The sequence below is a fragment of the Nostoc sp. genome (genome assembly GCF_036917235.1).
Classification (GTDB): Bacteria; Cyanobacteriota; Cyanobacteriia; order Cyanobacteriales; family Nostocaceae; genus Nostoc.
Map to the genome: position 1 here is coordinate 57672 of NZ_JBALDU010000078.1, position 57671 is coordinate 115342.

At 41.0% G+C, this 57671-nt stretch carries 46 protein-coding genes (2 of these 46 cut by a window edge); 22 read left to right on the forward strand and 24 right to left on the reverse strand.

The features are described 5' to 3' along the window. From V7K44_RS22265 to V7K44_RS22275, 3 genes are all read right to left on the reverse strand, one after another. Window positions 1-825, reverse strand: partial view of a sugar ABC transporter substrate-binding protein gene (locus tag V7K44_RS22265; RefSeq protein ID WP_334934419.1) — the 5' portion only. It extends 660 nt beyond the left edge of the window; the window shows 825 of its 1485 coding nt (coding positions 1-825); its start codon is at window positions 823-825; its stop codon lies off the left edge, out of view. Between the two features lie 204 nt (window positions 826-1029). After that, entirely contained in the window at window positions 1030-3840 is a 2811-nt protein-coding gene (locus V7K44_RS22270) for a beta strand repeat-containing protein (protein ID WP_334934421.1), read from the reverse strand. Window positions 3841-4545: 705 nt separating this feature from the next. Beyond that, window positions 4546-4980 carry a protein kinase domain-containing protein gene (locus V7K44_RS22275; protein ID WP_442940711.1) on the reverse strand — a complete coding sequence of 145 codons (435 nt, stop codon included), beginning with the start codon at window positions 4978-4980 and terminating at the stop codon, window positions 4546-4548. A 321-nt stretch (window positions 4981-5301) separates the two neighbouring features. Between V7K44_RS22275 and V7K44_RS22280 the strand changes: the two genes are divergently transcribed. Then, window positions 5302-6717, forward strand: a complete 1416-nt coding sequence (locus V7K44_RS22280) for a folate/biopterin family MFS transporter (RefSeq protein WP_334934423.1) — start codon at window positions 5302-5304, stop codon at window positions 6715-6717. A 94-nt stretch (window positions 6718-6811) separates the two neighbouring features. On the opposite strand, the gene V7K44_RS22285 is transcribed toward V7K44_RS22280, so the two are convergent. The 4 genes from V7K44_RS22285 to kdpA all read right to left on the reverse strand — a co-directional run bounded on the left by V7K44_RS22285 (window position 6812) and on the right by kdpA (window position 13165). Beyond that, window positions 6812-7969, reverse strand: a complete 1158-nt coding sequence (locus tag V7K44_RS22285; RefSeq protein ID WP_334934425.1) for a universal stress protein — start codon at window positions 7967-7969, stop codon at window positions 6812-6814. A gap of 61 nt (window positions 7970-8030) precedes the next feature. Next, window positions 8031-8633, reverse strand: a complete 603-nt coding sequence (gene kdpC, locus V7K44_RS22290; protein ID WP_334934427.1) for a K(+)-transporting ATPase subunit C — start codon at window positions 8631-8633, stop codon at window positions 8031-8033. Between the two features lie 338 nt (window positions 8634-8971). After that, window positions 8972-11077 carry a potassium-transporting ATPase subunit KdpB gene (gene kdpB / locus V7K44_RS22295; RefSeq protein ID WP_334934430.1) on the reverse strand — a complete coding sequence of 702 codons (2106 nt, stop codon included), beginning with the start codon at window positions 11075-11077 and terminating at the stop codon, window positions 8972-8974. 402 nt (window positions 11078-11479) lie between these two features. Continuing rightward, window positions 11480-13165, reverse strand: a complete 1686-nt coding sequence (gene kdpA, locus V7K44_RS22300) for a potassium-transporting ATPase subunit KdpA (RefSeq protein ID WP_334934432.1) — start codon at window positions 13163-13165, stop codon at window positions 11480-11482. Window positions 13166-13496: 331 nt separating this feature from the next. Between kdpA and V7K44_RS22305 the strand changes: the two genes are divergently transcribed. Then, window positions 13497-14573, forward strand: coding sequence for a sensor histidine kinase (locus tag V7K44_RS22305; protein ID WP_334934434.1), 1077 nt, complete (start codon window positions 13497-13499; stop codon window positions 14571-14573). Between the two features lie 135 nt (window positions 14574-14708). Further along, complete coding sequence (locus V7K44_RS22310) at window positions 14709-15383, forward strand: response regulator transcription factor (RefSeq protein ID WP_334934437.1); 675 nt, start codon at window positions 14709-14711, stop codon at window positions 15381-15383. Between the two features lie 22 nt (window positions 15384-15405). Here the strand turns inward: V7K44_RS22310 and V7K44_RS22315 are convergent, their stop codons facing one another. From V7K44_RS22315 to lepB, 5 genes are all read right to left on the reverse strand, one after another. Further along, window positions 15406-16785, reverse strand: coding sequence for a hybrid sensor histidine kinase/response regulator (locus V7K44_RS22315; protein ID WP_334934439.1), 1380 nt, complete (start codon window positions 16783-16785; stop codon window positions 15406-15408). Between the two features lie 268 nt (window positions 16786-17053). Further along, window positions 17054-18889 carry a GGDEF/EAL domain-containing response regulator gene (locus V7K44_RS22320; protein ID WP_334934441.1) on the reverse strand — a complete coding sequence of 612 codons (1836 nt, stop codon included), beginning with the start codon at window positions 18887-18889 and terminating at the stop codon, window positions 17054-17056. After that, the gene (locus V7K44_RS22325) at window positions 18886-22530 is read right to left on the reverse strand and encodes an ATP-binding protein (RefSeq protein ID WP_334934443.1); all 3645 of its coding nucleotides are present in this window, start codon (window positions 22528-22530) and stop codon (window positions 18886-18888) included. Before V7K44_RS22325 ends, V7K44_RS22320 begins: the two co-directional genes overlap by 4 nt. A gap of 634 nt (window positions 22531-23164) precedes the next feature. After that, window positions 23165-23950: an MOSC domain-containing protein gene (locus V7K44_RS22330; RefSeq protein ID WP_334934445.1), complete on the reverse strand. Its 786-nt coding sequence runs from the start codon at window positions 23948-23950 to the stop codon at window positions 23165-23167. 165 nt (window positions 23951-24115) lie between these two features. Beyond that, entirely contained in the window at window positions 24116-24757 is a 642-nt protein-coding gene (gene lepB, locus V7K44_RS22335) for a signal peptidase I (protein ID WP_292781439.1), read from the reverse strand. A gap of 427 nt (window positions 24758-25184) precedes the next feature. On the opposite strand from lepB, the gene V7K44_RS22340 reads away from it, so the two are divergent. The 5 genes from V7K44_RS22340 to V7K44_RS22360 all read left to right on the forward strand — a co-directional run bounded on the left by V7K44_RS22340 (window position 25185) and on the right by V7K44_RS22360 (window position 30852). Continuing rightward, window positions 25185-26504 (forward strand): dihydroorotase, encoded by a 1320-nt coding sequence (locus V7K44_RS22340; RefSeq protein WP_334934450.1) that lies wholly within the window; start codon window positions 25185-25187, stop codon window positions 26502-26504. Window positions 26505-26881: 377 nt separating this feature from the next. Beyond that, complete coding sequence (locus V7K44_RS22345; protein ID WP_334934452.1) at window positions 26882-27055, forward strand: hypothetical protein; 174 nt, start codon at window positions 26882-26884, stop codon at window positions 27053-27055. Window positions 27056-27146: 91 nt separating this feature from the next. Further along, a complete protein-coding gene (crtD, locus tag V7K44_RS22350) occupies window positions 27147-28661 on the forward strand; it encodes a C-3',4' desaturase CrtD (RefSeq protein ID WP_334934454.1) in 1515 nt (504 codons plus the stop codon). A gap of 202 nt (window positions 28662-28863) precedes the next feature. Beyond that, window positions 28864-29982: a saccharopine dehydrogenase family protein gene (locus V7K44_RS22355; protein WP_334934456.1), complete on the forward strand. Its 1119-nt coding sequence runs from the start codon at window positions 28864-28866 to the stop codon at window positions 29980-29982. Between the two features lie 480 nt (window positions 29983-30462). After that, window positions 30463-30852 (forward strand): hypothetical protein, encoded by a 390-nt coding sequence (locus V7K44_RS22360; protein ID WP_334837082.1) that lies wholly within the window; start codon window positions 30463-30465, stop codon window positions 30850-30852. A 138-nt stretch (window positions 30853-30990) separates the two neighbouring features. On the opposite strand, the gene V7K44_RS22365 is transcribed toward V7K44_RS22360, so the two are convergent. Continuing rightward, window positions 30991-32289: a cation:proton antiporter gene (locus V7K44_RS22365; RefSeq protein WP_334934458.1), complete on the reverse strand. Its 1299-nt coding sequence runs from the start codon at window positions 32287-32289 to the stop codon at window positions 30991-30993. A gap of 572 nt (window positions 32290-32861) precedes the next feature. On the opposite strand from V7K44_RS22365, the gene V7K44_RS22370 reads away from it, so the two are divergent. Then, window positions 32862-33131 (forward strand): hypothetical protein, encoded by a 270-nt coding sequence (locus V7K44_RS22370; RefSeq protein ID WP_069069307.1) that lies wholly within the window; start codon window positions 32862-32864, stop codon window positions 33129-33131. A 539-nt stretch (window positions 33132-33670) separates the two neighbouring features. After that, the gene (locus V7K44_RS22375) at window positions 33671-34042 is read left to right on the forward strand and encodes a hypothetical protein (protein WP_334934460.1); all 372 of its coding nucleotides are present in this window, start codon (window positions 33671-33673) and stop codon (window positions 34040-34042) included. 74 nt (window positions 34043-34116) lie between these two features. Here V7K44_RS22375 and V7K44_RS22380 read toward each other — a convergent pair whose 3' ends face one another. Together V7K44_RS22380 and V7K44_RS22385 are read right to left on the reverse strand one after the other, a co-directional pair. Then, the gene (locus V7K44_RS22380; RefSeq protein ID WP_334934462.1) at window positions 34117-35256 is read right to left on the reverse strand and encodes a glycosyltransferase family 4 protein; all 1140 of its coding nucleotides are present in this window, start codon (window positions 35254-35256) and stop codon (window positions 34117-34119) included. Between the two features lie 63 nt (window positions 35257-35319). Continuing rightward, window positions 35320-36492 carry a glycosyltransferase family 4 protein gene (locus V7K44_RS22385; RefSeq protein ID WP_334934464.1) on the reverse strand — a complete coding sequence of 391 codons (1173 nt, stop codon included), beginning with the start codon at window positions 36490-36492 and terminating at the stop codon, window positions 35320-35322. Window positions 36493-37031: 539 nt separating this feature from the next. On the opposite strand from V7K44_RS22385, the gene V7K44_RS22390 reads away from it, so the two are divergent. Beyond that, window positions 37032-39329 (forward strand): hypothetical protein, encoded by a 2298-nt coding sequence (locus tag V7K44_RS22390; RefSeq protein ID WP_334934466.1) that lies wholly within the window; start codon window positions 37032-37034, stop codon window positions 39327-39329. 575 nt (window positions 39330-39904) lie between these two features. Here V7K44_RS22390 and V7K44_RS22395 read toward each other — a convergent pair. Then, window positions 39905-40189 carry a DUF2470 domain-containing protein gene (locus V7K44_RS22395; protein WP_334934468.1) on the reverse strand — a complete coding sequence of 95 codons (285 nt, stop codon included), beginning with the start codon at window positions 40187-40189 and terminating at the stop codon, window positions 39905-39907. Window positions 40190-40459: 270 nt separating this feature from the next. Between V7K44_RS22395 and V7K44_RS22400 the strand changes: the two genes are divergently transcribed. After that, on the forward strand, window positions 40460-41215 hold the full coding sequence (locus tag V7K44_RS22400) for a metallophosphoesterase family protein (RefSeq protein WP_334934470.1): 756 nt from the start codon (window positions 40460-40462) through the stop codon (window positions 41213-41215). A 176-nt stretch (window positions 41216-41391) separates the two neighbouring features. Here the strand turns inward: V7K44_RS22400 and V7K44_RS22405 are convergent, their stop codons facing one another. Then, the gene (locus V7K44_RS22405) at window positions 41392-42255 is read right to left on the reverse strand and encodes a M48 family metallopeptidase (RefSeq protein ID WP_334934472.1); all 864 of its coding nucleotides are present in this window, start codon (window positions 42253-42255) and stop codon (window positions 41392-41394) included. A 392-nt stretch (window positions 42256-42647) separates the two neighbouring features. Between V7K44_RS22405 and V7K44_RS22410 the strand changes: the two genes are divergently transcribed. After that, window positions 42648-43181 (forward strand): DUF4330 domain-containing protein, encoded by a 534-nt coding sequence (locus V7K44_RS22410; RefSeq protein ID WP_334934474.1) that lies wholly within the window; start codon window positions 42648-42650, stop codon window positions 43179-43181. A gap of 126 nt (window positions 43182-43307) precedes the next feature. Here the strand turns inward: V7K44_RS22410 and V7K44_RS22415 are convergent, their stop codons facing one another. Next, entirely contained in the window at window positions 43308-44204 is an 897-nt protein-coding gene (locus tag V7K44_RS22415) for an alpha/beta fold hydrolase (protein ID WP_334934476.1), read from the reverse strand. A gap of 613 nt (window positions 44205-44817) precedes the next feature. Here V7K44_RS22415 and V7K44_RS22420 point away from each other — a divergent pair. Next, window positions 44818-45402: a hypothetical protein gene (locus V7K44_RS22420; RefSeq protein WP_334934478.1), complete on the forward strand. Its 585-nt coding sequence runs from the start codon at window positions 44818-44820 to the stop codon at window positions 45400-45402. A 183-nt stretch (window positions 45403-45585) separates the two neighbouring features. Next, window positions 45586-46380, forward strand: coding sequence for an armadillo-type fold-containing protein (locus V7K44_RS22425; RefSeq protein ID WP_334934480.1), 795 nt, complete (start codon window positions 45586-45588; stop codon window positions 46378-46380). 63 nt (window positions 46381-46443) lie between these two features. On the opposite strand, the gene ftsE is transcribed toward V7K44_RS22425, so the two are convergent. After that, on the reverse strand, window positions 46444-47190 hold the full coding sequence (gene ftsE, locus V7K44_RS22430) for a cell division ATP-binding protein FtsE (RefSeq protein ID WP_334934482.1): 747 nt from the start codon (window positions 47188-47190) through the stop codon (window positions 46444-46446). 270 nt (window positions 47191-47460) lie between these two features. After that, window positions 47461-48216, reverse strand: coding sequence for a WecB/TagA/CpsF family glycosyltransferase (locus V7K44_RS22435; protein WP_334934484.1), 756 nt, complete (start codon window positions 48214-48216; stop codon window positions 47461-47463). Window positions 48217-48639: 423 nt separating this feature from the next. Here V7K44_RS22435 and V7K44_RS22440 point away from each other — a divergent pair, with 423 nt between their 5' ends. The 3 genes from V7K44_RS22440 (at window position 48640) to V7K44_RS22450 (ending at window position 51625) form a co-directional block, all read left to right on the forward strand. Then, complete coding sequence (locus V7K44_RS22440; RefSeq protein ID WP_322660848.1) at window positions 48640-49359, forward strand: response regulator transcription factor; 720 nt, start codon at window positions 48640-48642, stop codon at window positions 49357-49359. Between the two features lie 163 nt (window positions 49360-49522). After that, complete coding sequence (locus tag V7K44_RS22445) at window positions 49523-51196, forward strand: SpoIIE family protein phosphatase (RefSeq protein ID WP_334934488.1); 1674 nt, start codon at window positions 49523-49525, stop codon at window positions 51194-51196. Window positions 51197-51199: 3 nt separating this feature from the next. Further along, complete coding sequence (locus V7K44_RS22450; RefSeq protein ID WP_094351551.1) at window positions 51200-51625, forward strand: ATP-binding protein; 426 nt, start codon at window positions 51200-51202, stop codon at window positions 51623-51625. Window positions 51626-51795: 170 nt separating this feature from the next. Here the strand turns inward: V7K44_RS22450 and V7K44_RS22455 are convergent, their stop codons facing one another. After that, entirely contained in the window at window positions 51796-52227 is a 432-nt protein-coding gene (locus V7K44_RS22455; RefSeq protein WP_334934490.1) for a ketosteroid isomerase family protein, read from the reverse strand. Window positions 52228-52475: 248 nt separating this feature from the next. Between V7K44_RS22455 and queG the strand changes: the two genes are divergently transcribed. After that, window positions 52476-53450, forward strand: coding sequence for a tRNA epoxyqueuosine(34) reductase QueG (gene queG / locus V7K44_RS22460; RefSeq protein ID WP_334934492.1), 975 nt, complete (start codon window positions 52476-52478; stop codon window positions 53448-53450). Continuing rightward, entirely contained in the window at window positions 53425-54060 is a 636-nt protein-coding gene (locus tag V7K44_RS22465; RefSeq protein WP_334934494.1) for an HAD-IA family hydrolase, read from the forward strand. Before queG ends, V7K44_RS22465 begins: the two co-directional genes overlap by 26 nt. A 133-nt stretch (window positions 54061-54193) precedes the next feature. On the opposite strand, the gene V7K44_RS22470 is transcribed toward V7K44_RS22465, so the two are convergent. After that, window positions 54194-54571: a hypothetical protein gene (locus V7K44_RS22470; RefSeq protein ID WP_334934496.1), complete on the reverse strand. Its 378-nt coding sequence runs from the start codon at window positions 54569-54571 to the stop codon at window positions 54194-54196. A gap of 216 nt (window positions 54572-54787) precedes the next feature. On the opposite strand from V7K44_RS22470, the gene V7K44_RS22475 reads away from it, so the two are divergent. Then, window positions 54788-55318, forward strand: a complete 531-nt coding sequence (locus V7K44_RS22475) for an orange carotenoid protein N-terminal domain-containing protein (protein ID WP_334934498.1) — start codon at window positions 54788-54790, stop codon at window positions 55316-55318. A 65-nt stretch (window positions 55319-55383) separates the two neighbouring features. Here the strand turns inward: V7K44_RS22475 and V7K44_RS22480 are convergent, their stop codons facing one another. Then, window positions 55384-56148, reverse strand: a complete 765-nt coding sequence (locus V7K44_RS22480; RefSeq protein WP_334718121.1) for an ABC transporter ATP-binding protein — start codon at window positions 56146-56148, stop codon at window positions 55384-55386. Between the two features lie 167 nt (window positions 56149-56315). Between V7K44_RS22480 and V7K44_RS22485 the strand changes: the two genes are divergently transcribed. After that, the gene (locus V7K44_RS22485; protein ID WP_334934500.1) at window positions 56316-56768 is read left to right on the forward strand and encodes a Panacea domain-containing protein; all 453 of its coding nucleotides are present in this window, start codon (window positions 56316-56318) and stop codon (window positions 56766-56768) included. Window positions 56769-56989: 221 nt separating this feature from the next. Here V7K44_RS22485 and V7K44_RS22490 read toward each other — a convergent pair whose 3' ends face one another. Then, window positions 56990-57671: the 3' portion of a zinc-dependent alcohol dehydrogenase gene (locus V7K44_RS22490; protein ID WP_334934627.1), read on the reverse strand. It continues 341 nt past the right edge of the window; only the last 682 of its 1023 coding nucleotides appear in the window; its start codon lies beyond the right edge, outside the window — the gene reads right to left on this strand; the stop codon is at window positions 56990-56992.

A 57671-nucleotide genomic window follows, 5' to 3' on the forward strand; every position in this document is an offset into this window, starting at 1 on the left:
TTGATCTTTAGAATCTAAAATTTGCACGTCGTATGCTTCTAAAATCTGCTCAAATAAGTAGTATGTATCCGCAGAACTAATGCCGAAAGTAAATCCTAACCCATAAATATTCTGTTTTGTCTCTGGTACTTTTTTTGTCCGCAAATCATCCTGTATTTGTTTCCAAAGCTCCCAAAAAGCATCCCAATCCTTTGGTATATCACTTTCTTTACGACCTATTTGCTTTAGCAAATCTCGCCAGTAGAAAATGTGAATAGTTGCTTGGCTCATTGGCAGAGCATAATAGCTTCGCTTTTGAGTAACGTTGTTATAAGACTGAACAGTTTTAAGGATTTTTTTCGGGTAAAAACTTTTAAGTGGCTCAATTACATCTGATACATCTGCGAGTTTGCCTTCCCAACTTAAACGGGGAATAATTTCTCGATCGGCAGTATAACTGGTAACAATATCAGGTAGGTTCCCAGCCTGAATTTCTCTTTGAATCTTCCGTGTTAGCTCATCAGTGGAATATAAAGAAAGCTTGATTTTGTTGCCAGTTTGTTTTTCCCACTCGCTAACTAGTTGCTTGAGAGCTTCATCCTCTTCCTGAGTAAAACCTTTATCCCACCAAATCCTTAAATCGGTAGTTTCACTGGATAACTTATTAAGTGGGGAAGGGGAGGATTGATATGTGTTAGTGCAAGCAACAATTATCAAGCAGAGGATTAATGCTATGAGTGCGTAGCGACGGCTGGTTAGTCTTGGTACTACGCTAAAAGCTTCTTTAGCTCTCTGCTGACTCTTCAAGATTTGAGTAATCTGACTGGCTTTTTTTCTGGACACCACACTTATAGAGCTTATATTTAAACTGAATACATATACTCAATTTAAGGCTTTTTGTTGATCTCTCAATAATTTACAAGCGATCGCTCTTAAAAGAAATGGGCAACTGCTTGCTCCTTGAACCGATTGGAGTAATTATTCAAATGCGAGGTGCTTAATATAACACCTCGCATTCTGAAGATTTCTATTTGACTGTAGGGTTGAGGATTAAACAACTAGCAAATTATTTTGACTTAGTGACACTCCACCAGATAGTTGTGCAAATTGTACCTGAGCAAATCCACCCGCACTACCATCTTGGTCAAAATATAGTGCGCCTGTACTATTGTTATAGATAAATCGCTGATTGCTCGTTGTTGCAGATGCTCCAAGAGTAAAAGAGGTAGCTGAGAGTAAACCTGATGATAACGCGCCACCAAAACCAGCAGCCGATACCTGAATCAGTTCATTAGTCACGTTGAAGTTATAAATACTATCAACGCCTTCACTGAAACTATTGAAAACAAATGTATCAGTACCCGCTCCTCCATAAAGGTTATCATTACCTTTGCCACCTTTGAAGGTGTTCTTACCAGAAGCGCCAGAGGCTGTGAGAGTATCATTACCATCGCCTCCATCCAGTAGATTATTGCCTGATGAATAGTCAACAATCAAGCGATCGTCATTAGCACCACCATTGAGCGTATTATTCCCAGAGACAGTATAAGCTCCATAAAAGGAATATAAGGAGGCTGAACCAGCGGCTGTCAGAGTATCATTGCCATCGCCCCCATTCAGTAGGTTATTGCCTGATGAATAGTTAGTAACTAAGTTATCGTCACCAGCGCCACCATTGAGGGTGTTCTTACCAGAGATAGCATCGAGATCAAAATTGCCTCGGTAGTCGTCGTAGGAGCCAGAGACGTTAAGAGAATCATTATCATCACCACCAGAGAGCAAATTATTACCATTTGAAGAGTCAGCACTCAAGTAATCCTTACCTGTACCGCCGAGAATCGTGTTATTTCCACGTCCCCCAGCGAGGGTATCGTTGCCATTGCTCCCTACAATCAAATCATCGTATTCTGTACCTGAGATATTTAATTGTTCGATATTCTTGTAGCTCACCTGATTCGGGCCTGCTGTAATTGAACCAGCATTAGTAGCAGCATTGAATGTCGTTGTGATTCCCTGGCCGATGGAATAGTTATAGAAAGATAACAAATCGTTACCTTTCCCTCCATCTATAGTATCTTTGCCGCGATCGCCTCCGGTGAGTGTATCATTGCCATTGCCACCTACAATCAAGTCATTGTAGGCTGTACCTGAGATATTTAATCGTTTAATATTCTTGTAGCTAACCTGATTCGTACCTGATGTAATGGAGCCAGTGTTAGTAACAGCATTGAAAGTCGTTGTGATTCCCTGACCCCCGCTAGAATTAGTATAATAATAGCCTTCTAATAAATCATCACCTTTTCCGCCATCGATAGTATCATTGCCACTACTACTCCCGTAGAGCGAGATAGTATCGTTGCCATTACTCCCCACAATCAAGTCATTGTAGGCTGTACCAGAGATATGTAATCCTTCGATATTTTTGTAGTTAATCAGATCAGTGCCCGCCCTAATCGAGCCAGTGTTAGTAGCAGCATTGAATGTTGAAGTGATTCCCCCACTAGGATAAATATACGAAACGCTCAACAAATCGTTACCTGTCCCCCCATCTACTGTTTGAGTCGCTAAGGAAGGTGGAGAAGTATATAGGACGAAAGAGAAGGAATCATTACCATTCTCTCCATTAAAAATGTTATTACCAAACCTACCCTCGGCTTTTTTGTCGTCGTAGTAGCCAGAGGCAAAGAAAGAATCATTGCCATCCCCCCCATTGAGGATGTTATCGCCTGTTGAATAGTTAACACTCAATTGATCGTCACCAGCACCACCATTGAGAGTGTTATCACCGGAGGTAAAAGAGGAGGAATAGTCGTATTCGCGAGAGGCGCTAAGAGAATCATTGCCATCTCCTCCATTGAGGATGTTATCGCCTGTTGAATAATTAGCATCTAATTGATCGTCACCAGCACAACCGTTGAGGGTGTTATTGCCATCTGTCTTAGACGCAGAGAGATTATCATTACCATCACCACCAGAGATTAGGTTATTGCCTGTTGAAGAGGTAGCACTGAATTGATCGTTACCAGCACCACCGTTAAGGATGTTATCGCTGGTTGAATAATCAACATTCAAGTAATCGTTACCTTCACCGCCAAAAATCGTATCATTGCCATAATTTGAATCGTTGCCACTACTGCCTCCGAAGAGTAAATCGTTGCCATTGCTCCCGACAATAAAATCAGCGTAGGTTGTACCTCTAATTTCTAATTGTTCGATATTGGTGTAGTTAATCCGATTTGTGCCAGCCCTAATTGAGCCTGTGTTAGTAGCAGCATCGAAACTCGAAATGATTCTACTGCTAGCACGGGTGTAATATACAGACAAGTAATCCTGACCTGTTTCTCCATTTACACTTTCAGTCGTTAAGGAATAGGGGGCAGTTTTTGAGGCGGACAAATAGAACGTGTCATTACCAGCGCCTCCATTTAGAGTGTTTCTACCCCGGACTTCATCAGCGTAAAAGGAATCATCGCCGTCTTTGCCTGAAACCGTATTGTTGCCAGCAGAATAGCTAATATCAAGGTAGTCATCCCCTGCATCTCCACTGAGGATGTTATTTCCAGAAGAATAGGAAGCATCAAGGGTATCATTTCCCTCATCACCCCGCAGCAGGTTATTACCAGTACCACCACGTAGGGAGTCACTCTCCGTACCACCACGGAGAGAGTCGTTATCCGTACCACCAAGGAGAGTATCATTCCCTGGGCCACCAATGAGGGTATCATTTCCGGCATCACCGCTTAAAAGGTCGTTGCCATTTTTGCCATCGATGATATCATCACCTACTTTAGCGTTGATTGTATCTCCATCCTGAGTACCCAGTAGAGTATCCTTACCGTTGGTTCCAATGATATTCACCATAACTCTTACCTTCCTGAATCGATATTTTGAGTAACTTCAGCTATTAACTTGTTGTTAATGTTGTTTAAGGACACACAGAAATTGCCGAGAGCTAACGCTTTCGACATACTTTTATGTCACCCTTGAGGGCTAGCGATTTTCTCGAAGATTTACCCTATTGATAAGCTTGCAAGTAGGACTTATCTAACTGACTTGAAAAAGGCAGGAGGCAGAAGATTCAAAGTTAAATTCTTTACCTATTCCCTATTTCCTTTTAATTCGTTATTTGTACCAGTAATAATGCTATTTACGACTATCTAAGTCTTAAGCATTGTACATATTTATGAGCGTGTATTTAGGAAAACAGATGGTTTCACGCTTTTTTTATCATTCTTGATCCGCAGATCAACCCAGCCATCACTGACAAAGTGCCGAAAAATTAAGCTTAAATGCTTAAAACCAACACTTTATATTTCTTATAAAAGCGTAGCCCTACTGTCGTAAATATAGAGAATAATTCACTTTCTATAGGGAAAGAATTTTTATGCAATTGTTGTGGGCTGTTGCCCGTGGGTATGTAGCTTAAAAATAAGGAACATCTAAATAACACTTTGATAAACATATCTGAATATTTACTGAGATGTCCACACTTAAAGACATATCTTTGCATACTCTTCACATTATTTGCCGATCCGTATAATGTCAGTACTTATCTTTATGTGTTCTTCATGTCTTCATAACCACTAACGAGCAAAATTTAGTTTCTGGATTAATTAAAACATTGGCGGGTTTAATATCTTTGTGAATAATCCGATAATGAATTAGGATATCTAATGCATCACACAGAGCGATCGCTAAAAGTAAAAATTCTTGTAAAGACACCATATCTGCCGTCTGGTAACAAGCAAAATAATCTTTCAGAGAAATCTCACCAAAATCTTCCATTACCAACGCATAACCATTTTGATACGCCTCCAGACTGTAAGTTTGGACGATCGCAGATGAGTTAATATTTTTGGCAATTGTGTACTGATTGCGAAACTGTAACAGATCGCTGAAACTGGGATATGAATTTTTTAGCAGTTTAATTACTACAGGTAATGAGTCAGTTTCTCGATACCCCCGATAAACTAGAGTTCTGGAACCATTGTAGAGTCGTATCCGGGAATACTGACCATGCTACTAAACCCTGGTGATTTCTGAATTTATTGTTCCCAAATCAGTAACGCCAGTTTATGTGTGTCTTTTGAGACAACTCACAGGGGCAAATTATCGAAGTAGATAGAACTGTATTTGATGTCCCAAATTCAAAGGCGAATAGCCGTTCAGAAACGAGAACATCTTCCTAGAAGAAAGAAAAGTTGTTAGAAAAGCCTTAAATAATACTCCAAGAAGAAACCAAAGGAAAAAGGTGAGAAAAAACCCACCTCCTCGGAATCGATATGATAGACAAGTAAATAAAAATTAAAAAATATTTATCGAATGGTAGATCAATCATCTGGCTTGTCCAAGGTCAAAGACTCACTAACACAAAAAATCTTCTTGGGTAATGAACCAAATGCGGAGTTAATTGCAATTCTCACCGTTTACTTTGTTCAAGGAATTTTAGGGCTATCGCGTCTAGCCGTTAGCTTTTTCCTCAAAGATGAACTAATGCTGAGTCCAGTCCAGGTGTCGGCGCTATTGGGAATTGTCTTCCTACCTTGGATGATCAAGCCGGTGTTTGGTTTTATCTCTGATGGCTTGCCTATATTTGGCTATCGTCGCCGTCCTTACTTGATTTTATCCGGGATACTGGGAACTGCTTCTTGGATGAGTCTGGCCACAATAGTTAATACTAGCTGGGCAGCTACCTTAGCGATCGCTCTTAGTTCTCTCTCCGTCGCCATGAGTGATGTTATCGTTGACTCGCTGGTTGTAGAACGAGCCAGAGGCGAATCGCAAGCAAAAGCCGGCTCACTACAATCTCTATCCTGGGGTGCTTCTGCGATCGGAGGTTTAATAACAGCCTACTGTAGCGGTCTACTACTCCAATACTTTACTGCCCGTACCGTCTTTGGGATTACCGCTTTATTTCCTCTGATCGTTTCAGGGGTAGCTTGGTTAATTGCTGAGTCCCCCGTTAACCAAGATGCTGAAGATAGTAATCACACCAACTCTTTACCAATCAAACATCAGCTGGAGCAGCTACGCCAAGCCATTAGTCAAAAAACAATTTGGCTACCAATGGCATTTATCTTCATCTGGCAAGCTACCCCAAATGCTGAATCAGCCTTTTTCTACTTCTCTACCAACGAACTTCACTTTGAACCAGAATTCTTGGGGCGAGTAAACTTGGTGGGAAGTTTTGCTTCTTTGGCAGGTGTTTGGATTTTTCAACGTTTCCTCAAAAGCATCCCTTTTCGCGTGATTTTTGCTTGGAGTACTGTCCTTTCGTCAATTTTGGGGATGACGATGCTGTTGTTAGTGACTCACACAAACAGGCTATTGGGTATAGATGACCACTGGTTTAGTTTGGGTGATAGCCTGATTCTCACTGTGATGGGGAAAATTGTCTTCATGCAAGTGATGGTTCTAGCAGCAAGGCTTTGTCCTTCTGGAGTAGAAGCGACATTATTTGCCTTGTTAATGTCAGTCTATAATTCAGCCGGAACAGTTTCCCAAGCATTCGGGGCATTAATCACGTATTGGCTGGGGATTACCGCAACGAACTTTGAATCACTTTGGCTCTTGGTGCTAATTACTAACCTCAGCACCCTATTACCCCTACCATTTATCAACTGGCTACCTGCTGCTGAAGAACAAACTGAGACACTCAAAAATGAGGAACAATCATTTTCGCCTGATTTGATCCCTGAGTTGGTACTGAGAGAACCAAAGTCGGAAATATTAGAATAGTGTAATACGGCAGTTTTCAAGTAAATGAGATAAAAAGTGTAGGACTCATACATCAGACACAAAGACTTTCACTTCTTTCTCCCTGCCCCCTGCCCTATTTGGATGAAACCATTTTTTCGCTGGCAATAATATGCAAATCGATGTTTTTGAGCAAGCGCACTAATTTTTGCGTCAAAGATCCTTTGAGCAGCATTTGCCAGCGCGATCGCTGACTTTCTCCAATAACAATTTGGGTGATACGATGTCTCTCAGCGACTTCAGCGATCGCATTAGCTATATTACTGTTGGTAACACGAAGAAAAGTACCTTCAAATTCTTTACACAGTTTCTCACAAGTGTGAATGTGTAAGCTTTCCTCTTTGGTGAGGAAGCGTTCTGGATCGGCTACGAACAAGGTATAAAGCGGCGCGTTCATATAGTTAGCCAGTCTCGCACCCCGGCGTAACAATTGCACTGAGTTGGGATAAGTAGATACACACACCAAAACCCGCTCGTGAATATTACAAAATTGTCCGTTAGGAGTAGAGGCGATCGCATTTCCTTCCACATTGTCTGCCACTTCCCGCAAAGCCAACTCCCGCAAAGCAATCAGGTTACGGCGTTGGAAAAAATTATCGAGGGATTGTTGGATTTTTTGCTGTGCATAAATCTTGCCTTCTAATAACCGTTCTTGCAGTGTTTCCGGTGTGACATCCACTACCACTATTTCATCTGCTTCATCCATAATTCTGTCAGGAACCCGCTCACGGACTACCACACCTGTAATTCTGGCTACTAGATCGTTGAGACTTTCCAAATGTTGCACATTCATCGTGGAGTAGACATCAATACCGGCTGCCAAAACTACTTCTACATCTTCGTAGCGCTTTTCGCGTGCAGAACCAGGGACATTGGTATGAGCAAGTTCATCGATTAAAACTAATTGGGGCGATCGCTTTAAAATAGCATCTGTATCCATATCCATCAGCGTCAACTCACCGCGAGGATATTGCTTACGGGGTATAATTTCCAGTCCCTCTGCCTTTTCAGCTGTCTCCTTGCGTCCGTGGGTTTCCAACAACCCAACGACAACATCAATTCCTTCCTGTTTGAATGCGTGTCCCTCTTCTAGCATCCGGTAGGTTTTGCCTACTCCAGGAGCCATGCCAATAAAGATTTTATGCTTACCCCGTCGTCGTGCCGGATAAAGCGAGTAACTTGCAGAATTTAAAGGCGCATTTTCAGTTGAACCAGTATTAGTATTATCTGACATTTCTAGCACTCCTATTGCATGGGAAAACCATCATTGCCAATGTCCCATGCCCAATGACTATTTACTGATTTTGCTGACGATTAATATCTTGCAAATCAAGAGCATAATTCAATCGGAGAACATTAACTCCCGGTTCGCCAAAAATCCATAAAAATCTGTCATCAGTATACTTATTAATTAAAGGTAAAATTTCATCTTCTTTTACTCCCCGCGCACCAGCAACTCGCGTCAATTGCTGCCGTGCTGCTTTAAAGGAAATATGCGGGTCTAAACCAGAACCAGAGGTATAAATTATATCGGCTATTGGTTGAAGATTTTCGTCTCGCAATTTATCTGCTTCTTCTAAAATCCGCTTTAGTAGTTCTGGATTGCTGGCAGCGAGATTGCTAGCTCCAGATATGCCAGTTGGCTTGGCTTTTTTTCCTTGGCTGTATCTAACAGTACTAGGACGAGAATGGAAATATCGCTCAGATGTGAACACTTGACCAATCAAAGCCGAACCAATTGGTTCATTACTTAGATTCCGCATGATGCTGCCATTAGCTTGATAGGGCAAAAAAACTTGACCCACTACAAGAATTCCCAGCGGATAGATGATTGCAGTCAACAACCAAAGCATTAGAGTTATAAAAATTGCTCTGATGGTTTCTCGAATAATAGCCATAAAAAGTTTTCCAATTGCGCCTAAAATTTAATTTTTAATTTTTAATTTTTAATTTTTTTGCCCACCTAACAGGAGGTTATAAGATACTGTTAGCAACAGCATAAACAACAACTGGGTCAGTTACCACATTCAAGCACAGCAAGATAAAAATAGCGAGTGGTAGATGTTGTTTATGCCATTGCGACTAAACAAAGGATATCCTCAAAGCAGTGCTGAATGAAAACGATATTTATTTATATTCTTCTTGTCCCTCCCGTCAACAGGTAAAAGTAAAAATGTTTATTATTTTACTTTGGTCAAGATGCGATCGTTTCTCAGCGTCTCTACTTTTGCTATCCTTAAGCCAAGCCCACAAGTGTAATCAGTACATCGATCAATTTAATTGCAATAAACGGCGCAATCACCCCACCTAAGCCGTAAATTAAGATATTGCGTTGGAGTAACTGATTAGCTGTCAGTGGTCTAAACCTCACACCCTTTAATGCCAAGGGAATCAAAGCGGGAATAATCAAAGCATTATAAATCAATGCTGAGAGTACAGCAGATTTAGGGCTAGTCAAATTCATAATATTCAGGCTTTGCAAGTTAGCAGCGACAAATATCACTGGGATAATTGCAAAGTATTTAGCAATATCATTAGCGATAGAAAATGTCGTCAATGCCCCGCGAGTAATCAATAATTGTTTACCAATACCAATGATATCGAGTAGCTTTGTCGGATCGGAGTCCAAATCGATCATGTTAGCGGCTTCTTTTGCAGCTTGCGTTCCCGTATTCATCGCCACACCGACGTTAGCTTGGGCTAATGCGGGAGCATCGTTAGTTCCATCTCCCGTCATGGCTACCAGTTTACCTGCTGCTTGTTCCTGTTTAATGATACTGATTTTGTCTTCTGGTGTGGCTTCGGCAATGAAGTCATCAACCCCAGCTTCTTTGGCAATGACAGAAGCGGTAATTCGGTTGTCTCCAGTTAGCATGATGGTACGCACTCCCATCCGTCGCAGTTGCTCAAAGCGATCGCGGATACCAGGTTTAACTATATCTTTGAGATAAATAATCCCATAGATTTCGTTATCTAAGCTAACTGCTAGGGGTGTACCTCCCAGGCGAGAAACTCTTTCGTAGGCAGCATCCAATTCTGGTATATCGCGTCCATTACGGGAACGGACAAATCCTTTAATAGCTTCTACTGCTCCCTTTCTGGCCTCATACCCACCAGGTAAATTCGTCCCACTCATCCGGGTTTTGGCGGAAAAACTAACTCCTTCTGCCTGAGTGGAGTCAAAATCAAACCGTGCGCCTAACTTTTCTGCTAGTCGGACAATGGATTTTCCTTCTGGTGTATTGTCAAAGACACTAGCTGCCCAGGCAACATTAGCAATTTCCGACATTGAATGACCGTTGAGAGGAATAAACTCTTCCGCCAGACGATTGCCGAGGGTAATTGTACCTGTCTTGTCAAGAAGTAAAGTGTTGATATCACCACAGGCTTCGACTGCTCGTCCTGATGTGGCAATGACGTTAAATTGGGCAACTCGATCCATACCAGCAATACCGATGGTACTTAGTAAGCCGCCAATGGTGGTAGGAATTAACGCTACTAATAAGGCAATTAAAATTGGGACGCTGACTGGACTGTTGACATAGTAAGCAAGGGCGGGCAAGGTGACTACGACTAACAAAAACACTAAGCTGAGAACTGCCAACAATACCGTTAGGGCAATTTCATTAGGTGTTTTGCTGCGTTCTGCCCCTTCTACTAAAGTAATCATCCGGTCAATAAAGCCTTTGCCTGGGTCAGTAGTAATACGGATAATCAGTTCATCTGAGATAATCCGCGTTCCACCAGTGACAGAACTAGCAACGTCGGAGCCTGATTCTTTTAATACTGGTGCAGATTCCCCAGTAATTGCCGATTCATCCACTGAGGCCACACCCATGATTACTTCACCATCGGCGGGGATAATATCGCCAGCAACGACGTAGATGGTATCGCCCTGTTTAAGGCTGGTGGATGAAACTTCACTAAGTGTGCCATCGGCAGCAAGTTTTTTCGCGATCGCCTCTAACTTTGTTAACCGCAAGGCATCGGCTTGGGCTTTACCCCGCCCTTCTGCCACTGCTTCGGCAAAATTGGCAAACCAAACTGTAAAGAATAAAATCCCCGACAACAAGGCGTTGAAAACTTGCGGGTTCTTTTGCAGGGCTGGGCCAAATAGGTTGGGATCGATCGTTAGCAATAGGATGATGATTGTCCCTACCCAAACCACAAAAATTACTGGATTTTTGATTGCATACTTAGGGTTGAGTTTGACAAAAGCATCTCTAATTGCTCTTAAGTACAGCCACTTATTATTTGCCCTAGTCTTTTTACGTTTTTGGCGGCGATCGCCAGAACGAAAACTTGGGCGTCTAGCTTTGAAGTTAGTTGCCACTGGATTCATAAATAAAGTTAGCAGTGAGAAGTTAGGAGTTAGGAGTTATAGGAACTTCTAATAAAAAAATACCCAACCTGTAGGATGCGTTAGTAACGCATCCTACGAAACCGGATAATTTATAAGATAAGGGCAGGAGCCAGGAGGAAATAAGTATGAATGAAAACTCTAGTTCTGAGTAATTACCCAGTTAAAAATAAGATACTGGTACGAGGCGCGTAGCGCAAGATATAGCTGAGTGATGTTAGCAGGGCGTTGAGCAATTCAACACTGTCGTAACATATCTGACTACAGCTATATAACCTTTCTTGCTTGAATCTCACACTTTTAAGTCTGGGTTACTCCTTCCTCCTGCCTCCTGAATTATTTTTTGATATTTTCTTAATTTCAAACTTATAACTCATAACTTTTCTAACTGCCAGATGCTAGTTTCAAACCCTCAGCTATGGGGCCTAAAGCCAGAACGGGAAAGAAAGTTAATACTCCCAAAACCAGCGTTACTCCAGCTGTGATCCCAGTAAATACTAGAGAATCAGTTCTTAGGGTTGCAGGGGTTTCTTGTACTGGTTGTTTGCGAGACATCCCGTCAGCTAGCAGTAGAATGGCAATCATCGGAATGTAGCGTCCTCCGATTAGACTAACTAAAGTACTCAAGTTCCACCACAGGGTGTTATCCCCCAAGCCCTCCAAGCCCGAACCATTATTTGCTGCTGCTGAGGCATATTCATAAACTACTTGAGAAATACCGTGATAGCCAGCGTTGCTAATTCCAGATAGGGAGATGGGATAAGCCAAAGCGATCGCACTGGGGATCAAAATTAAAATTGGGTGAATCAACAGCACTACGCTAGCGAGAACGATTTCCCGCTTTTCAATTTTGCGTCCTAAAAACTCTGGGGTACGTCCTGCCATTAGTCCAGTTAGGAACACTGTGAGAATTAAGTAAATAAATAAGTAAGCTGTTCCAGTTCCCTGACCACCCCAGATAACCTGGATAAATAAGTTGAAGAGAGTCGAAAATATTCCTTGCGGCATCAAAGAATCATGCATTCCGTTCACAGCACCAGACATAGTAGCGGTAGTCATCACTGCCCAAAATGCTGTTTGTGCCCAACCAAATCGAACTTCTTTACCCTCTAAATTGGGCTGTTCTAATCCAAAGGCGGTATTAACCAGGGGATTACCTTGTAATTCTCCCACGGCTGTCACTCCCACCAAAATAACAAAAATCACAAACACCATCCAAAAAAGTAGCCAAGCTTGTTTGATGTTATTGGCAAATATACCGTAAGTGTAAATCAAGGCTGCTGGGATAGAAATCATGGCAAGCATTTCTATCAAGTTAGAAGCGCCATTGGGATTTTCAAAAGGATGTGCAGAGTTGACACCAAAAAAGCCGCCGCCGTTCTCGCCCAAAAGTTTGATCGTTTCAAAGGATGCCACCGGGCCTCTGGCCAGATATTGCGTCCCACCTTCTAAGGTTGTCACATCCATAGTCCCAGCTAATGTTTGTGGTACACCTGTTACCAACAAAGCGATCGCGCCAATAATCGAAATCGGTAGCAATATTCGCGTAATTCCACGGACGAGATCGACGTAAAAGTTTCCCAGTCTTCTACCCGTCAACCCACGAATAAAGGCAATTCCCACGGCTAAACCGGTGGCTGCGGAGGTGAACATCAAAAAGCCTAAAGCCGCTACCTGGCTAAAATAGCTTAAGGTTGTCTCACCTACATAGTGTTGTTGGTCGGTATTCGTTACAAATGAAATCGTTGTATGCAGCAATACATCCCAATTGGGCGCACCGAAGCCGTTTGGATTCCAGGGTAAGAGTCTCTGAAAATAAATCAGAAAATACACTGAAATAGCCATGACCGTGTTGCAACAGAGTATGGCCCGGATATACTCCCAACCCGTCATGTCATCTTTTCTCCGAACACCCGCAAATACGAACATACTTCGCTCTATGGGGTTCATTAAAAAATCAAGCAGTGTTCTTTCTCCCAAAAAGACACGCGCTATGTATTTTCCGAATAATGGAGTGATTGCTATGACAATACACAGCGTTAAGCCAATTTGCAAAAAACCTTGTCCCATATATTTTACGCTAAATTAAATTTAAGTCCTAGCAAACCAATTTTTAGAAATAACAGATTTTGAGGAATTTACTATTTTCAGCTATCACTATTTTCCAGATACTTGTTCAAGTTTTTGTTAAGAATATTTAATCTTTACTTTTAATTCATCTATTTAAACTGATTAGGATTATTTGTTTATACAATACATTTTCCAAGTTTGCAGAACTTATACACTCAGATTCCCCATTGCATTGCTCCCTGACAACATCGGCAACGCCGCTGCCGCCCCCAATACCTGATGGTCACGCACTTATAAGTATCTAATGACGATATTAAATCGATTATTGACTATGAAAGAAGCTATAAATGAGCGTGTAAAGACCTATGGACTAATAGCGATCGCCTTTGCGATCGTGATAATACTAGAATATTTGACACCCCCTGAGTACGTATTTGGCTACCTTTACACAGGGACAATTTTGTTAGCAGATTCTCGATTGAATCGGAGAGCAGTTTTGGGGATTACTCTTGCAGCTACAGGATTAACACTGTTGAATTTGTTTGTTCCCGGAGGAGAAATAATTAATTCTCCCACGTTGGCAAATCGGTTAATTGCAGTGTTGGCATTATTGGTAACAGGTTGGTTAAGCGATCGCAACCACCGTAATGAAGAAGCGATCGCTTCTACTCAAGCACAATTACGCTCCCAAGAACAACTAGCTACCATGCGTGAAGATTTTGTTTCTACCCTAACGCATGATTTGAAAACACCCTTATTAGGAGCAATTGAAACGCTGAAATATTTTCAAAATGAGCAATTCGGTGAAATCACACCTATGCAAGCAAAAGTCTTACAAACAATGGCTCGTAGTCATCGCAGTACACTGCAACTAGTCCAAACACTTTTAGATGTGTACCGCAATGATGCCGAAGGGCTGAAATTACAGATATCACCAGTTAACTTGGTGACAGTGGCGGAGGAGATCGTCGCTACTCTGAGTGAACTAGCGAAAACACGTCAGGTTTATATTTCTCTGCACTATGGCGAATCAGATTTTCGGAGCTTTCTCTGGGTAAATGGCGATTCTTTGCAACTTGGGCGAGTCTTCACCAATCTCCTGAGTAATGGCATCAACCATACCCCTCGTGGCGGTAAAGTGGAAGTAGTATTTGAAGGTTATTCTAGCGATCAAGTGGTAAAAATACTCGATACTGGTTCCGGCATTACCGAAAAAGAGTTACCTCACTTATTTGAGAGATTTTATCAAGGAAATAGCGATCGCCACGTCTCCGGTTCTGGGCTAGGACTTTATTTGACCAGGCAAATTATTACTGCTCATGGGGGTACAATTTGGGCAGAGAATCGCTCACCACGCGGCGCACTGTTTGGTTTCCGACTCCCGGCTTGTCCACCACCGGGGAATTAAAGGAGCAGGGGAGTGAGGGAGCAGCACTTCTCTACGAGAGGCTGCGCCAACGACTACGCTCAGTGATCGGGGAGCAGGGGAGAATAATAATTTCTGACAAATGACAAATGACCAATGACTAATGACCAATGACTAATGACAAAAATCTTATTAGTTGAAGATGATGAATTATTTCGGCTTGGTTTGCGGATGCGGTTGCAACAAGAAACCAGTTTGGAGATTGTTGCAGAAGCGGAAGATGGGGAACAAGCTGTAGAATTGGCAAATCAATATCCTCTGGATTTGGTCTTGCTGGATATAGGTTTACCGGGTATTGGCGGGATTGAGGCTTGTCGCCAAATCAAGCAGAAGCACCCAAATTTACCAGTTCTGGTTTTAACATCTCGTTCTGAAAAACCCCTGATTTCGCGGTTAATTGCCGCCGGAGCGCAAGGTTACTGTCTTAAGGGTATTCCGGCTGAGTCTTTGATATTGGCAGTGCGATCGGTTGCTGCGGGCGCTTCTTGGTGGGATCAAACGGCAACAAGTGAAATTAGAGCCGCTTTTGAAGGCAATTCGATGGCAGTGCAGTCTGCAAAAACTGAGGAATCTTTAGAAAATCCTTTAACGAAGCGGGAGCAAGAAATTTTGGCACTGGTAGCAGCTGGCAAAAGCAATCAAGAAATTGCTGAAATTCTCTACATTGCCCCTGGTACAGTACGGGTTCATGTCCATGCTATTTTACAGAAACTAGAAGTACGCGATCGCACTCAAGCCGCAGTCTTAGCTATCCAAAAAGGATTGGTAGCACCAGAATTGTTGATAAATTAGATTTATCGGGAAAGAAATTCTTTTAAGATTTTGAAAATTGCGATGAGATATCAGATTGCTCTATAGGAATTTCGATCGCAAACTCTGCTCCTTTGCCCACAGATGAGTTACAGCTTATATTTCCTCGGTGTTTTTGGACGATAATCTGATAACTAATAGATAATCCTAGCCCACTACCTTTACCCACAGGTTTCGTGGTAAAAAATGGGTCAAATAAACGCGATCGCAACGACTCTTCAATACCAAGACCATTATCAGCGATCGCAATTTTGACTAGATTCAAGTCTGTCACCTCTGTGTGAATCCGAATTTGGGGAGTAGGGAGTAGGGAGTAGGAAGTAGAAGATTGATTCGTCACTCCCCATTGCTCCCGATCCCCAGAGTAGGGCCCAAGTTCGGCACTCCCCACTCCCTCTTCTATTGCATCAATAGCATTATTCAACAAATGCATAAATACTTGATTTAGTTCACTCGCATAACAAGTGACTAGGGGTAAGTTACCATAATCTTTCACTACAACAATTGCCGGGCGATCGGCTGCTTCCCTGAGCCGATGTTGTAACATCACTAAAGTATTTTCGATGTCTTCATGGATATTTACCCGTTTCATCTCTGCTTCATCATGCCGAGAAAAATGTTGTAGCGCCAGTACAATTTCCCGAATGCGATCGGAGCCTCTATACATTGCACCTATCAAATTTTGTAGATCCTGAATGATAAAATTCAAGTCTACATCTTTGGCTATTTGCTGAACTTTTAGTGTGGGTTTGGGATATTCTTGCTGATAGACCTCAATTATATTTACTAGGTCTTCCACATATTGACCAGCATATTGGAGATTTCCATAAATAAAACTGATCGGGTTATTAATCTCATGAGCCAGCCCAGCCACTAACTGTCCCAGTGCTACCATCTTTTCGTTCTGAATTTGTTGAACTTGAGAGGCTTTCAAGTTGTCAAGAGCTTGTTGCAGCAAAAAGTTTTTTTCTTCCAGTTTAACTTGGAGCAAGCGTAAATTAATCTGATTTTCAATTCGCAACACCACTTCTGCACCATGAAAAGGTTTTGCAATATAATCTACACCACCAACATCAAATGCCTTTACCTTATCGACAACATCATCCAGGGCGCTAATAAAAATTACTGGGACTTCACTAGTTTTATCGTCAGCTTTTAGTTGTTGACAAACTTGGTAGCCATCCATACCTGGCATATTGATATCCAGCAAAATCACATCGGGCAAAACCATTTGACATGCAGTCAGTGCCATTTTACCATTTAAGGCTTTGCGAACTTCAAAACCTTGTGCAGTCAACATCGCCGATAAAAGCCGCAAATTATCTGGGGTATCATCGACCACCAAAATATTTCTTTTCTGATGGTTAGTTTGATTAAAATGCATTATTGATCAAAAGTTATGCGTATAATTATTGAGGATAGTAAATCCTTCTTTGAAATCACCTTAAAATTTGTTGACCGATTTCACCGAAATACTTATATTTATAGTTTAACTCTCACGTGGCTGGAGAGTTTTACAAATTATCGAAGCTATTGGCCAGTTATCACCTTTGGCAATCCGATAAACTGCTGTAAGGATTATAGTGGCTAGCAGTCACAGATTATCTAGCCAAGGATCAACAATTAAATTTTTTCCAGGTGCTACTTGATAGCTACCATTGAGGTGCTGAGGTGAGCAACTCAAGAACCAGTCGTTGTTCTATGGGTTTAGAAAATAAATATCCTTGAGCAAAATTACAGTTTAAACTTCTCAATTGAGCTAACTGTTCTTGTGTTTCGACACCTTCAGCGATCGCACTCATCCCCATTGAGTTGGCAATGCCAATCATTGCTGGTACTAACCCCATATTCTCTTTGTTATCCTGCATCCTTTTGACGAAGGATTTATCAATTTTAAGTGCATTCAAAGGAAAGCTGTGCAGATAACTTAAAGAAGAATATCCTGTACCAAAGTCATCCATAATTAGCTTGATTTTTCGCTGCTTTAGTCGTTCAAGAATTATTTTTATCGCATCGGTATTTTCCATAATTACACTTTCGGTAATTTCTAATTCTAAATATGCTGGATTTATTTTATTGTCATAAATTATTCGGTCAATTTGTTCTACCAAATTCGGCTGTAAAAATAACCTTGCACTCAAATTGACACTCATAGTTAGAGGTTCTGGTGTCACTGGATAATGTTGCCAGATGCTTAATTGATGACAAGCTGATTGTAATACCCAAGTATTGATGGCATTAATTAAACCTGTTTCTTCGGCTACAGGAATAAATTCTATGGGAGAAATCAAACCACGAATTGGATGTTGCCAGCGCACCAAGGCTTCAAATCCAGAAATTCTACCTGTAGTTAGGGAAATAATTGGCTGATAGTAAACGAGGAATTCTCGCCTTTCTACAGCCCTCCGCAGGTCATTTTCTAACTCTAAAAGCTGAATAGCTTCCTGATGCATCGCTGGATTAAAAACGTGATAGTTAGCTCTTCCTTGAGCCTTAGCCCGATACATTGCCGTATCAGCATCCCGCAGCAAATACTCTGGGCGATCGTAATCTTTATTGCCCCAGCTAATGCCAATACTGGCATTCATAAATACTTCATATCTTGACAGTTGAAAAGCAAGTGATAATTGTTGCAAAATCCTTTCTGCAACTTGGATTGCTATATTGATATCTGTGATATTTTCTAAGAGAATTCCAAATTCGTCCCCGCCCAATCGTGCTAAAGTATCAACAGATATGATACATGCTTGTAAGCGTTGAGCAATGGCTATCAGCAATTCATCTCCTACCGGATGACCAAGGGAATCATTGACAACTTTGAAGCGATCGCAGTCCAAAAAAAGTACTGCAAACTGATAACTAGATTCTCGTTTCGCCCGATTTAGAGCATTTTCTAGTCGCTTAATAAATAAAACTCGGTTTGATAATCCAGTCAAGGAATCATGCAGTGCTATATCTAGCAGTTGACTTTGCAATTTCTGGCGGGAATCGATTTCTTGTTGGAGTTTTTGGAGAGTTTTTTCTAGCTCTCCAGTCCGCTGTTTTACCCGGTGTTCCAGTTCAACATTTAGTTTCAATATTTCTAATCGCGCCGATCTCAATGCTAGTTGATTTTGCACGCGCACTAAAACTTCTTGAAACTCAAAAGGTTTGGTGATATAGTCTACACCACCGACTTTAAAAGCTTTAACTTTGTCAAAAACATCATCTAAAGCGCTAATGAAAATTACTGGGATATCGGCTGTTAGCTCCCAAGCTTTAAAGGTCTGGCAAATTTCATAGCCATCTACTTCTGGCATCATGATATCAAGTAGAATCAAATCAGGTAATAATGTTTGAGTTGCTGTCAGTGCCATTTGCCAGTTCAAAGCTTTACGAACGTTATACCCTTCCCTTGTCAATATGGAGGATAAAACCCGGAGGTTATCCGCCATATCATCAACGATCAAAATATCTTTTTTATTAGGGTCTAAATGCTCGTAATTCATTCTAAGTTTGTTGTAGTCAATTCCATGATTTTCTCAAACTGATAGTTATTTGCTAAATCCCTGAGAACTTGGAAAACTTGAGCATTATCTGATGGAATTTGCTTGAGTAACTCTAAAATCAGTTCGTCGCTACAGCTGGCTGCGGCATAGTGAATCTGTTGGAGCCACTCAGGTGACATTTGTGATAAATGGCCCAGGAGTTCAGCAACACTTACAAAAATCTGTGTACCTTGATCGACAACTACCGTGTTTGTGGTTTCTACTTGATTGGTATATTTTAAACCCAGATGTTTGCTCAGTTTTTCCAATAATACTTCCTGTTTGAATGGCTTGCGAATAAAATCATCACAGCCAATGGACAAAATTTTCTGGCGTTCTTCTTCAAAGGCGCTAGCAGTTAGGGCAATAATGATTGTATTTGTATTGGAGGGATCTGGCGTTGTTCTAGAGAAGTCGTAAGGGGGAGCCAAGGCTTTTGGTATCCGCGATCGCCAAGTGGACGCACCAGAAGCATCATTTTCCATAACACCAGTTGTTTCTGGTGCAGAAGACTCTTTGCGTACAACTTTCAGAACCTCACCCTCGACTGAATCGGTTAATTCTCCTGCAAGGTACTGGCTCCCCGATGACACTAGTTGTTTCAATTTTGGGAACCTCCGCGACGTATTGGCTGTCCCATGCCCGATTTCTCTAGCTTTAATAATTCTTGTGGCTTCGTAACCGTCCATGACTGGCATTCGCATATCCATAAAAATCAAGTGTGGTTGCCAAGATTCCCAACTAGCGATCGCTTCACTACCATCTGTAGCTTCATTAACTTCAAAGCCTAAAGATGTGAGAATTTTAACTAGCAATATACGGCTTTCTTTGGAATCGTCAACTACTAGGATGCGGTATACTTTTTCACTAGGTGCTAAAGCTCTAATTTGTGATTTAATTTGGTTGATCGGGATTTCTCTGGGGCAAGTTAGAGCAATCTGAACATCAAAGGCAAATGTACTACCGACACCAGGCGTAGTGCTGACAGTAATATCTCCTCCCATAAGTTGCACGTATTTACGGCTAATCGCTAAACCCAATCCCGTCCCTTGTTGGAATTTTCTGCCGATTTCGGTTTGTTCAAAAGCCTCAAACAGCAATTCAAGTTCTTGTGGGGCAATACCACAGCCACTATCTTGTACCTCGAAGAACAGAAGAGAAGGATAAGAAAGATTTTGCTCCCCCTGCTCCCCCTGCTCCCCTGCTCCCCCGCTCCCCTGCTCCCCTACCCCCATTCTCACCCGTAGCGTCACCCTTCCTTTATCGGTAAATTTGATAGCATTTCCCAAGAGGTTGAGCAATACTTGACACAGTTTATTTTCGTCCGTTTCTATGTATTTAGGAATATCTGGCGCATACTCAAACAATAATTCTAAATTTTTAGATGCAGCACGCAAGTGCAACATCTCTTCTAAGTTCTTCAACAAATGAATTAAGTCAAAGCTGCTGCAATTTAATGTGATTTTGCCAGCTTCGATTTTAGACATTTCGAGAATGTCGTTAATTAGTTTGAGTAGATGTTCGCCGGCACGATTAATTATTGCCAAGTTTTCTTGATGTTCGCTAGATAGCGAATAATCTCGACTCATAACTTGGGTAAAACCAAGAATGGCATTGAGTGGGGTACGCAGTTCGTGGCTCATGTTAGCAAGGAATTCGCTTTTGGCGAGATTGGCGGCAGCACTTCGCGCCGCTTCCCGAATGGCTGCTTGTTGTTCCTGTGCAGCGATTTTTTGCGATTGAATCAGTTCTTCTTGGGTAGTTTGCAGTTGCTCGATAACTTGCTGGAATTCTTCAGTACGTTTTTTTACTTGAGCCTCTAAGGTGCGATTGTATTCTGCTAATAACTTTTCTGTTTGTTTGCGTTGGGTGATATCAAAAAATGTGGCGATCGCAAAAGCCACATACCCTGATTCATCATAAATTGGCTTTCCTAAAACCTCAATGCAAGTAATATTGCCACAATAGCGAATTTCCATATCATCAACCCTGGTGCTTTCCCCAAGCAATGCTCTCAAAATCGGTAAGCGATCGCTGGGGTAAAGTTGATTTGTGTCGGCAAGGTAAGCTTGATATATCTCTGACAATTCTTTGACTTTAACTTCTGCGTAGACGCCTAGCGGCTTGTCGTTAGACATCGCTCCTTGACCGAGAATTTGCTGCCCAATCTGATTTGTATAATAAGGTTCACCTTCAGCATCGATAATAAATACACCGACCGGTATGGCTTCTAAAAATTGAGTTAGCTGACTCTGATTATGAGATAGCGCGTCATTTAAAACTTGCATCTGGGCATTCTTTGCTTCTAAAGCACTAAAGGATGCTTGGAGTTGCTTTGCCATAGTTTCAAATGATTTGGCTAGTTCCCCCAGTTCATCGGAACGCTGAATATCTGGTGTTTCCTCCCATTCACCTTGAGCAATTTTCTTCGCCGATCTGTTTAATTGTAAAATCGGCTTAATTACCCAACGAGCAGTCAAAATCCCAATTCTTGTAGCCACTAAAAAAGCAACTATGCACAGCAAAATCGTGATGCGGGTGTTGGCATTAATTTGCTCCATAAATTCGCCTTCGGGAATCACCGCCACAATTAGCCAATCTAAACCCAGTTCGTCCTTCCAGCTTTTTACCTGTACAAAATAACGCATTCCATCGGCGGTAAAACTTAGCTGTTGCTTCCCTACAACAAACTTAAGACTGCCAAAGCGTTCGATCAAAGACTGTGTTGTGAGTTTAATTAAAGAATTTTGACTATTTAATGCCGATCGACGTTTTCCTTTACCATTAACGATTCTATATGGTGGCTCGCTAGTAGAAGAAGCCACTATATACCCAGAACGCTCTAAAATAAAAGTTTTACCCGACTCTTGGATTTTTAACTTAGCTAAAAACTTGCCGATTTGTGACAAAAGCAAATCAACACTAATCACCCCAACGAATTTGCGATTTTTATCGTAAACAGGATAGCTGGAAGATATGGATAAAATTTCTGGTTTATCTTCCCATTGATAAATTTGACTCCAAACTCGTTTGCCTCTCTTGACTGGATCTGTATACCAAGCTTCTGAGCGAGGATCGTAATTTTTGACTTCCTGTAAATGGCGGCGATTTCCTTGGTTGTCTGTAGGATAAACATAGAGTTTTCCTATACCGCGCTTTTCGCTAACTTCATTAATTAAGAGCTGGCCATTATCTAGACGTTCAACACCGATAAATTCACCTTTGGGATTGGCAAAGCTGTTGTAGCCAACATTGAAAACCTGCATTTGTTTCCAAAAGTAATTGCCGGTGGTTTGAAAGTCCGAAAGGTTTAGCAAACCTAGCTCAACCGCATCTAAGTTGATTTGATTGATTTGATTCGGAGTTGTTAAATAGCTATCAAGATGCTGTTCAATGCGATCGCAGATTTCATTTTCTAATTGAGTAGCAAGCTCCCTTACCGCTTTTTGGCCGTTTTGATACGAAAGATAGCCCACAAGTCCCACCGCACCACAAATTTGCAAGATAAAGGGCACAATCAGAACATATCTCAGAGGCATCTTGGCATAAACTTTGCCAACTAAGCGATTAAATGATTTGACGGGCTGAAGTTTGGATAACATTGTAGTTTTATTCTTCCCCAGCATCTACTAGGTGCATTTTGCCGTGCTAGCTACATTCTATATAAGTATAATTACGGCAGACATCGCTCTTTATGAAAATTTTATATTTTTAGTATAAAATAATACGAAATACTTATAATTGTTTGACTAACTGACTTCCTCCAACGCCTAATTTTCAAACTTTATACAGGAGTAGTCCACTATAGAAACCGACTACGTGGGTACGCCATAGCACTTGAATTTGCTCAGTTTTATCTGGCAACAAGCTAAACCACATCTAGTTTGCATATCTAAAATTTATATAACTCTTGTGGGGTGGGCATCTTTCCCGCCGTAATTATGCAATTTAAATGTGGAACAGCTTATTTGCACAAATTTTCTCAGATGAACTGAAATTTAACCAATAAGCTCCAGTATGCCATTCTAAAATTCAGGTTGCCATTAGCACCCAATCCTAAATTTAATTTTTAATTGCTGATGTGTTGATTTTCTGGTCTGGAAACCTCTGGACTTGTACAAGAACTTATATTTAATTACAGCAATTTTAGAATTGTTATGCAAATACACAGCATAAATAAAAAAAATCCAAGAAAATTTACTTTGTATTTTCTATTTTTACAAAAAGTTAACTTTGTTATACATTTATGTCAAATTCATCACCGATTTGTAAAATTTTTCCGGCTGATGATGGGGGTAATTGAGTATTTATACTCAATCGATAAAAGTGATTAAAAGGCGATGAAGCAACCCAATTTGGCAAAGTTGCTTGTCGCTGGGTTGTAAAGATTTTTTGAAAGTTTGGGTAAGCTTCCCCTAAATAAGAATTGCGTGTTGGGACTATACAACGCTGACATGGATTAACCCCAAAAAAATCTACATCTCCCACTCGAAAAGAGACTAAATCACCTTGTTCGCTAAATAGCCGATCTTCCCAAAATGCTGGTACACCAGCAATCTCGATGTTGGCACGCATCCGACGGCGCATTTCATCTACACTTAAACCAGGAAACCAAGAAGCTACCTCTGCCAATGTGGCCGTACTAATTACCGTTGGGCCAAGTGAGTGTGTATCGTCAGGAAAACCCATCAAAGAGTTTTGTCCCAATGTGACAGCAAACTCAAAATAATCACTCAAAGCTGCTTCTAATACTTGCCGTTCCTCATCCAGATGAAAAATTTGTTGTAAGTTGCGATCGGGGATTTGCAAGGAGATAGTTCTATTTAAGAGTGCAAATTGTGCCCTTATTAAATGGATTTTAGCATGACGCTTGCCATTGACAAATCTACCTTGTTCGTCAAAAATGGCAAACTCGCGGTCATACTGTAGTGCCCCACTGGCAAGAACTCTAGCGTTCTCAACTTCAACACCATCCAGGGATTTAACTGGATACAGTAAAATCTTAGCTAGGTAAGGCGTCATAGGAATATTTAGTTTGAGATTTGGTGAAAAGTTACAGTATCTCGCAAAGAGCGAACTGAGCTTCTCAAGATGGATTTTGGATTTTAGATTGGTGATTTAGTAGTCCCCAATCTAAAATCTAAAATTCTTTTGTTAATGAGCTATTTGAGCAATATTGTTTGTTAATTATGGATATACTGGCGATTTATCGATTCCGCCAACATGATTTAAAGGCCAGAAGCGAACTACAGCCCGTCCAATAATATTCTGGCGAGGGACAACACCCCAGCAGCGGCTATCATAACTACTGTTACGATTATCACCCAGTACTAAATATGAATCGGCTGGTATAGTCTGGGGTTTGGCCAAAAAAGGTGGCTGTGGTCCTGATTGGCAAACATCAATAACTGTAGTCTGCCCAGAACTCAGGTAATTGGCTTCTGGGAGAGGTTTGTCGTTGATATAGACTTTGCCATCCTTAAGTTGTATTTTTTCTCCAGGTAAGGCAATTATACGTTTAATAAAAGCATCTTGATATTGTTCTTTTTGCAGCTCTTTCGTCGGTGAAAATACTACTATGTCTCCCCGCTGCGGATCGGCAAATTTATACTTCAACTTATCGACAATAATTTTGTCTGCCTCCCACTGGTTTGGCGTACCATGCAGAGTTGGTTCCATTGAGCCAGAAGGAATCCAGCGTGCTTCAGCAACAAATGTACGAATTCCCAGAGCTAGAACAATGCTCAATACAATTGTTCTACCTAGCTCTGCGATCCAAGAATTATCGGGTTGTTGACTAGAGTTGTTATCAGACACTTGATTATGCATGAAATTACTTAACTTAACGAAAGATGTAGGTAATTAACTCACCTAGTGAGACTTTATCTGTTAATCTTAACGGGAAAATTTTAATTTCCTAGTTATGTTTGCATCTTGACTACCAATTTTAGATTGTAGATTGGGAAGGAGGCAGGGGGCAGTGTTTCGACTACGCTCAACAACCAGGCAGGGGGTAGGAGGTTTGAATTTAGATAAGGCTTCTATATAAGACGCTCTCGCGTTCAACCCTATTTAATTGCAGTCCACCAAATCGGAGATTTTGTGGGGGACTTAAACTCCTGCTGCCTCTGTTGTTAAAAATAAACTTTTTTTTAAGGCGCGGCAAAAAAATTGGTTACTCCGATCGCGAATAAGTTTAACCTAAAAGCATGGTTCTCTGTAATACATAGCTCCCTGTCTAAACTTGGTTATCTCTATGTCATCACCAAAAATGTTACTCATTCGCCGCGCTCGCATAATCTTACCCGATGGTGAACTGATGGTTGGGGATGTGTTGACGCGCGATCGCCAAATCGTCGAAGTTGCGCCAGAAATCTCCCAAACAGCACTAGTCACTGAAATTGACGCAGAAGGCTTAACTTTGTTGCCAGGAGTTATCGATCCGCAGGTGCATTTCCGGGAACCTGGATTAGAACACAAGGAAGATTTATTCACCGCCAGTTGTGCCTGTGCTAAAGGGGGAGTCACTTCTTTTTTAGAAATGCCCAATACGCGCCCCCTAACTACCACACAACAGGCTTTAGACGACAAGCTAGAACGGGCCTCACACAAATCCTTAGTTAATTATGGCTTTTTTATTGGAGCAACAGCAGAGAATCTACCAGATTTGCTTTTAGCAAAACCAACATCGGGAATTAAGATTTTCATGGGGTCGATGCATGGTCAGTTGTTGATTGATGGTGAAACAGCATTGGAGGCGATATTTGCCAAAGGCGATCGCTTAATTGCCGTTCATGCCGAAGACCAAGCTAGAATCAACCAACGTCGCCAAGAATTTGCCAACATTCACGATCCAGCTGTTCACTCGCAAATTCAAGACGATCGAGCGGCGTTGCTGGCAACCCAACTAGCATTAAAACTTTCTCAAAAATATCAACGTCGTTTGCATATTCTTCATTTGTCAACAGCGCTGGAAGCAGATTTGCTACGTCAGGAGAAACCGAGTTGGGTGACAGCGGAGGTTACGCCACAGCATTTGTTGTTAAATACGAGTGCCTATGAAACAATTGGCACTTTAGCACAGATGAATCCACCTTTGCGATCGCCCCACGATAACGAAGTTCTTTGGCAAGCTTTGCGCGATGGCGTGATTGATTTCATCGCTACAGATCACGCGCCGCACACCTTAGAAGAAAAAGCTCAAGAATATCCCAATAGCCCTTCAGGAATGCCTGGGGTGGAAACTTCCCTGGCTTTGATGTTAACTGCGGCAATGGAGGGCAAGTGTACTGTGGCTCAAGTTGTAAACTGGATGTCTAAAGCTGTAGCTGTGGCTTATGGTATTCCGAATAAGGGAGCGATCGCACCTGGTTACGATGCCGATTTGGTGCTTGTAGATTTAAACACATACCGCCCAGTCCGGCGCGAGGAACTTTTAACCAAATGCCATTGGAGTCCCTTTGAAGGCTGGAACCTGACTGGCTGGGCTAAAACCACCATTGTCGGCGGTGAAATAGTTTATGACAAAGGCCAGGTAAATACGCAAGTGCGGGGTCAAGCTTTAACTTTCTTGTAGCAAATATTTATTTAACCTTACTAAAACCCTGAATTTACAGCAACTACATAAGATATATTCCTCCCCAACCTTCATGCCAGATTATGCAGGTGGGGTATTTCTGTAGCTCACAACGTAGAAATTTGCTGTATTTCTAAGTGTTTCCAATTAAATCATCACAAAGACGCGATAAATCGCCGTCAAGACGAAAGATTGACTATTGTCTTGACAGCGATTCATCGCGTCTCTGATACCGTTGGCGAATTCCCTAAGCAGCTAAACTGAACCGATTAGTTTAGCAATGAAACGATTGAGAATCTTCTGAGCAGTTTTTCTTAAAAAATCCTGTCTCTTGTTTTTCTTGGAATGATTTATTCTTTGGAAGTCCTTTATAACAAGTGAAAGCTTTAGCTGAAGCCGGGAAAAGTCCTCAAGAAGGGGCGATGCAAAAAGCGGCGAAAACGGCTATAAAGATTTTAAAAGGGACAATTTCTAATTTACCCAGTGCTACAAAGTTGGTTGAACAATGCAGCAATCTATTGCCGTTAATTTCAAATTTTTTGGGTTTGTAGGGAAGGGGTTGGGGGATTAGGTCTCTATTTAACTTTGAGATTAAGGTAAAATTATAAGTAAAAGTATTAAGAATTTTAAACAAACTAATCAATGTCCAGCATTTCTCTTGACAAAAGTAACTCTCATGTCGCTGTTATTGGTGCAGGAATAGGTGGACTGACTGCTGGAGCATTATTAGCTCATAGAGGTTACACTGTCTTAATTTTGGATCAAGCCCTCGTTCCAGGAGGCTGTGCTTCGACCTTTAAACGCCAAGGATTTACCTTTGATGTCGGAGCAACTCAGGTTGCAGGATTAGAACCAGGGGGAATTCACCACCGGATTTTCTCAGAATTGTCAATAGATTTGCCACAAGCAACGCCTTGCGACCCGGCTTGTGCGGTGTATTTACCTGGGGAAACCACACCCATCAACGTTTGGCGCGACCAAGAGAAATGGCAAGAGGAACGACAAAAACAGTTTCCTGGTAGCGAACCATTTTGGCAGTTGATGGCAACTTTATTTGATGCTAGTTGGGAATTTCAAGGACGCGACCCGGTACTACCGCCGCGTAATTTATGGGATTTGTGGCAGTTAACTCAGGCGGTGCGTCCGAGTACATTAATTACCGTACCCTTCACCTTGTTTACGGTAGGAGATGCTTTACGGTTATGTGGATTGGGAAATGACCGACGACTGAGAACTTTTTTGGATTTGCAACTGAAGCTATACTCCCAGGTAGATGCAGACGAAACAGCATTACTTTATGCAGCCACAGCGTTGAGTGTATCCCAACTACCCCAAGGATTGTTTCATCTCCAGGGAAGTATGCAAGTATTAAGCGATCGCTTGGTACAATCCTTAGAGAGAGATGGCGGCAAACTATTGATGCGCCACACTGTAGAAGAAATCAAAGTAGAAAATGGTAAAGCCAGTGCTGTTGTCATTAGAAATCAAAAAACTGGTAAAGTTTGGACAGAAGCAGCCGAACACATAGTTAGCAACGTCACCGTGCAAAATTTGGTGCAGTTGTTGGGAGAACAAGCGCCATCTGGTTATAAAAATCGGGTGGAAAAACTACCCCAAGCATCGGGCGCGTTTGTGGTTTATTTGGGTGTAGATGCCAGCGCGATTCCGCCTGGATGTCCTCCGCACCTCCAATTTCTGTACGATGTCAATGGTCCAATTGGCGAAAATAATTCCCTATTTGTTTCCGTTAGTCATCCTGAAGACGGTCGCGCACCAGAGGGGAAAGCGACAATTATTGCTTCATCATTTGTCGATCCTGCACAGTGGTGGCAGACTGAAGATTATGAAGGACTAAAAGAAAAGTTTACCAAAGAAGCGATCGCTCGTCTTGCCCAATACTTTTATCTCAAACCAGAAACGATTATTCATCAAGAAGCGGCAACACCCCGCACCTTTGCCCATTTCACAGCCCGCGATCGCGGTATAGTTGGCGGTATTGGTCAAAGGATTCCCACTTTTGGCCCCTTTGGGTTCGCCAATCGGACACCAATTCAGAATTTGTGGCTAGTTGGTGACTCCACCCATCCCGGCGAAGGTACTGCTGGGGTGAGTTATTCGGCGCTAACGGTAGTTAGGCAAATTGAAGCGCAAATGTAGTACTTTGTAAAGTTAGTAATGAAGAGTTTGTAGTAAAGACTTTAGTGCTTAGAAAATAACGACTAAAGTCCTGACTACAAAATTGTTTACAACTATTTAGATAGAGCAGAAATTTTATTAAATACTATAAATCATACTTATAACCGATGCCAGACAGGACGCAAAACTGATGAAATAAGCTTAGTATTGCCAATTTTGAGTAATGACAGACAGCGTTTTAATTCTTGGAGGAAGAGGGCGGATTGGTAGCAGTGTTGCCGAGGATCTAGCTACCCATACGCAAGCAAAAATTACGATTACTGGACGTTCTGCGGAGTTTGGGAAGGCTGTGAACTTGTCTTCGGGGGGACAAGTGCAGTTTTTGATATTGGACTTGGCAGAAGTTGACAAGTTGCGAGATGCGATCGCAAACTCTAACTTAGTCATTCATTGTGCTGGGCCATTTCACTATCGAGATACTAATGTTCTCGAAACCTGTATTGCTGAAGGCGTTAATTATCTAGATGTTAGCGACCACAGGTCTTATACAAGCAAAGCTCTGAATTATCATGAAAAAGCTGCTGCTGCTGGCGTGACGGCAATTATTAATACTGGCATTTTTCCTGGTATTTCTAACAGCATGGTACGCCAGGGAGTTGAACAATTCGATCGACCAGAAAAGATCCATTTAAGTTATTTAGTTTCTGGTTCTGGTGGTGCTGGCATTACAGTGATGCGGACAACTTTTCTAGGGTTGCAGTATCCTTTTGAGGCTTGGATAGATGGAAAATGGGAAATAATCAAGCCGTATAGTGAAAGAGAATTAGTTGAGTTTCCATCTCCTTATAGACGCAGCGGAGTTTACTGGTTTGATATGCCAGAAACCTTTACATTACCCCATGCATTCCCATCAGTGAAAACTGTAATTACCAAGTTTGGATCTGTTCCAGATTTTTATAATCACCTAACTTGGATTGCGGCACACGTTTTTCCCAAGTGGTTAATGCAGCGTCGTTACATGATTGAATTTCTGTCTCATGTCAGCCATTCAATGACAGATGTCACTAATAATTTTAGTGGAATTGGAGTAGCAGTTCGTTCTGAGGTTACAGGGCAAAAAAATGGTGAGACAGCCGTTTATTGTTCAACTGTAGTGCATGAAAATACAGCGTTGGCTTCTGGTTACGGCACAGGTAGTATTGCCCAATTATTGCTAGAAGGTAAACTCAAAAAACCAGGAGTTTTTCCTGTAGAAGAAGCATTACCAACAAATTTATTTGAAGAGGTAATGCAAAGCCGAGGAATTAAAATTAATCACAGTTGGTCATTTCAGTCTAAGTAAGTCATCAGTAAAATTTATAATTATGTAACAAAAGATTAACCACAAAATAGTAACATTCTATAGATGTGGTATAAAACTGCTGTTAGGGTTGGAGTTGGTTTTAACTTCTGCCTTTAATTTTGTGGTTTTGTAGTGGTTTTGAAATGTCGTTTAATATTCCGATCACGACATCCTGCCAAGACTTAATATACAAGGACTTGAGGTATTTAGAAAATAGCAAAAGACTCACGATATTATTAACTTTAATTAAATAACTCTAAAAACTATTCAACAACTGCTGAAGTCTTTTCATAGCATTGCCCTGCTGAAAAATGTTGTGAATAAGATTACCCTAGCTAAAAATTAATATACCTTGAGATAGAAGAAAGAACTGTACCTAAACACTTAGGATGCCTGTGAGCCTAAGATATTTAACCTATCTTCTACCTAAAAAAGCTCATTCTAAAAAAGCTCATTACCAAAGATTAGGAGATTTTTTTCATGCAAAAAATTCTATTAAGTTTAAAACAAGCATTACGTTCAAGCTTTTTGGTTGTAGGCTTGATGGTTTTCATCAGCTTGACAGGTTCCTTCATTTTTGTTCAGCAAAGTAGTTATGCAACTACTCTTGAAGAATTAAAACTAGTACCTCCAGAGTATAAACCAAATTCTGAAGAAAAAATTAATCGTGCTAACGAATACGATCCAGGTGTTGGCATTCAAGAAGAAGACAGAGAAAAAGCTTATGAGCAAGCAATAAAAGATTCAAAAAATCTTAATACTATAGAGAAGACTTACGAAAGAAATTTGAAGGCTGAACAAAAACAAAATCCCCCAGAAAGTTTTGGCGAAAAAGCGAAAGAAGTTATTGAAAAAGTGACAGGTAAATAGGGAATATAGACCTAATGTAAACCCCTTTCTTGTAACGAAAGGGGAATTAAGACTAAAAGCAACTCTCAGGTTTGAAGTAAGGTTCAGACAATTAAACTGCCGCCACTATCTAAAAGTGGCTGCAAAAATTAATGGCTTTCACTCAAATTCGTCTATTGTGGTGGGAGGAGTAGTCTTTCTCTTGTTAGCAAAATTGCGCTCATACCACTTCATTAATGGAGTTGCACTGATTCCATGCACAATGACCGAGGCAACAATAGTAGTGTAAGTTATCCAAGCAATTTGTTCGCCTGCTTCACCTTTCAAGCCATGACCAAAGGCATAAGCTAGATAATATAAAGAACCAACACCGCGAATCCCAAACCATCCAAATAACCACCGAGTTCCTGGGTGGAGATTTCGGCGGCGTGAATCGAGAGGACGTTTACCTATTGTGCTAATCCAAACTCCTAAAGGTCTGATGATCAAAAATAACAAAATTATCACTAACACAGATTGCATAGCATAATTAAGCATTGGTTTCAATAATAATATTGAACCTAATAGTAAAATTGTTCCTACTTCTAGGAGTTTTTCTACTTGCTCAACAAATTCTAATTGTTCTATCGGTTTTTCAGAATTCCTGTAACTGCGTTGGACAACTAAACCAGCAACAAATACTGCCAAAAATCCATAGCCATTAACCATTTCTGTTAATGAATAAGTTATTAAAATTGTGCTGATAGCAATAAAATCTTCCATTAACTCATCAGCAGGACGGCGTTTTTGAATTTTTTTTTCAATCCAAACGATAGATTTGGCAACAACAATTCCCATAACAATACCAGATGCGATCGCCCATATTAAATCAACTGTAATCCACTGTTGAAACCAGTTACCCCAGTTGTCATCTTCTAGGGCATGAATGCCAAAATAAACGAAGGGAAAAGCTAAAGCATCATTTAACCCACCTTCAGAAGTTAAACCAAATCTCAACTCATCTTGGTCATTCGCACTAGTGAGTTGTACTTCTGATGCTAATACTGGATCGGTCGGTGCGAGAATCGCTCCTAATAAAATTGCTTCTCCCCAATTCATGCCTAAAAACAATTTACCCACAACAGCCAGAGCAAAAATTGAAATTGGCATCAAAAATACAATCAATCGCACCGTAATATCCCAAACCCCCAACTTTAGAGGCCGAACAATTCTTAAGCCGCAACTAAATACAGAAATAATTACTACAAGTTCTGTTATTTTCTCCAGAAGTTCGGTGTTAAAAACGTCATCTCGACGTAATTGAATCAGTCCTAAGCCATAAGGGCCTAGAAAAATACCAACCACTAGGTAGATGATGGCAAAAGAAAGGGGTAAGCGACTAATCCAACCTGACCCTAAAGTTACCATCAGTAAAAGTAGACCAATTACAAATAGGTCAATAATATAGATATCTACCATATAGCGATTTACATAAATATAAGGTGTTGCTTTGTAAGCTTAGTTGCAATACCTTTGTATTAGAATTTACCTATAGGCAGATTTTCTGGGATTAGGAATTTAGAGACATCACTAAATTGGAGAAGAAAGGAATAGATAAATTTAGCGTTGGCTTTGCCCATCATAGACATTGCGATTTGATTATTTGTTAGGAGTCCTTTAACTAATCGGATGTAGCACGGGAATATAGCTAAGACACACCTATACGCTTTTAGGAATGGTTTATAAGCTAAACGACATTCTAATCCAAAATTTATATAACTATTGTGGCATAGATCGAAAAGCCTACGCTAATTATGCAAGTTAAATGTGGAACAGCTTAATCGTGTCCGGTTAAAGGGATTTTTGGGCTTTCCGCATAGATTAGGGAATATAGCCAATTGGACGGACATGATATATTTCCTACTTTCTGACTCAGATATCGCCCAGTTTAGTACAAATATACTATAATGGGTATAGCGTCCACAAAGCCTAGCCAAATGCATAATGGCTGTGTGAAAACCTTCTGGAAGATGGATTCAAGGGTTAGTTCGATGATGAAGCATTATATTCTCAACCTCAATCCGACTGCCAAGCATGAATGGGATCGGTGTATTTTACGTGACCCGCTGACTGCCAAACGCCCAGACATTGCTAAACTAATTGCCGAAGCAGTTGGTGCTGATACAGGTAGTTATTTGGTCAGCGTGAATATTGAAGTTCAAGTTTTGCAGCAAGCGGCAGTACCTCAAGCCGAACAACTCTCGCTTTCATTTCCAGAGGTGAGTGTGCCCTCACAACCACAACTGCGGGAAGCAGCTTGAGCTAAAGTGCAGAATTTAGCAAAAAATAATTAGCCTGCTTATGCAGGCTTACTTTGTTAGCCGTAGACTTCAGTCTGACGGCTAAATAAGTCATGTGTATATGGGCGGACTTAATCTTAAAAGGCAAAATTAGTAGTGTTATTCAAAAGACATCTCCAGAAATTAATGATGATCTACATTCATTTTTACTCCTTTGTCTAAAGCTAATTTCAAAAACTTAAAAAGTTAGCTCATACAGAGTACAGACAAAGACAAATGAGGTTTAACTTTTAAATTTCTTGAGAGTTTATTTGAACTTTATTTTAGTGAAAATTTAGGAAAATGACTGTAAATAATTAGGGGAAAATAATTCGCATACCTGCACTTTAGATATCGCTTTTCTTCCCCTAATTCAATACATTTAGACTATAATATATATATAGTTTCCACCAAGCTGAGTTAAGTGTAAAACTGCTCTGTGACAGCCTTTTGGTAAATGAATTCAAGGGTTGGTCTTATACTTAAAAATTACATTATTGACCTTAGAGGAAAATTATTAAATGATGCAACTGAGTCATTATCCAGCTGTGATCGCACAAGCTGCTCAACGGGCTAATGAAATAGACTCTCAGTTGATGGCAGTGCAGCACCAAGTTAACCGATTTGAAGGCAATGCAGACCGCACCGCCGCCTTTGAGATGGATTTGAAAAATGATGCTCAACGCAAGGCTCGGCGCTTTGAGGTGTTGCTTGTGAATCAGGAATATCAAAAGGCAATAGACACCCAAATTCGATTAACTGTCGATAAAGCAAATGCCATCGCCCATTTGGAATATCTGCGTAACCAGTTTAGTGTAGCTAAGTTGGAAGCAAGATTAGCGATCGCTCAACAACTCTCTGATTTTGAGTCTCGTGAATTAGTTGGTTTGTAATCACACCCATAAACCCCAGATGTGAATCTGGGGTTATCCAAATAAAATCGGTGATTGTAAGATTAGGGAAGTAATTATAATCTGTGGGACAGCAGTTGGAAAATTTGCTGATTAATAGTTGCAATATCAAAACGCTGACTAGCAGCAATTCGGCCATTATTGGCTATAGTCGCAGTTATTTCTGTCTCCTGTAAACAAGTGATAATTACTTGTGCAAGTTCCTGGGGTTTTCCTGGTGTCACTAAAAAACCATTAAGTCCATGTTCGACTAATTCCGTTGCGCCCCCAGCTTTTGCTGCAACTACAGGTTTTCCGCATAGCATCGCCTCTACAATCACTCTACCAAAGGGTTCTGGCGAAGTAGAGGTATGTGCCACCAAGTCACAAGCTGCCATTAACTGGGGAATATCAGAACGAAATCCTAAAAATTTGACGCGGTTTTCTAATCCTAGTTCACTAACTTGTTGGTGTAACTTTTGGACATAATCTTGTTCGCCAAACAGTGCATCACCTACTAAAATTGCTGTCACCTCTTGCGGACATTTAGCAAGGGCATCAATTAAAATATGCTGGCCTTTCCAAGGTGCAAGACGGCTAAAGTGTCCAACGACAAATTTTCCTTCTAATTCTAAGTGTTGCTGTAATTGTTTAATATCAGATTCATTAGTTTGATAATTTTTTGAATTAAAGCCGTTATAAACAACTTCGATGATATCTGGGCGTCCTCCTGCTTGTACAAAGGCAGTTTGACTAGCTTGAGAATTAGCAATTACTAATAATGCAAAACGATTAGCTAAGTTAACAGCAATACGAAGATTAGTTTGGCTAAAATGTTCTTTGGAAAGAATATCATGTAAATGATAAACTAAAGGACGACGACTGAAAAAACTTGCCAATGCTCCGATAACTAATGCTTTTTGGGTGTTGGCATAGATTAAATCATATTCACGCGCTTTTTTAACTACCTTAGTAATCAAAGGTACAAGTTGTCCCAAACTCTTAAATCCTTGTAGTAAACTGCTTTCTTTGCGAACTTGGATTGCTTGAGTTGCGAGAACTTCTACTGGGATATGATTTTGTTGTAGTAAATCTTTAAACGATCCATCTGCAAATAAACCTACTAAAGCGCGATCGCCATAAGGTTTAGCAATATCTATTAAACATAATTCGGCACCGCCTGGTTTACCGCTTTGGTCTAAAAAAAGAATTTTCATAAAACCTCTACTTTATTTAATTTGACCCACGCAGCAACCATAAAATCTATTACAATTACTTATTTAAGCTAATAAAACATTCCGTACTTGCTGGGCGATTTGATTCCAGTCGTAGTGTGTCGTGGCGTACTGGCGACAGGCTTCTCGTGAAGGTATGGGGATATTACCCAAAAGCACTTGCTCTAATTTTTCAGCAATAACTGAGGCTTCTATCGAAGTAGTAATTAAATCGGGTGAAAATTCTGCTAAAATTTCTGGCATTCCCCCAACAGGAGTACATAAAACAGGAGTACCACAGGCTAGAGACTCAACTATTACTAATCCAAATCCTTCAAAAGATTGACTAGGCATAATAGTTAATTCAGCCGCTTGATAAGCTATAGGTAATTGCTCATCAGGGAGAAAACCTAAAAATTTAACGTTGTCATCTAATCCTAATTCCGTAGCCTGTTGTTGTAGTGCAGCTTGGATGTGACCACGACCTGCGATCGCTAGCCAAACATCTGGTATTCTGGGCTTAATTATAGCCAAAGCTTGCAATAATTTGTCAACTCCCGTTCGATGCACTAAGCGGCGTGATGTAAATATAATCCGGCGATTACTAGGCCAGCCTAGCTTTGCACAAGCTTCCTGGGGTGATAAATTTGGCTGAAACCAGTTAATATCAACTCCACCGGGAATCATATTAATTTTGCTCCACGGTACTTGATATTTATCATGTAAAATTTTACCAAAAGCTTTGCTCAAAACAATGAAGCGATCGCAGCGATTATAAGTGTTTTGTTCTATTAGCCAATGCTTGATTAAAAGACTGAGGTTTTTGTTAACAACTTCCTGCTGACTCTCAGAAGCCCAAGGGCCATGAAAGTTAAAAGTAACTGGTACTCCCATTGGTAAAATATCTAAAATAGGAAAGCTGTATAATGCAAAGTGCAAATTAATAGCATCTGGTTTGCTAGTTCTTGTTTTCTGAAAATTCGTGCGAATCGACCATAATCTTTGCAAAATAGCACTATCGGGACTCGCCAAGTTAGTCAGCTTAATCGGCGAATTTAGTTCAGTTTCTGGTAAACCGACTCCGCATAATTCAATCCGATCGTGATTTGCTGCTAATTTATGAGTTAGTTCATAAATATACCTTTCTAGTCCTCCGGGACTTTTAGGAAACCAGCCTAATCCAAGGGTGAGAATAGATGCAGATGATGAATTAAAACTTCTTTCTTTATTAGCTTCCATCGCTATTTCTCCTATAAATATATTAAAACAGTAGGGTCACATACCTGTGTGCCCCTACACCGTGTTGTATCCAAACCCGAATCAATATAATTTCGGAATACACATTACTAATAAGATTTTTTTACGGAACACCAATTTATAACCTATTTATATCCCAACGTCAATAATGAACTTAAACCTGTATTTTTATTAACTAAATAACACTTACTACATATCTACTATACCCACGACATAACAAGCTGTATAGTAGATATATCAAGGAAAACTCCACCATCAAACAACTAGTTTCGTATCAAGAATTACAGTAAAAGAGCAATAATAAGTACCTTTGAAATTGTTGCTCAAAATTTTATACAATAATGTTATTTTGATAAAGCTTATATAAATAGTCCATTTTTAATCCTGATAGCTTTTTATTGATATGTAATCAGATGTCTTGCTTCAAAAAAACTGTATGTTATTGAATTTAAAAACAGTTATCTTTTTTGCGGATTTTATAAAAGGTAATTGTATATAAATAATTAAAAGATGAAAAATATATGATAAATAAATTACTGACGAAGTTAGGAAAACTTCGTCACGAACTCAATCAGCAAGTAAAAAAATTATCTAAGACTAGATATTTACAAAAAAGTAAAACTTTAAATTTTTTACTCAGTATGACTGTTGCAGTCATTGTTACTAACATTGGAATTACAACAGACTGGGCAACAACAGAAACACCGACAATTACATACAAAGCATCGTCAACAAGTAATACTATTGACAGTACAAATTTGCGGATAAAAAACAATACTAAAACACCCCCGCTTAACTACAAAACATCCTGGATAGGTAATACTATTGGCAGTGGAAATCTGCGGATACAAAACAATATTGAGGCCATGTATGTTGCTCCTGATGGCACGGTTTATACCAACAGCCATTGGGATGAGGCGGCTATGGAGGCAGGAATATATAAAGATGGTAAAGTAATTGCTGCCCTTGGGGATACTCACGGCTGGAGTCGTGGCGGTGGCAAAGCTGTAACCGCAAATAGTAAATATGTTTACATTGCCATGACTCAAGGTTCGAGGGGCGATACAAAAGAAGATTATCCACCAGAAGGAACAACTTGGTATAGCGTTAGACGCTATGACTTATCAGGAAAACCTGCGCCGTTTCCGAATGGACGTGGTTGGGATAAAAGTATGTTGATTACCAGTACTAAAAGTGAAGTTACTGGATTAGCAACTGTGGAAAGCGAGTTGTATGTAAGTGATTTTACTGCTAACCAGATTCGTGTTTATGATACTGAGACGATGAAGGAACTTCGCAGCTTTACCGTTGCTAATCCGGGAGCAATAACTATCGATCCACAAAAAAATCTGTGGATTATTCAAAGTAAAAATGGTAGTAAACCTGCAAAAATTTTACATTATTCCCAAAGTGGAAAGCAATTGCCCCAACAGATTGCAGATATTGTTGAACCAACTGCGATCGCTATTAATCATCAAGGTAAGCTGTTAGTAGCAGAAAATGGCCCGCGTCAGCAAATGTTGACTTATGACATCAAAGATCAGCCAGTACAGGTGAGTAGTTTTGGTTCTAAAGGCGGTATCTATGCAGGAGTTCCTGGTGAAGTTCGAGATTTGAAACTTTACGGACTTACTGGAGTCGGTACAGATGCTTCAGGTAATATCTATATAAATAGTAATGGTTTCAACAAATCAGGAACAGATTTGCGGAAATTTTCGCCATCGGGAAAACTAATGTGGCGATCGCTGGGATTGATATTCGTCGATAATGCAGATGCCGATCCTAAAACTGATGGTGTAGATTTATTCACCAAACAAGAACACTATCTGATGGATTACAGTAAGGCTGCTGGCAAGCAGTGGAATTACAAAGCCTACACCTTAAATCCTTTTAAATATCCTCAAGATCCACGTCTGCATACATCGCCAGATGGAACCTTTGTTCGCCGCATCCAAGGGAAGCCGTTTTTGTTCCTCACAGATATGTATAACAGCTTTCTGCAAATCTATCGTTTTAATCCAGACACAGATGGTAAAGTTGCCATCCCCGCCGGAATGTTTGTCGGTACCAATGGCGCAGATAAACCATTTATCACCGGAAATTGGCCACCGTCTCAGCCAGAACAAGGGGAATGGATCTGGCGCGATCGCAACGGTAATGGCAAATTTGAAAAGAACGAATACGATCGCAGCAAAGATTATCCTCATCTTGGCGGCTGGTGGGTAGACAGCAAAGGAGATGTTTGGAAAGCTTTGCGAACAGAAGATGGTATTCGACACTATCCTTTACAGGGAATAGATCCTAAAGGCAACCCCATCTACAGCTATGGTTCGATGGAAAAGCAAACTACTCCCAAAATATTTAACGACTTGCGGCGGATCGAATATTTCCCTGAAACAGATAGTATGTTTTTGTCGGGCTTTACGGTAGATCGTCCTGCATTTGGTGACGATGCTGGAGTTGCTGGATCTGAGATTGCCCGTTTTGACAATTGGAGTAAAGGAAATCGTACTCCCAAATGGCGGATTGTAATTCCCTACGACAGCACCGGTAAGCGTGAAGTGTCTACAGCAGCAATCAGTGTAGCGGGTGACTATGTATTTGCCGTGACAGTCAAAACCGCAGAGGTATATGTCTACAGCGCCAAGACGGGAGCGCAAGTACAACAGTTAAAACCAGGCCCAGAAGTTGGCAGCGAAAGTGGCTGGATTGATATACCCTACGGTATTCGCGCTTTTCGGCGTTCCAATGGTGAGCATCTGGTATTTGTGGAAGAAAATTGGAAAGGAAAAGTGATTATGTATCGGCTGGCGGGGTGATATCAAGTCCGGGTAATTAGTTATGATTTCCATAGTCATTGCACCCCACCCCCAACCCCCTCTCCGCAAGCGGGGCTACGGTGTACACACATCTTTGTATAAAACCAAAATCGTTGAAGATCCCCCTAAATCCACGCCACTTGCTCCACTTGGGGAGACCCCATCGCCCTTGGCGTCTCCCCTTGGGAGAAGACCGCAGTGGCTCCCCTTAAAAAGGGGGACTTTGACTCTGGTTCCCCCCTTTTTTAAGGGGGGCTAGGGGGGATCTAAACGCTGTGAGGCAACTCTCAAAGACTTGTGTGTACACCGTAGGCTCTTCGGGAGGGGAGACAAAGCGTAGCTTTGGCGGGGTGGAGTTATTGGGTATAATAAGTAACTAAGCGGACATGATATGAGTATTTACGGTAATTACGACATAACACAGCTTTGACTCTAAGCTTAACCAAACCGCAGATCCCCGACAAATTTTAGAAAGTCGGGGATCTTGGTTTTCACAAATGATTCAGTATTGCTATATGTACAAAAATATGTGATTAAATGTATCGCAGATTTAGTGTCAATTACTTTGTCATTCCCTATTTAGCCTTCACCCGCGCCTGCTTCACCATTGCAATCAAAGTTTGATGAGCATCTTCCGCATCTACTAAAACACGATCGAATTGAATGCGAACTGGTACAGCTTCCCCATTGACTTGGGCTGTTAAATCCATACCCTGTGCATCAATTGACAGCATTTCGGCTGCGATCGTATCTGTTAAGCCACCAAAAGCTTTAGCATAAATAACTACAGCATCAGCATGATCGTCATTCATGTGCTTGCAGATGCGCGAACTAATTTCAGCAGAAAAACCATTAGACATTGTGAAGTTAAAAGTGATGAATATGGCAAGAGCTTAAATTATCGGCTAAGTAGTTTAAATTAGCAGAAAAAGCTAGTCTTACGCCATCGTTATTATAAGTTATATCTGCAAAACAACTGCTGTTGTATATATTTGATAAGTTAAGTTTATTACTCGTACAAAAATTAAATTAAAATAAGCATTATCCAGTATTTTTACCTTTCATTGCGGAAAGCAGACAGCGTAAACTGTAGCAGAAGTATTAGCCAAAACTATTGCAGCTAAGAGACAATGAGCGAAACTAGCCCCAGACGAATTGTAATTGGGGATGTGCATGGACACTATGAAGGTTTAATGACACTGTTGGAGGCGATCGCCCCCACGTCAGAAGATCGAGTCTATTTTCTGGGAGACTTAATCGATCGCGGACCTCACAGTGCACAAGTAGTTGATTTTGTCAAGCAAAATAACTACTCATGTTTGTTGGGAAATCATGAGCAGATGTTACTAAGCATTCTGACCAATGAAAGGACTTCCTCCTCGACCATGCAAGCATGGCTGTTTGGTGGAGGGCAAGCTACCGTGGCCAGTTACCAAGAGGCTCCAATTCCTGATGACCATCTGGATTGGTTAAAAGCTTTGCCTACATACCTTGACTTGGGAGATATTTGGTTAACTCATGCTGGTGTTGACCCTTCCAAGTCGGTGACAGAACAAACTGCCGATGAACTGTGCTGGATACGAGAGGAGTTTCACAGCATTGAAAAACCCTACTTTCCAGATAAACAAATTATCATCGGTCACACCATTACCTTTACCCTGCCTGGTGTTTCTCCTGGTAAACTGGCACAAGGAAAGGGATGGCTAGACATAGATACTGGCGCTTATCATCCCCGGAGTGGCTGGTTAACTGGACTAGATGTCACAAATCAGTTGGTTTATCAAGTTAATATCTTTAAAAACTATATCCGTACCCTGCCTTTAGAAGAGGTTGTAATTAACATTGATCCAGCCAAAATTAAAGTCGATCGCCGCAATAGGAATTAAGGAATATTTGAAATGAGGGGGAGAAATCAATTCAAAATTCAAAATTCAAAATTCAAAATTCAAAATTCAAAATTCAAAATTCAAAATTCAAAATTCAAAATTCAAAATTCAAAATTCAAAATTAAAGAACTTCCGCCCCCTACCCCCTGCCTTCTGCCTCCTCTTTCCCAATTCCCTCAAGACTTCGCTAATGGTCGAATATTTGCTTTATAACTAGCATTATCCAAGCCAGATTTTCCATTACTAGGTTGAGAGTTAATTGCACGTCTGAGGGCATCAATGCGATCGCTGGTTCCGGGGTGTGTACTCAAAAATGTTGGACTAGAACCACCCTTTTTCAGCAGCTTTTGCATAAAAGAAACCATTGCTGACTGGGCATAACCAGTACGTGTCAAAGTTCGTAGTCCTCTTTGATCGGCTTCAAATTCGTTTTTACGACTGCGTGGTAAGTCTCGCGCTAACTGTACACCAATTTGCACTGCGGAATTTCGATCTAAGCCAGCCGCCGTTAATAGACCACTTTCGAGGGCTTTTTGCTGCATCTGCTTGACTACGTGTTTCCCGCCAATGTGACCAATTTCATGGGCGAGTACGCTTGCTAGTTCCGCTTCATTATCTGCGGTTTTCAGCAAACCCGTGTGGACATATACATAGCCGCCCAAGGTCGCAAAGGCGTTAATAGAGTCATCCTCAACTATCTGGAAAGTATAGGGGAGATCGGGGCGATCGCTATTCGCTGCTAAACGCCGACCAACTTGTTCTACATAACGATTCACTTCGGGATTGCGGTAAAGTCGGACTTGACTGCCGACCAATTCCTGATTAATCTGCTTACCAAGATCAACTTCTTGATTAGGAGATATATTAGAAAGCTGAAATGCCTGAACTCCTTGGAGCAGAAGAGGTAAGAAATCTAAAGTTCTTCCAGGCAAGGGTGTACTCAGGCACAGACTCAGGGCGACTACCACTGAAATTAGGGGATAAAACCAGCGACGCCGCCATACACGGTAATTTGCAGTAAAACCTTTCCAATTCAACATAATTCACTCTGAAGATTATTTTGGAAGAACATAAAAAGAGGGGACAAATTATGAGACGGATTTAAAGTATTCTAAGTTGCATTCTTAACTCAAGACCAAAGGAGTTGTCATCCAGATAATCTTGATGCAAATCTACCGAATTGCGGGAGGCTAGAAATTCTCTCTAGAGATAGGCTTAAACACTAGATTTTACTTTCTAGGTGCGTCAGTACTAACTGGTAAAAGTTTGAGGGTTAGCTGTCGTACCTCGGAAATTACGAACTCGTGATAAACTGTCGCATAACCGCAACTCCGAATACTTTGAGTTATTACCAAATAGGGAAAATTACCGTTTACATCGAAAACTTTCTGGCTACAATCCATTACTTCGCTATTACCTCGGAAAACTTTTTATGGCTATTTTAGATTCAAAAGGTCGCTTGTTTGGCAAAATCAATCTCTTAGATTTAGGTGCTGCACTGGTAATTTTGCTAGTTATCTTTGGCATCTTTATTTTTCCTGGCACTTCTGGTTCTGTTGCCCAAGTTGGTGCAAAAACAGTACCCATAGAAGTAGACTTAGTAGTTCGCGGTTTGAATGTACGTGACCCGGAAAAATTAATCGACAATGGTTTAAAAAAAGGCGAAAAAACTAATGTGATTATTCGTAATCAACCATACGGACAGATTGAAATTAAATCTATTCAACAGCTACCTAGAACAATCAATGTATTCCAACCTGATGGCACTGTTAAAGAACTGCCAGATCCAAAGAAAAACAATTATAGTGCAGATTTTCTGTTGACTTTAGATGGCAAAGCTCAAGTTACTGAAAGTGGCCCAGTTTTGGGTAACAGTAAAGTGAAAATTGGGATGCCATTTGAGTTAGAAGGTTTTAACTACAACTTCAATGCAACTGTCATTGATATCAGATTGAAAGACAAATAGTATTGTCACTTTTGTTGATAATATTTTCTCTAGCAATCTTATCGAATATCTGGTGAAAAAGAATGTAGAGACGCGTTAGAGCAGCGGCGCAAAGCCCAGTGCAATTTCGCGTCTCTACGACTTATGTTAATTAAGCAAAGGCAAAAATTTGCGAATTAACCCAATTGTCACTGCTGGCAATTCCAACTGTGGTGTTAATCCAACATCTTCCAACTGTTGAAAAAATCGGATTGCTTGGGGATTCATTTCGGCAAGGCGGCGACCAATTGAGGGCCCTGTAAATTCTGACTTTTGTCCCCAAATAATCGCGGTGGGAGTAGTCAATTGTTGAATGAAAAGGGATAAATCAAAGCATAAATCGCCACGTACAAAGCACAGTGCTGCATACTCAGCATTAGGCTGTTGGGCGGATTGTAGATAAACATCTACAATTTCTTGGTAGACTCGATTGGATTGAGCAAATTGCCGTTGTTCTAAAAAGCCGCGAATGCCGCCACTAGTAGCAATTCCAGTGCTGTAAAGTAAACGATCGACAATGGGAACGCTAACTAACTGGGCAAAAAAACTACGGGAGTAGTCTTCGCCAAAGTCTGAAAGTCCGGCAGGGGTGGTAAGAATTAGAGACTTGAATAAATCAGGACGATCTGCTGCTACTCGAATTGTAAAGGCTGCGGTCAAAGAAGAAGCGATCGCTGTTACGGGCCCAGTACAAGTTTGCTCGAAAAACTCCCGAATCGTGGTCAAATAATCCTCAACTTTATAACTTCGTGCTGGATGTTCAGACCTACCCCAACCGAGCAAATCTGGCGCAATGACCCGATATTCAGCCGCAAAAGCCGGGTAAACTTTCGACCACTCATAAGCAGAAGACCCACCACCAAAGCCGTGCAGGAATACCAAAGTTTCCCGATCGTCTTTGGCTGTCACATCATCCTCCCAAGGCGCTCCAGCAGCAGTATAATATACCATTCTACCTAGTGAGGTATCTATAGAGCGTTGTTCAAATCCTAGTGGTTGAAACATAAGTCTTTTTTGTTGACTGTAGTGATTCGTTGGCACAAGTAAGACACGATAACTGGGAGGCAGGCACACAAAGAGAAGATTCGATAATTTTTCCGCCCCCCCTTTCGTCACCCTAGATGTTTGCCGCACTTAGTGCTGAGTAAATTAACAAGCACTGAAGACTTGCGTATTTAGTAATAGCAACGACCCTTGTAGGCAGTCTTTTAACTCAGCACTCTTCATGTGTCTAGTTCAAACTCCCCACTCATTGTTATTATCAGCGAACCAATCACTCTCAGACTTCTCGCTAGCGTCAGATTAAGTAGATATAAAATTACTGGATTACTTGTAAAGATTTGGTGCTTTTTTTCATAAAAATAAAGTAACGGAACGTTGTAATTACTGTTATATAAGGGTTTTTCATGGTAGCGAGGCTCGCTCCAGCGTGAATCCAGCATAAGTTTTTATGGTAGTCTATCAAAAAACCAATAAATAATTTTGAGCGTCAACACGTCAAAAATAGTTAAAACGCTTATTTTAATAAGCTGTTAATTCTACTTATATATGTAGAAAATACAGCTTTTAATGTATAATTAATCTGATTTTTATCTAAGTAATAGTAAGGCGGGATGTCATGGTAAAGCAGGCTACTCTTCAATCAAATAAACTGCCAACGATTGAAGACGCTAAATTTGCGCTTGACAACTTGAATATACAAAACGAAATTAAAGCTTCAGCTAGGCGGGGTCAGGTTGAGCCAGTTTTTGATGCTGCCAAACTTACTGTACCTACTTGTATTTGTTTAGACCTAGAAGACTTGAAGTGTTTTGAAGCGGTAGAGCGCCAATATGAACGTTGGGGAGTCATTTTTCACAATTCTCTAGCAATACAGCCATCAAATCCAGCATTTCCAACCTATTCAGGGCTAATAGTCTTAATGGGAGCGCCCAAAAGCGGATTTTTAGAAGCTACTTTCTTGCGTCCAGTAAGCTCGGTTAGCGCCTTTGTCACTAGTTCGCAACGGCTAGTGCTTTCCGCCTACGATCGCGATCGGCAACTACTCGCTCAAACTGCACTACCAGGCTCTAATCTTGCCAATTCCGACTCGCCAATTTCCCCCAATACCTTATTATCTATAAATGTGAATGACATTCACAGCGTTACCTTTTGTACTTTTGATGGTCAATTCACCCTTGATAACTTTCGTTTTTGTCTTTAAGTAAGACTTACGTACAAGATGCCCTTGCTCTTAGCGATTGAAAATGGTATCTTATGCGCTGTGCTGTATTAGTCTACTATCTCTCTATAAAATCGGGCATTTTGTGGTTTAAGCCTTCATCCTTCCTTCATCCATAGTAAAACTTATACAATAGGTAATTTCGTAATCAAGTAGGTAAACACTGTGGCACAGGCTTCGTCTTCTTGGCAGCAATTGATCAACCAAATCCCCAACTGGAACTGGTCGCTTCCAAAATTCAAGACAAAGGGAGCCATAAAGCAGCAAACATTTAAACGTTTCTCTGGCCCTGGGGGCTTTCTTGGGTTCCTGACAATTATCATTGCCATGTTGTTGTGGAACTGGAAACTGCTACTGGCTCTCTTAATCGGCATTGGAGTAATGGTATTGGTTTACTCAATGCAGGAGTGGGACTGGCAATTGCGCTGGTCTAAAATACGTAAGTTCTTAAATAGTTCAAATCGTCGGTTAGTTTTAGCAGTCATCAGTGGTGGTATTGCTACTGTCAGCACTTACATGGCAGCGGCAATATGGGTTGACTCTCACAGTCATTGGATTGCTGCTGGTGCGATCGCGCAAGGTGTGGGAACCCTGTTAACTTTAATTTTATTGGTATGGCAAATTGTCAACTTCTCTGAAAATCGAAAAGAAGACCACCTCGATCGCTTGTTGATGAATTTAACAGAAAAAGATCCATTGAAGCGGTTAATTGCTCTAGGTCAACTAAATAAATTCATCAGCCGTAAGCGAGTTGACTCTTCAGTGCAGCAAGATATTGTCCAATGCTTGCAACTCCTACTCAGCCGAGAGGAAGAAGTTGTAGTGCGAGAGGCAGCTTTTAAGAGTTTACAAGCCTGCGATGACCTCCGGTCGGTCGGAGACCATCGCCTACAAGTACCCCCCAAAACAGCAGTACCTTTCGTACCCGTATCAGCAAAAGTCAAACACCACGTTTATTAGTTATTTGTCCTTTGTCCTTTGCAAATGACCAATGACTAATGACTAATGACCAATGACAAATAACTATTTTCGAGACAACCTTCCATTACAAACTTGCACTATCGGATGATTGCAGCGCCGTACCAATTGTTCGTCGTGGGTGGTAACAATCACCGTAGCCCCAAAGGAATTTAACTTCTGGAGAATCTGGATTACTTGCCAGGAATTATCTGGATCGAGATTTCCAGTCGGCTCATCCGCCAACAGTAGGGGTGGTGTACCAACGATCGCGCGGGCAATACTCACTCGCTGTTGCTCTCCCCCAGACAGTTGATCTGGAAAGCAGTCAGCTTTACTCAGCAAACCTACCAGCTTTAAGGTTGGTTCTAAACGTCGTTGAATTTCTTTACGGGTATACCCTTGAGCTTGCAGCACAAAAGTGACATTTTCTGCTACTGTTCGTTGGGTAATCAGTTTGTAGTCTTGAAACACAATACCAATTCGTCGCCGCAATAATGACAAGCGATCGCCCCGCAAATCCGCTACATTACATTCATCAACAATTACTTCTCCCTGTGTAGGCAACTCCTGGCCATACAGTAGTTTCAAGAGCGTTGATTTACCAGAACCACTTGGCCCCGTGATAAACAGAAATTCTCCCTTTTTTACCTCAAGGTTTGCATTTAATAAGGCGTGAGTGCCGTTAGCATAAGTCTTGGTTACAGATTGCAATTGTACCTTTGTAGCAGTATTGCTACCGTGCTGTTGAGTTTCACTGTCCTCTCCATGAACGGAAAAGTCTTTCTTAACTTGAGTTGTTAATACTGGCATTGTTAAACTTTCCTCATACCCACAACCAAACAGTTTGACTGCTTAAATGTGACATTCTCCCCAAAATAAGGATTCCCAGGTTTTGCCTGGGAATTTAAATTTCAACAAAGAAAATTTAAAATTTTTTGAAGACTTTAATAGTAACTAAGTAAGAACACTCACAATTCAGTACTGAAAACTCAGAATTCAGAATTCAGAATTCAGAACTCTTAACTAATTGCACTCAGCACGGGCTAAACGCCCCGCTACCGCTAACAGCACTCAGCACTCTTAACTAATTGCACCCCTGGCTGTCAAACGATAAACAAACGCTTTCACAGCAAACGCCGGCAAAGCCAACATCCGCCGCCAGCGCCAAGGTTCTTGATAAAGGCGATACAACCATTCCAAATTATTATTTCCTAACCAGGCGGGAGCGCGAGTTTTAGTTCCCGACCAAATATCAAAACTGCCACCAACGCCAATCCAAATTGCTTGGGGACACAAATGGCGGTTTTCGGCAATCCATAACTCTTGACGCGGCACTCCCAAACCAACAAAAATCACTTGTGGCTGCAATTGAGCCAGAGTTTGTCGCAATTGTGCTTCTTCTTCTGGAGAATGGTAGCCTGAGTGAGTACCGACTATATTCAAATCTGGAATTTGCTGCTGCCAAAAATCTGCCGCATTTGCAGCCACTCCAGGCGCTCCTCCATAGAAAAATATCTTTGTCCCTATCTTTTGTTGCCCAAGTGCTTGCAAAAGTTTTTCTGCTAATTCAATCCCTGGAAAACGCTGCACTTTTTGCCATAACAGCCATCGTAAATACAGAACTACCCCAGCTCCATCTGGAATCACCATTTCAGCATTTTTAATTACCTGAGCTAATAATTGATTTCGCTCTGCCTGCATAGTCATTTCTGCATTGAGCGTTACGACATGAGTTCCTTTGCCTGTGTACAGGGATTCTAACAACCAGCCTGGATAGTCAGCCATCACATGAACTGGTATTCCCAACACTGAAAATGCTTGATTGCCGTTAGACATAGCCTATTCTTAAGTAATACTCACACCAGATTTTCCATGAATGTTAAGTTTATCAAATTTTTTTATATTAGAACTTAGGCAAAAGAGATTCCCCTTTGCCCTGCAACGAGAGAAAGCATAATTAAACTAAATAGACATAAGAGTGAACAAGAATGTATATACGTAGCAGTACTACGTATATATAAGGGTTTTAGATAACACATAATTAATTTCACTCCTCTGTCTATTAATCTTGGGCGCTTGTACTTGGGCTGAACCAGTCCAACTTTTATTGTTACAGTGTAATATTCACTCAGTATAAAACGCTCAACTCGCAACTCTGGTTCCGGGAATAGAAGCCCCCAGTATACTGCTTGCAGTTAGTGTGGGAGTATGTCACGAAACTCGACTTTATGGTTATAGTGTAACGGGCTGAAGTTGGCTATGAGTAAAATTCGTATCGCTCTGATTGAAGATCATGACCTAACTCGTGTGGGTATTCGTACAGCACTACAGCAAAAGGATGAAATTGAAGTTGTAGGTGAAGCTGCTAATGCTGCTGAGGGTCTAAAAATGTTAAAAATGCTACAACCCGATATTGCCATTGTCGATATTGGTTTACCAGATAAGGATGGCATTGAGTTAACACGGGAGGTAAAATCTACTACTAATGGCCAGCAGCTACTTACAAAAGTCTTAATTTTGACGCTGCGGGATAACAAAGAAGCGGTGTTGGCAGCTTTTGCCGCTGGTGCAGACTCTTACTGTATGAAAGATATCAAATTTGATAATTTGCTGGAAGCAGTACGAGTAACTTACAATGGCAACGCCTGGATCGATCCAGCGATCGCTCGGATTGTATTACAACAAGCGCAACAAAATCCTCAAAAGTTGGAATCGGTTTTGGTCGATTCCAAGACTATTGCTCCTAACCCTGATTCTTTTGAGAATCTGGAAGGAATTCAACCTTACACCCTGACAGAAAGGGAATTGGAAGTGTTACAGTTGATTGTCGAAGGTTGTAGTAATGCAGTCATTGCGGAAAGACTTTACATCACAGTTGGCACTGTTAAAACTCACGTTCGCAATATTTTGAATAAGCTATGTGCCGATGACCGTACCCAAGCAGCAGTCCGCGCCTTGCGTTCTGGGTTAGTTGGATAAATTTAATTTTGGTGTGGATCAATTGAGGATAATCAAGGGAAACTCACAACTTTGAAAAGTTATATTTTCAAAATGAATGGCTTCTCTAATTTTCTCTTATTTATTAGGTGGGATAAACATCATATTATCTCGCCATTCAAATATATGAAAACAAAAGTCAAATATGGCTGAGATTGCGACGGAAAAACTTAAGCTCATGGTGGTAGATGATGAGCCAGATAACCTAGATTTACTCTACCGCACTTTTAGGCGAGATTTTCAAGTATATAAAGCCAATCATGCCTTTGATGCTTTGAAAACCTTGGATCAATTTGGCGAAATGGCGGTGATTATTTCTGACCAAAGAATGCCAGAAATGAATGGGACTGAATTTTTTAGTCGCACCGTAGAACGCTTTCCAGACACGATTCGGATTTTGTTAACTGGTTTTACTGATGTCGAAGATTTGGTCGATGCGATTAACTCCGGTCAGGTATTTAAGTACATTACCAAACCCTGGAATCCGGATCGGCTGAGAAACTTAGTTGAGCAAGCCACTGATACATATCGTCTAGTAAAAAAGCGCACCCAAGAGTTGCGTCGGGCCCTACGGCGAGAATCTTTGTTTAATGCGGTAACAACAGCAATTCGGGAATCTTTAGACTACGATAGTATGCTGCAAAAAATTGTCGCAACTATTGGAGAAACATTTGAAGCTACCAGCTGCTTGCTCAAACCAGTAGAAGGCGATCGCCTTACACAAGACGAGTTTTTCTACCGCGATCCGAAATCTGATGTATTAGATTCCTTCTTCGACTCCAGTGTTTTAATCGAAAAGGTGCTGGAAACCCGTCATTATCAACTCGCTCAAGATATATATGACGGTAATCCTAGTCACCACCTAGTTGTGCCACTTAGCTACCATCAGCATCTATTGGCTGTGCTGACCCTCCACCAATGGGGACGCGATCGCCCTTGGGAAGACGAAGATATCCAACTAATTGCAGGTGTTGCCGAACAAGCAGCCTTAGCCCTCTCTCAAGCAAAACTCTACCAACGCCTCCAAGAAAAGCAACAGCAGATTCACACTGAGTTAGAGGTGGCTCGCCAAATTCAATACAATCTGCTACGCCAAAGTTTACCTGATATTAAAGGTGTGAAGGTACAAGCTTGCTGCTATCCGGCGCGCGAAGTAGGAGGCGATTTTTTTGAAGTTTTTGTCCATCCTAAAGGCGACTTGTGGTTGGCAGTGGGTGACGTTTCTGGTAAGGGCGTCCCAGCAGCTTTATTTATGGCTAGTATTATTTCAGTTTTGCGCCGAGAATTATCTCAAGAGACACCAGCAGAGCCGAATGTGGTCATGCAGAACCTTAACCACGCTCTCAGTGAAGATTTAATTAGCAACAATTATTTTGTCACTCTTGTGTTAGCCTGTTATACCCCTAGTACTAAGGAACTGGTCTACACTAATGCCGGTCATATTTATCCAATATTATGGTCACGCCAAGGTGCTTTAGCCGAAAACCCCAATTACTTGAAAGTTCGCAGCGTTCCTTTGGGGATTTTGCCTAAGTGGCAGGCACAGTCTGGTCGCTTGGTTCTCGCTGCTGGAGACACATTGTTACTAGCCAGCGATGGAATTACAGAAGCAATGGTATCAAATAATCCTGATTCAACAGTAAAAACTGAGGCTGGGGTTGAGTCAGCGAACCGTTCGATGCTGAATCAAGATGGTCTTTGGCAGCTCTTACAACAAGAGCAACAACCACTTTCTCTGAACCATTTACTAGCTCGCATCCAGGCAGATAATCACGTTCAAGAAGACGATCAAACTATACTTTCACTGGAGATTTTGTAAGTCATGAAAAGTGAGCTTCATGTACCAAGCGACTTGAATTTTCTGAATATTGTTGAAAACTGGTTGTTGGGATGTTTGAAAATTCAGCTAGGAGAATCTGTGGATTGGTCGCGCCAATCAAGTCGTTTGAGACTGGCTTTAGTGGAAGCCTACTCGAATGCAGTCCGTCACGCCCACAAGGATCAACCAAATTTACCTATATTACTACGTTTAGAAGTGAAAGACCGGGATTTTGCCCTAGAAATTTGGGACTACGGCGAAGGGTTTGATATGTCTAACTACTACGCTCCAAACCCGATGGAAAAGCAAGAAGGTGGTTATGGTTGGCTGATTATGAATCGTCTCATGGATAAAGTAGATTACAAATTGCAGGTTAATGGTGCCAACTGTCTGAAGTTAGAAGCTACTTTACCCGAATTAGTCCAATAGACATAAAGTTACTATTTTTCAAGTCATGCTATTTATGAGGAAGAATTCAGAATTCAGAATGGGCTAAACGCCCCGCTATCGCTAACAGGACTCAGAATAAAGCCATGAATCCTGTGTGACTGGGTGATAAATATTGGTTTAAAACTTTGCCCTTGCTAGTTATTTGCTATTTAGTTTTCACGACGTAAAGAAAGTAACTCTTTGGGGGAAGCTAAAAGTTTGATTCTAGTATAAGAAATTTGCCGTTGTTGGTTGAGGATAAATAGCCACAAGACATTGACACTACACCACGAAGTTTGTGCTTTGCCTGTTACCTGGACTTGCATATCACCATTTTCTAAAGTCTCGGCTATTCCTGTGTTCGGGTAAGCTTTGATGTTTTGACCTTCTTGTTTTAAGTAGGCTGCGATCGCATCTGTCCCCACAATATCAGATTCAAATGGCGGACGCATTACACCAGCGATCGCAAACAAGGCAGCAGTTGCCTCAAATTCTCCTACATTTAAGGTTTCAAAATAACGCAGTACGCTTGGTTCTGTAATTCCCTCAATCTGGAATTCTTCTTGAAACTGCACTGGCGATATAAATTCAGCAGAGGTCATAAAATTACCTGTATTATGCTATCTGAATATTAATTTCAATACAAAAATAAGTAAAAAAAAAGCTGCTGTTGAGATAGATTGCTACATTTGCTACATATTAATAAATCTTCCTAACGATGGAAGTCTTGAACTGCTACGCAGCTTAAGACAGGCTATATATTGGGTAAGTAAAAAATCTTAATTGAATCTATTAGCTAAATAATATATAATTAAAGCGCATTTATTTGGGCAAAATCCAGATAAAAAAAATGAATCAGTATTCTGTAACGAGCAGCAGTCTGGTGAAAGAAAAAGCCAGCGAGTTGGGCTTTCACAAAGTTGGAATTACTGCTGTAGATCGGATAAATGCCACAGAAGCACAGAGGTTGCAAGCATGGATTGAACTAGGTTATCAGGCTGATATGAAATGGATGGCTAATCCAAAGCGTCAGGATATCCGCTTAGTGATGCCAGAGGTGCGATCGCTAGTGTGTGTAGCGCTGAATTACTACACGCCACATCAACGTCCTGAAAGTGAGGAATACGCCAAAATTTCCCGTTATGGTTGGGGAAGGGATTATCACAAGGTGATGCATGGAAAACTCAAGCAGCTATCTATATGGCTAAAATCACTCGATCCAGGTGTATTAGCTCTTTATTATGCAGATACTGGCCCGGTGCCAGATAAAGTGTTGGCTCAACTTGCCGGAATTGGTTGGATTGCCAAGAATGGTAATGTGATTACACGGGAATATGGCTCTTGGGTATTTTTGGGAGAAGTGTTGACAAATTTAGAATTAGAGAGCGATCGCCCACATACAGAACACTGCGGTAGCTGTACTCGTTGTCTTCAGGCTTGTCCTACAGGTGCAATTACTCAGCCTTTTGTTGTCGATGCTAATCGTTGCATTGCTTATCATACCATTGAAAATCGTGACAAGGAATTGCCAGAGGCGATCGCACCTCATCTGCAAGGCTGGGTTGCTGGTTGCGATATTTGCCAAGATGTTTGTCCTTGGAATCAACGTTTTGCCCAAACAACTGATATTGCAGAGTTTCAGCCAAATCCAGTGAATATTGCTCCCCACCTGCTAGAATTAGCCCAAATCTCAGATGAGGATTGGGATAAACGATTTCCAGCATCTGCCTTGCGGCGGATTAAGCCAGAAATGTTACGACGCAACGCCCTAGCTAATCTTGACGCATCCAGGCAGAAGAATGACCCAGAAAGTAATTATTTTTGATTTTGATGGCACAATTGCTGATACAGTAGATGCCCTTGTAAGTATTGCTAATCGTTTAGCTGGAGACTTTGGTTATAAACAAATAAGCCCAGAACAATTAGCCTTTCTCAAGAACTTAACCTCTAGGGAAATCATTAAGTACTCAGGAGTTTCTCTATTTAAGATACCTTTTCTAGTTAAACAAGTTAAAGGAGAATTAAAAAACAAAATACCAGAATTAAAGCCCATTCTGGGTATTAAGGAAGCATTAACAGAACTCCAAAATCAAGGATATAAACTGGGTATTATCACTTCTAATTCTAAAGAAAATGTTACACAATTCCTCACAATCAATGATTTAAATCACCTATTTGATTTTATTTACTCAGGAATTACAATTTTTGGCAAGACAACTATTATAAATAATGTCTTGAGGCAAAAGCAACTCAAACCTCAAGAAGTTATTTATGTTGGAGATGAAACCAGAGATATAGAAGCATCAAAAAAAGCAAATATCCAAGTGATTGCAGTCACTTGGGGCTTTAACTCACCGGAAGTACTAGCCAAGCAAAATCCAGATTATTTAATTCAGCGACCTAGCGAACTACTAGAAGTGATGAACAGTCGTTAATTAATAAATAGTCAAAAGCGGATTAACAATCGATCGAAACAGTAGAGTGGGCAATGTCTACTAATACCGAGAACCTCAATTTTCATATTGGTGACATTGCCCATCTGACAAAATAGCAAGATATCAAGAAAAATTAATTTTTCCGTTCACCCTTTTCTAAAGCTTGTTTTACTAAATCATCACTGACATTAGCTGCATCCCCAGTCTGAGAATTTCCAACTTCTTTTGCTGACTCCAGAAAATCATCAGGATTGCCAGTTGACTGTGTTTGAGTCTTTGTCTCTTGTGGCTTAGAGGCTTGATATTTAGGTGCAGTAGCTGATTCAGCTGCTGCTGCACCTTGACCTGTGCGATCGACTTCACTCACGCTGAATTTTTGTGCAGCTGCATAATCAGCATCAAAATCCACCGTTGGCGCTTTTTCTTCACCACTAGCTATGCTTTCGGCAGCTAATTGTGCATCCTGGGTGGAAGCTTCATTTAAATTGGGCTTTACTTCTTCATCAGGCATAATTAAAACCTTAGGTAAATTTTTTATTGCTAAGGTGATTATAGCGAAGTAATGTGCTGATTTATTGCTTCCTGCGGGAGACTTTTACCTCTATTAAAAGGTAGATTAAAGCTGCGATTTCCAATTAATTTAACTATTTCTATCGGTAGTAGAATCTGATCCTCAAACTCTGGTACCACTTAGTTTGGCCTACTACATTTCCTTGGAAATAAATTTATGACTGCAAGTTACGATAAAAGTATTTCTCAAGCCCAGAGCAATGAAACTCAAAAATTGGTAGATGTGTTTAACGCCTTAGATACCGATGCTAAATTAGCCTGGTTCTATTTTGTTTATGAAAAAATGGGTGATTCGATCACCCCAGCAGTTCCTGCTGCGGCAGAACCAGAGTTAGCACCACTTCTGCTAGGAGATTATTTTAAATTGTCCGATGAGCAGCAACTAGATATTATGCGGGATATCGTTAACCGCAAAGACACAGAATATTCCCGTGCTTATGGGGCGATAAAAGAAAACAACCAGCTGCTAGTTTGGTATGCTTGGGCGGTAGCTATGGGGGATACGGTGGTGGGAATGCCAGCTAGCTACCAGGCAAGTAAGGCAGTTAACGATCTGCTTTCCGAAATTGAAGGACTAGATTTTGAAGAGCAAATGTCAGTGTTTCGGACAATAGCTGGTGAAGTGGGTTACACGGATGTTAAACCGATCGCAACGCAAGCAGAAACTGGAAAAACGTCAAGTTTGTAATCAGCTTTGGCGATTAGAAGTCGCGGCTACCCAAACTAAAGTCCGCCTCTGCGGACTTTAACAAACTACGAGACAGCTAACTGACTCAAGTCGGCTGGGGTGAGGTTGGAGTGTACTACTTGACCATCACGGAACCAAACGATGCGCTGGGTTTGACGGGCAACTTCTGGTTCATGTGTCACCATGACAACCGTGATTCCACTGGCATTGAGTTCGCCAAAAATATCTAAGACTTCTTGGGTTGTGTGCGAATCAAGTGCGCCTGTGGGTTCATCTGCGAGGAGTACCACGGGACGATTAACGATCGCACGGGCAATCGCTACTCTTTGTTGTTGTCCGCCAGATAGTTGAGTTGGTTTGTTGTTGAGGCGATTTGCTAAACCTACTCGCGTCAGTGCTTCTGTTGCGCGATCGCTTCTTTCTTTCGGACTCACACTAGCATAAACCATTGGTAGCATCACATTTTCTAATGCTGTGAGTTGAGGTAATAAATGGAATTGTTGGAAGACAAAACCCAGCTTTTTATTACGGATGTGTGCCAAAGATTTATCATCCATTTGTGCCACATCAATATTATCTAAGTAATAATGTCCGCCTGTGGGTCGGTCTAGACAGCCGATAATATTCATCGCTGTGGATTTTCCTGAACCAGAAGGCCCCATAATTGAACAATATTCGCCCTCGTGAATAGTTAAATTCACATCGTTAAGTGCTTTGACTTCAGTTTCGCCACTGCCATATATTTTAAAGATATTCTCCAAACGAATAATTGTTGATTTAGGAACGGGATTAGGAACTAGAGAATCGGTAATTGAAATAGTGTTTGCCATAAGGATTTAGTTATTAGGTGGTAGAGACGCAATTATAGCGATCGCTCAATTAAACTATAAGAAGCAGAGAAATTCTTCCAAGCTCTTGCTGTGATAACTCTTTAAGGTGATGTAGTAGAGCAAATAAAAGCTAACTATTATCTAGCATACTGAAGGGGGTGCTTGTAGTGTTGTCATGTTTTAACGTAGCAGATTACTTTATCTGGTTAGCAAATGAAACAGGCTCTTTTATCAGTAATCTAAAGCTGCAAAAGCTTGTGTACTATGCTCAGGCTTGGCATCTTGCAATCAATGACACTCCTCTATTCCCAGAGGATTTTCAAGCCTGGATACATGGCCCTGTGATACCTGCGTTGTACCAGAAGTATAGGCTTTTTGGATGGCAACCAATTTTAGAAGATGCTAACCCAGAATTACCCCAAGAGGTTCAAGAGTTTCTAGATGAGGTTGCACAAAAATACTTTGCTTGTGATGGTTATGAACTAGAGCAAATGACTCATGCCGAGACACCCTGGAATTTGGGTAGAGGAAATCTACCACTTGATGAAGCTTCCAACGAAGTTATTCAGAAACAGTGGATGAAGGAGTATTACGGATCTCGTGTCGAAAAAAAGGATTAAGAAGACTGAGATTGCCAAAGACGGCACATCAGGTATTAGACCAACAAAGCTGAAGCCAACTCAAGGCATGAGCTTTTCGTTTAAATATTATCAGGACAGTAACAGCAAATTTTCTTGTAGCCAAAAAGACATAATCTACTGGCTGACCTTGCTCGATCGGTTAAAAAGATTTTTTACATTGTTTGGCTAGATCCAGATCATTTGCTGTACCCCACAAAAAATTAAGGAATCATCGCCACTTTAATTACTTTACGCGCCTTCATATCAGAAAACACCTGTTCTAAATCTTTTAATGGTCGCTGTTCGCTAATAAGTAACTCAAAGGGAATTTTACGACTAGCTATGAGTGCAAGGGCCGATCGCACATACTCTGGTGTATTATGAAACACGCCTTTGATGGTAAGTTCGCTATAGTGTAGCTGTTCTGTACTGACGGTAATACTGGTATCCCGTGGACATCCACCAAATAAGTTGACTGTTGCACCAGGACGGGCACAAGCGATCGCAGTTTCCCAAACACTTGGGACACCAGTAGCTTCAATTACTACATCTGCACCCCATCCTTGAGTAAGTTCTTTAACTACACTGGGAATCTCTGAAATTTGATGATAATTAAAGGTCTGGGTTGCACCCAATTTCTGACCAATTTCTAGTCTGTGGTTATTACCTCCCCACAGCAAAATCTCAGCTTTCTCACTCAACGCCGCCACAAACATCAGCCCAATTGCTCCATCTCCTAACACGACTACTTTATCTTTGGGCTTAATATTAGAACGCGCTACACCATGTAACACACAAGCTAAAGGTTCCGTCATCGCTGCCAATTCCCACGGCAAGTCATCGGGAATCTGCAACAAATTATGTTTTACTATCGGTGCAGGAATTTTCAAGTATTGCGCAAAA

Bases quoted from the DNA above. Each gene is read 5' to 3' on its own strand.
- V7K44_RS22445 (WP_334934488.1), top strand. From the start codon at position 49,523: ATGGCTGAGATTGCGACGGAAAAACTTAAGCTCATGGTGGTAGATGAT.
- V7K44_RS22475 (WP_334934498.1), top strand. From the start codon at position 54,788: ATGACTGCAAGTTACGATAAAAGTATTTCTCAAGCCCAGAGCAATGAA.
- V7K44_RS22365 (WP_334934458.1), bottom strand. From the start codon at position 32,289: ATGGTAGATATCTATATTATTGACCTATTTGTAATTGGTCTACTTTTA.
- V7K44_RS22320 (WP_334934441.1), bottom strand. From the start codon at position 18,889: ATGAATTACGAGCATTTAGACCCTAATAAAAAAGATATTTTGATCGTT.
- V7K44_RS22395 (WP_334934468.1), bottom strand. From the start codon at position 40,189: ATGTCTAATGGTTTTTCTGCTGAAATTAGTTCGCGCATCTGCAAGCAC.
- V7K44_RS22390 (WP_334934466.1), top strand. From the start codon at position 37,032: ATGATAAATAAATTACTGACGAAGTTAGGAAAACTTCGTCACGAACTC.
- V7K44_RS22325 (WP_334934443.1), bottom strand. From the start codon at position 22,530: ATGTTATCCAAACTTCAGCCCGTCAAATCATTTAATCGCTTAGTTGGC.
- V7K44_RS22405 (WP_334934472.1), bottom strand. From the start codon at position 42,255: ATGTTGAATTGGAAAGGTTTTACTGCAAATTACCGTGTATGGCGGCGT.
- V7K44_RS22415 (WP_334934476.1), bottom strand. From the start codon at position 44,204: ATGTTTCAACCACTAGGATTTGAACAACGCTCTATAGATACCTCACTA.
- V7K44_RS22355 (WP_334934456.1), top strand. From the start codon at position 28,864: ATGACAGACAGCGTTTTAATTCTTGGAGGAAGAGGGCGGATTGGTAGC.
- lepB (WP_292781439.1), bottom strand. From the start codon at position 24,757: ATGCATAATCAAGTGTCTGATAACAACTCTAGTCAACAACCCGATAAT.
- crtD (WP_334934454.1), top strand. From the start codon at position 27,147: ATGTCCAGCATTTCTCTTGACAAAAGTAACTCTCATGTCGCTGTTATT.
- kdpC (WP_334934427.1), bottom strand. From the start codon at position 8,633: ATGGCTATTATTCGAGAAACCATCAGAGCAATTTTTATAACTCTAATG.
- V7K44_RS22380 (WP_334934462.1), bottom strand. From the start codon at position 35,256: ATGAAAATTCTTTTTTTAGACCAAAGCGGTAAACCAGGCGGTGCCGAA.
- V7K44_RS22400 (WP_334934470.1), top strand. From the start codon at position 40,460: ATGAGCGAAACTAGCCCCAGACGAATTGTAATTGGGGATGTGCATGGA.
- kdpB (WP_334934430.1), bottom strand. From the start codon at position 11,077: ATGAATCCAGTGGCAACTAACTTCAAAGCTAGACGCCCAAGTTTTCGT.
- V7K44_RS22480 (WP_334718121.1), bottom strand. From the start codon at position 56,148: ATGGCAAACACTATTTCAATTACCGATTCTCTAGTTCCTAATCCCGTT.
- V7K44_RS22435 (WP_334934484.1), bottom strand. From the start codon at position 48,216: ATGTCTAACGGCAATCAAGCATTTTCAGTGTTGGGAATACCAGTTCAT.
- V7K44_RS22470 (WP_334934496.1), bottom strand. From the start codon at position 54,571: ATGCCTGATGAAGAAGTAAAGCCCAATTTAAATGAAGCTTCCACCCAG.
- V7K44_RS22285 (WP_334934425.1), bottom strand. From the start codon at position 7,969: ATGTCAGATAATACTAATACTGGTTCAACTGAAAATGCGCCTTTAAAT.
- V7K44_RS22340 (WP_334934450.1), top strand. From the start codon at position 25,185: ATGTCATCACCAAAAATGTTACTCATTCGCCGCGCTCGCATAATCTTA.
- V7K44_RS22465 (WP_334934494.1), top strand. From the start codon at position 53,425: ATGACCCAGAAAGTAATTATTTTTGATTTTGATGGCACAATTGCTGAT.
- V7K44_RS22375 (WP_334934460.1), top strand. From the start codon at position 33,671: ATGATGCAACTGAGTCATTATCCAGCTGTGATCGCACAAGCTGCTCAA.
- V7K44_RS22330 (WP_334934445.1), bottom strand. From the start codon at position 23,950: ATGACGCCTTACCTAGCTAAGATTTTACTGTATCCAGTTAAATCCCTG.
- V7K44_RS22450 (WP_094351551.1), top strand. From the start codon at position 51,200: ATGAAAAGTGAGCTTCATGTACCAAGCGACTTGAATTTTCTGAATATT.
- V7K44_RS22305 (WP_334934434.1), top strand. From the start codon at position 13,497: ATGAAAGAAGCTATAAATGAGCGTGTAAAGACCTATGGACTAATAGCG.
- V7K44_RS22410 (WP_334934474.1), top strand. From the start codon at position 42,648: ATGGCTATTTTAGATTCAAAAGGTCGCTTGTTTGGCAAAATCAATCTC.
- queG (WP_334934492.1), top strand. From the start codon at position 52,476: ATGAATCAGTATTCTGTAACGAGCAGCAGTCTGGTGAAAGAAAAAGCC.
- V7K44_RS22280 (WP_334934423.1), top strand. From the start codon at position 5,302: ATGGTAGATCAATCATCTGGCTTGTCCAAGGTCAAAGACTCACTAACA.
- ftsE (WP_334934482.1), bottom strand. From the start codon at position 47,190: ATGCCAGTATTAACAACTCAAGTTAAGAAAGACTTTTCCGTTCATGGA.
- V7K44_RS22360 (WP_334837082.1), top strand. From the start codon at position 30,463: ATGCAAAAAATTCTATTAAGTTTAAAACAAGCATTACGTTCAAGCTTT.
- V7K44_RS22455 (WP_334934490.1), bottom strand. From the start codon at position 52,227: ATGACCTCTGCTGAATTTATATCGCCAGTGCAGTTTCAAGAAGAATTC.
- V7K44_RS22420 (WP_334934478.1), top strand. From the start codon at position 44,818: ATGGTAAAGCAGGCTACTCTTCAATCAAATAAACTGCCAACGATTGAA.
- V7K44_RS22310 (WP_334934437.1), top strand. From the start codon at position 14,709: ATGACAAAAATCTTATTAGTTGAAGATGATGAATTATTTCGGCTTGGT.
- V7K44_RS22315 (WP_334934439.1), bottom strand. From the start codon at position 16,785: ATGCATTTTAATCAAACTAACCATCAGAAAAGAAATATTTTGGTGGTC.
- V7K44_RS22440 (WP_322660848.1), top strand. From the start codon at position 48,640: ATGAGTAAAATTCGTATCGCTCTGATTGAAGATCATGACCTAACTCGT.
- V7K44_RS22370 (WP_069069307.1), top strand. From the start codon at position 32,862: ATGATGAAGCATTATATTCTCAACCTCAATCCGACTGCCAAGCATGAA.
- kdpA (WP_334934432.1), bottom strand. From the start codon at position 13,165: ATGGGACAAGGTTTTTTGCAAATTGGCTTAACGCTGTGTATTGTCATA.
- V7K44_RS22385 (WP_334934464.1), bottom strand. From the start codon at position 36,492: ATGGAAGCTAATAAAGAAAGAAGTTTTAATTCATCATCTGCATCTATT.
- V7K44_RS22270 (WP_334934421.1), bottom strand. From the start codon at position 3,840: ATGGTGAATATCATTGGAACCAACGGTAAGGATACTCTACTGGGTACT.